The 55,279-nt window shown below is 67.7% G+C and carries 54 protein-coding genes and 3 tRNA genes (2 of these 57 running past the window's edge); 14 read left to right on the plus strand and 43 right to left on the minus strand.

The features are described 5' to 3' along the window. Positions 1-719 carry the 5' portion of an NAD(P)-dependent oxidoreductase gene (locus tag AC07SQ_RS26275; RefSeq protein WP_307588797.1) on the minus strand. It extends 160 nt beyond the left edge of the window, so the window shows 719 of its 879 coding nt (coding positions 1-719); the start codon lies at positions 717-719; its stop codon lies beyond the left edge, outside the window. 127 nt (positions 720-846) lie between these two features. Here AC07SQ_RS26275 and AC07SQ_RS26280 point away from each other — a divergent pair, with 127 nt between their 5' ends. After that, on the plus strand, positions 847-1,200 hold the full coding sequence (locus tag AC07SQ_RS26280) for a winged helix-turn-helix transcriptional regulator (RefSeq protein ID WP_062473331.1): 354 nt from the start codon (positions 847-849) through the stop codon (positions 1,198-1,200). Between the two features lie 131 nt (positions 1,201-1,331). Here the strand turns inward: AC07SQ_RS26280 and AC07SQ_RS26285 are convergent, their stop codons facing one another. Genes AC07SQ_RS26285 through AC07SQ_RS26295 form a run of 3 tightly spaced genes read right to left on the minus strand, consistent with a single transcriptional unit; the run spans position 1,332 to position 2,708 of the window. Beyond that, complete coding sequence (locus AC07SQ_RS26285; RefSeq protein ID WP_062473329.1) at positions 1,332-1,733, minus strand: OsmC family protein; 402 nt, start codon at positions 1,731-1,733, stop codon at positions 1,332-1,334. Between the two features lie 31 nt (positions 1,734-1,764). Continuing rightward, positions 1,765-2,244 carry a GNAT family N-acetyltransferase gene (locus tag AC07SQ_RS26290; RefSeq protein ID WP_495271810.1) on the minus strand — a complete coding sequence of 160 codons (480 nt, stop codon included), beginning with the start codon at positions 2,242-2,244 and terminating at the stop codon, positions 1,765-1,767. Continuing rightward, positions 2,241-2,708 (minus strand): Lrp/AsnC ligand binding domain-containing protein, encoded by a 468-nt coding sequence (locus AC07SQ_RS26295; protein WP_062473326.1) that lies wholly within the window; start codon positions 2,706-2,708, stop codon positions 2,241-2,243. Before AC07SQ_RS26295 ends, AC07SQ_RS26290 begins: the two co-directional genes overlap by 4 nt. A 128-nt stretch (positions 2,709-2,836) precedes the next feature. Between AC07SQ_RS26295 and AC07SQ_RS26300 the strand changes: the two genes are divergently transcribed. Continuing rightward, positions 2,837-4,138: a D-amino acid dehydrogenase gene (locus AC07SQ_RS26300; RefSeq protein WP_062473324.1), complete on the plus strand. Its 1,302-nt coding sequence runs from the start codon at positions 2,837-2,839 to the stop codon at positions 4,136-4,138. A 42-nt stretch (positions 4,139-4,180) separates the two neighbouring features. Here AC07SQ_RS26300 and AC07SQ_RS26305 read toward each other — a convergent pair whose 3' ends face one another. Genes AC07SQ_RS26305 through AC07SQ_RS26320 form a run of 4 tightly spaced genes read right to left on the minus strand, consistent with a single transcriptional unit; the run spans position 4,181 to position 6,952 of the window. Continuing rightward, positions 4,181-4,531 (minus strand): hypothetical protein, encoded by a 351-nt coding sequence (locus tag AC07SQ_RS26305; RefSeq protein ID WP_495271811.1) that lies wholly within the window; start codon positions 4,529-4,531, stop codon positions 4,181-4,183. Between the two features lie 28 nt (positions 4,532-4,559). Continuing rightward, complete coding sequence (locus tag AC07SQ_RS26310; protein ID WP_070062374.1) at positions 4,560-5,384, minus strand: MetQ/NlpA family ABC transporter substrate-binding protein; 825 nt, start codon at positions 5,382-5,384, stop codon at positions 4,560-4,562. 43 nt (positions 5,385-5,427) lie between these two features. After that, positions 5,428-6,090 carry a methionine ABC transporter permease gene (locus AC07SQ_RS26315; protein ID WP_492728203.1) on the minus strand — a complete coding sequence of 221 codons (663 nt, stop codon included), beginning with the start codon at positions 6,088-6,090 and terminating at the stop codon, positions 5,428-5,430. After that, on the minus strand, positions 6,083-6,952 hold the full coding sequence (locus AC07SQ_RS26320) for a methionine ABC transporter ATP-binding protein (protein ID WP_495271812.1): 870 nt from the start codon (positions 6,950-6,952) through the stop codon (positions 6,083-6,085). The genes AC07SQ_RS26315 and AC07SQ_RS26320 overlap by 8 nt, the downstream gene beginning before the upstream one ends. Positions 6,953-7,187: 235 nt before the next feature. On the opposite strand from AC07SQ_RS26320, the gene AC07SQ_RS26325 reads away from it, so the two are divergent. From AC07SQ_RS26325 to AC07SQ_RS26360, 8 genes are all read left to right on the plus strand, one after another. Then, entirely contained in the window at positions 7,188-8,021 is an 834-nt protein-coding gene (locus AC07SQ_RS26325; protein ID WP_495271813.1) for a MetQ/NlpA family ABC transporter substrate-binding protein, read from the plus strand. 126 nt (positions 8,022-8,147) lie between these two features. Further along, a protein-coding gene (gene prfB, locus AC07SQ_RS26330; RefSeq protein ID WP_095950518.1) for a peptide chain release factor 2 occupies positions 8,148-9,252 on the plus strand; the annotation gives its coding sequence in 2 pieces (ribosomal slippage) (positions 8,148-8,228 and positions 8,230-9,252; 1,104 coding nt in all). 3 nt (positions 9,253-9,255) lie between these two features. Further along, complete coding sequence (locus AC07SQ_RS26335) at positions 9,256-9,945, plus strand: HAD family hydrolase (RefSeq protein ID WP_070062371.1); 690 nt, start codon at positions 9,256-9,258, stop codon at positions 9,943-9,945. Then, complete coding sequence (pepN, locus tag AC07SQ_RS26340; protein WP_062473310.1) at positions 9,929-12,628, plus strand: aminopeptidase N; 2,700 nt, start codon at positions 9,929-9,931, stop codon at positions 12,626-12,628. The genes AC07SQ_RS26335 and pepN overlap by 17 nt, the downstream gene beginning before the upstream one ends. 23 nt (positions 12,629-12,651) lie before the next feature. After that, complete coding sequence (locus AC07SQ_RS26345) at positions 12,652-13,665, plus strand: class 1 fructose-bisphosphatase (RefSeq protein ID WP_056571748.1); 1,014 nt, start codon at positions 12,652-12,654, stop codon at positions 13,663-13,665. Between the two features lie 25 nt (positions 13,666-13,690). Continuing rightward, positions 13,691-13,766, plus strand: a tRNA-Thr gene (locus AC07SQ_RS26350). A 305-nt stretch (positions 13,767-14,071) separates the two neighbouring features. Further along, entirely contained in the window at positions 14,072-16,096 is a 2,025-nt protein-coding gene (locus AC07SQ_RS26355; protein WP_495271814.1) for a type I restriction-modification system subunit M, read from the plus strand. A gap of 32 nt (positions 16,097-16,128) precedes the next feature. After that, a complete protein-coding gene (locus AC07SQ_RS26360) occupies positions 16,129-17,529 on the plus strand; it encodes a restriction endonuclease subunit S domain-containing protein (RefSeq protein WP_495271815.1) in 1,401 nt (466 codons plus the stop codon). A gap of 193 nt (positions 17,530-17,722) precedes the next feature. Here AC07SQ_RS26360 and AC07SQ_RS26365 read toward each other — a convergent pair whose 3' ends face one another. Both AC07SQ_RS26365 and AC07SQ_RS26370 read right to left on the minus strand, forming a co-directional pair. Continuing rightward, positions 17,723-17,995: a hypothetical protein gene (locus AC07SQ_RS26365; RefSeq protein WP_495271816.1), complete on the minus strand. Its 273-nt coding sequence runs from the start codon at positions 17,993-17,995 to the stop codon at positions 17,723-17,725. 260 nt (positions 17,996-18,255) lie between these two features. Next, on the minus strand, positions 18,256-18,669 hold the full coding sequence (locus tag AC07SQ_RS26370; RefSeq protein WP_487848916.1) for a hypothetical protein: 414 nt from the start codon (positions 18,667-18,669) through the stop codon (positions 18,256-18,258). Positions 18,670-18,778: 109 nt separating this feature from the next. Here AC07SQ_RS26370 and AC07SQ_RS26375 point away from each other — a divergent pair, with 109 nt between their 5' ends. Then, positions 18,779-18,955, plus strand: a complete 177-nt coding sequence (locus tag AC07SQ_RS26375) for a hypothetical protein (protein WP_157627325.1) — start codon at positions 18,779-18,781, stop codon at positions 18,953-18,955. Positions 18,956-19,083: 128 nt separating this feature from the next. On the opposite strand, the gene AC07SQ_RS26380 is transcribed toward AC07SQ_RS26375, so the two are convergent. The 4 genes from AC07SQ_RS26380 to AC07SQ_RS26395 all read right to left on the minus strand — a co-directional run bounded on the left by AC07SQ_RS26380 (position 19,084) and on the right by AC07SQ_RS26395 (position 20,230). After that, a complete protein-coding gene (locus AC07SQ_RS26380) occupies positions 19,084-19,647 on the minus strand; it encodes an HNH endonuclease (RefSeq protein ID WP_062473294.1) in 564 nt (187 codons plus the stop codon). 43 nt (positions 19,648-19,690) lie between these two features. Further along, positions 19,691-19,764, minus strand: a tRNA-His gene (locus AC07SQ_RS26385). A 35-nt stretch (positions 19,765-19,799) separates the two neighbouring features. After that, positions 19,800-20,012: a short-chain dehydrogenase gene (locus AC07SQ_RS26390; protein ID WP_495271817.1), complete on the minus strand. Its 213-nt coding sequence runs from the start codon at positions 20,010-20,012 to the stop codon at positions 19,800-19,802. A gap of 141 nt (positions 20,013-20,153) precedes the next feature. Then, positions 20,154-20,230: transfer RNA gene (locus AC07SQ_RS26395), tRNA-Pro, on the minus strand. A gap of 284 nt (positions 20,231-20,514) precedes the next feature. On the opposite strand from AC07SQ_RS26395, the gene AC07SQ_RS26400 reads away from it, so the two are divergent. Beyond that, a complete protein-coding gene (locus AC07SQ_RS26400; protein WP_495271818.1) occupies positions 20,515-20,844 on the plus strand; it encodes a hypothetical protein in 330 nt (109 codons plus the stop codon). 3 nt (positions 20,845-20,847) lie between these two features. Beyond that, on the plus strand, positions 20,848-21,264 hold the full coding sequence (locus AC07SQ_RS26405) for a hypothetical protein (protein ID WP_495271819.1): 417 nt from the start codon (positions 20,848-20,850) through the stop codon (positions 21,262-21,264). A 14-nt stretch (positions 21,265-21,278) separates the two neighbouring features. Here AC07SQ_RS26405 and AC07SQ_RS26410 read toward each other — a convergent pair whose 3' ends face one another. From AC07SQ_RS26410 to AC07SQ_RS26525, 24 genes are read right to left on the minus strand one after another with little or no spacing between them, the layout of a single operon-like run. Continuing rightward, complete coding sequence (locus AC07SQ_RS26410; RefSeq protein WP_495271820.1) at positions 21,279-21,746, minus strand: acyl-CoA thioesterase; 468 nt, start codon at positions 21,744-21,746, stop codon at positions 21,279-21,281. Further along, positions 21,743-22,276, minus strand: coding sequence for a MarR family winged helix-turn-helix transcriptional regulator (locus AC07SQ_RS26415; protein ID WP_062473285.1), 534 nt, complete (start codon positions 22,274-22,276; stop codon positions 21,743-21,745). The genes AC07SQ_RS26410 and AC07SQ_RS26415 overlap by 4 nt, the downstream gene beginning before the upstream one ends. Continuing rightward, positions 22,273-23,049: an SDR family NAD(P)-dependent oxidoreductase gene (locus AC07SQ_RS26420; RefSeq protein ID WP_139702005.1), complete on the minus strand. Its 777-nt coding sequence runs from the start codon at positions 23,047-23,049 to the stop codon at positions 22,273-22,275. Before AC07SQ_RS26420 ends, AC07SQ_RS26415 begins: the two co-directional genes overlap by 4 nt. 53 nt (positions 23,050-23,102) lie before the next feature. Continuing rightward, positions 23,103-23,852 carry an SDR family NAD(P)-dependent oxidoreductase gene (locus AC07SQ_RS26425; protein ID WP_495271821.1) on the minus strand — a complete coding sequence of 250 codons (750 nt, stop codon included), beginning with the start codon at positions 23,850-23,852 and terminating at the stop codon, positions 23,103-23,105. Next, entirely contained in the window at positions 23,849-25,438 is a 1,590-nt protein-coding gene (locus tag AC07SQ_RS26430; RefSeq protein ID WP_495271822.1) for an ATP-dependent acyl-CoA ligase, read from the minus strand. Before AC07SQ_RS26430 ends, AC07SQ_RS26425 begins: the two co-directional genes overlap by 4 nt. After that, positions 25,428-26,159 (minus strand): ABC transporter ATP-binding protein, encoded by a 732-nt coding sequence (locus AC07SQ_RS26435; RefSeq protein ID WP_095950531.1) that lies wholly within the window; start codon positions 26,157-26,159, stop codon positions 25,428-25,430. Before AC07SQ_RS26435 ends, AC07SQ_RS26430 begins: the two co-directional genes overlap by 11 nt. Then, positions 26,156-27,943, minus strand: coding sequence for a branched-chain amino acid ABC transporter ATP-binding protein/permease (locus tag AC07SQ_RS26440; RefSeq protein WP_095746373.1), 1,788 nt, complete (start codon positions 27,941-27,943; stop codon positions 26,156-26,158). Before AC07SQ_RS26440 ends, AC07SQ_RS26435 begins: the two co-directional genes overlap by 4 nt. Then, positions 27,940-28,995, minus strand: coding sequence for a branched-chain amino acid ABC transporter permease (locus AC07SQ_RS26445; RefSeq protein WP_070062349.1), 1,056 nt, complete (start codon positions 28,993-28,995; stop codon positions 27,940-27,942). Before AC07SQ_RS26445 ends, AC07SQ_RS26440 begins: the two co-directional genes overlap by 4 nt. Before the next feature lie 55 nt (positions 28,996-29,050). Next, a complete protein-coding gene (locus AC07SQ_RS26450) occupies positions 29,051-30,214 on the minus strand; it encodes an ABC transporter substrate-binding protein (RefSeq protein ID WP_070062348.1) in 1,164 nt (387 codons plus the stop codon). Between the two features lie 39 nt (positions 30,215-30,253). Next, positions 30,254-30,718: an aromatic-ring-hydroxylating dioxygenase subunit beta gene (locus AC07SQ_RS26455; RefSeq protein WP_495271823.1), complete on the minus strand. Its 465-nt coding sequence runs from the start codon at positions 30,716-30,718 to the stop codon at positions 30,254-30,256. After that, positions 30,715-32,034 (minus strand): aromatic ring-hydroxylating dioxygenase subunit alpha, encoded by a 1,320-nt coding sequence (locus AC07SQ_RS26460; RefSeq protein WP_495271824.1) that lies wholly within the window; start codon positions 32,032-32,034, stop codon positions 30,715-30,717. The genes AC07SQ_RS26455 and AC07SQ_RS26460 overlap by 4 nt, the downstream gene beginning before the upstream one ends. 26 nt (positions 32,035-32,060) lie before the next feature. Continuing rightward, positions 32,061-33,203 carry an ABC transporter substrate-binding protein gene (locus tag AC07SQ_RS26465; protein WP_062474995.1) on the minus strand — a complete coding sequence of 381 codons (1,143 nt, stop codon included), beginning with the start codon at positions 33,201-33,203 and terminating at the stop codon, positions 32,061-32,063. A 43-nt stretch (positions 33,204-33,246) separates the two neighbouring features. Next, on the minus strand, positions 33,247-35,703 hold the full coding sequence (locus AC07SQ_RS26470; RefSeq protein ID WP_495271825.1) for a penicillin acylase family protein: 2,457 nt from the start codon (positions 35,701-35,703) through the stop codon (positions 33,247-33,249). Between the two features lie 37 nt (positions 35,704-35,740). Beyond that, positions 35,741-36,907 carry an ABC transporter substrate-binding protein gene (locus tag AC07SQ_RS26475; protein WP_062474998.1) on the minus strand — a complete coding sequence of 389 codons (1,167 nt, stop codon included), beginning with the start codon at positions 36,905-36,907 and terminating at the stop codon, positions 35,741-35,743. A gap of 57 nt (positions 36,908-36,964) precedes the next feature. Next, the gene (locus tag AC07SQ_RS26480) at positions 36,965-37,699 is read right to left on the minus strand and encodes an SDR family oxidoreductase (RefSeq protein ID WP_495271826.1); all 735 of its coding nucleotides are present in this window, start codon (positions 37,697-37,699) and stop codon (positions 36,965-36,967) included. Beyond that, a complete protein-coding gene (locus AC07SQ_RS26485; RefSeq protein WP_095950538.1) occupies positions 37,696-38,508 on the minus strand; it encodes a cyclase family protein in 813 nt (270 codons plus the stop codon). The genes AC07SQ_RS26480 and AC07SQ_RS26485 overlap by 4 nt, the downstream gene beginning before the upstream one ends. A 17-nt stretch (positions 38,509-38,525) precedes the next feature. Next, positions 38,526-39,779, minus strand: coding sequence for an SDR family NAD(P)-dependent oxidoreductase (locus tag AC07SQ_RS26490; protein ID WP_495271827.1), 1,254 nt, complete (start codon positions 39,777-39,779; stop codon positions 38,526-38,528). After that, positions 39,776-40,951: a thiolase family protein gene (locus AC07SQ_RS26495; protein ID WP_495271828.1), complete on the minus strand. Its 1,176-nt coding sequence runs from the start codon at positions 40,949-40,951 to the stop codon at positions 39,776-39,778. The genes AC07SQ_RS26490 and AC07SQ_RS26495 overlap by 4 nt, the downstream gene beginning before the upstream one ends. After that, positions 40,948-42,573, minus strand: a complete 1,626-nt coding sequence (locus tag AC07SQ_RS26500) for an AMP-binding protein (protein ID WP_495271829.1) — start codon at positions 42,571-42,573, stop codon at positions 40,948-40,950. The genes AC07SQ_RS26495 and AC07SQ_RS26500 overlap by 4 nt, the downstream gene beginning before the upstream one ends. A 10-nt stretch (positions 42,574-42,583) precedes the next feature. Beyond that, the gene (locus AC07SQ_RS26505) at positions 42,584-43,072 is read right to left on the minus strand and encodes an aromatic-ring-hydroxylating dioxygenase subunit beta (RefSeq protein ID WP_495271830.1); all 489 of its coding nucleotides are present in this window, start codon (positions 43,070-43,072) and stop codon (positions 42,584-42,586) included. Further along, entirely contained in the window at positions 43,072-44,385 is a 1,314-nt protein-coding gene (locus AC07SQ_RS26510; RefSeq protein ID WP_495271831.1) for an aromatic ring-hydroxylating dioxygenase subunit alpha, read from the minus strand. Before AC07SQ_RS26510 ends, AC07SQ_RS26505 begins: the two co-directional genes overlap by 1 nt. Before the next feature lie 32 nt (positions 44,386-44,417). Next, a complete protein-coding gene (locus AC07SQ_RS26515) occupies positions 44,418-45,404 on the minus strand; it encodes a PDR/VanB family oxidoreductase (RefSeq protein WP_495271832.1) in 987 nt (328 codons plus the stop codon). A gap of 13 nt (positions 45,405-45,417) precedes the next feature. After that, positions 45,418-46,923: an indolepyruvate oxidoreductase subunit beta family protein gene (locus tag AC07SQ_RS26520; protein WP_495271833.1), complete on the minus strand. Its 1,506-nt coding sequence runs from the start codon at positions 46,921-46,923 to the stop codon at positions 45,418-45,420. 4 nt (positions 46,924-46,927) lie between these two features. Next, positions 46,928-49,120, minus strand: coding sequence for a thiamine pyrophosphate-dependent enzyme (locus tag AC07SQ_RS26525; protein ID WP_495271834.1), 2,193 nt, complete (start codon positions 49,118-49,120; stop codon positions 46,928-46,930). A gap of 144 nt (positions 49,121-49,264) precedes the next feature. Between AC07SQ_RS26525 and AC07SQ_RS26530 the strand changes: the two genes are divergently transcribed. After that, positions 49,265-49,741, plus strand: coding sequence for a MarR family winged helix-turn-helix transcriptional regulator (locus tag AC07SQ_RS26530; RefSeq protein WP_099791754.1), 477 nt, complete (start codon positions 49,265-49,267; stop codon positions 49,739-49,741). A 14-nt stretch (positions 49,742-49,755) separates the two neighbouring features. Here AC07SQ_RS26530 and AC07SQ_RS26535 read toward each other — a convergent pair whose 3' ends face one another. The 5 genes from AC07SQ_RS26535 to AC07SQ_RS26555 all read right to left on the minus strand — a co-directional run. Further along, positions 49,756-50,643 carry a quinone oxidoreductase family protein gene (locus AC07SQ_RS26535; protein ID WP_495271835.1) on the minus strand — a complete coding sequence of 296 codons (888 nt, stop codon included), beginning with the start codon at positions 50,641-50,643 and terminating at the stop codon, positions 49,756-49,758. Then, positions 50,640-51,443, minus strand: a complete 804-nt coding sequence (locus AC07SQ_RS26540; RefSeq protein ID WP_495271836.1) for an alpha/beta fold hydrolase — start codon at positions 51,441-51,443, stop codon at positions 50,640-50,642. Before AC07SQ_RS26540 ends, AC07SQ_RS26535 begins: the two co-directional genes overlap by 4 nt. Further along, complete coding sequence (locus AC07SQ_RS26545) at positions 51,440-52,444, minus strand: 3-hydroxybutyryl-CoA dehydrogenase (protein WP_495271837.1); 1,005 nt, start codon at positions 52,442-52,444, stop codon at positions 51,440-51,442. The genes AC07SQ_RS26540 and AC07SQ_RS26545 overlap by 4 nt, the downstream gene beginning before the upstream one ends. Next, the gene (locus AC07SQ_RS26550) at positions 52,434-53,507 is read right to left on the minus strand and encodes an NAD/NADP octopine/nopaline dehydrogenase family protein (protein WP_495271838.1); all 1,074 of its coding nucleotides are present in this window, start codon (positions 53,505-53,507) and stop codon (positions 52,434-52,436) included. The genes AC07SQ_RS26545 and AC07SQ_RS26550 overlap by 11 nt, the downstream gene beginning before the upstream one ends. A gap of 215 nt (positions 53,508-53,722) precedes the next feature. Further along, positions 53,723-55,279, minus strand: partial view of a DEAD/DEAH box helicase gene (locus tag AC07SQ_RS26555; protein ID WP_495271839.1) — the 3' portion only. It continues 351 nt past the right edge of the window; 1,557 of the gene's 1,908 nt are visible here — the last part of the coding sequence; the start codon falls outside the window, past its right edge; the stop codon is at positions 53,723-53,725.

Here is a 55,279-nt window from a genome sequence, read left to right on the forward strand (position 1 = left end):
CGCATCGGGCTCTGCGTGATCGCGAAGTCGCCCGACTGGATCACCGCGCCCTCGTGCTGGAGAAAGCCCGCGAAGGTCGGCATGATGCCGGCCACGATGCGGCCGTACTCGGCCACGTCGAAACCTTCGTGCTCGGCGATGCGCGCGCCGTGCAGGAAGCCGAGCATCGTGCCGTAGATGCTGGACAGCGTGGCCAGGTCCATGGCCGCGGCCGCACTGGCCTTCTCGCCGAGGTAGACGATGCCGCCGGCCAGCACCTTCAGCAAGGGTTCGGCCTCGGCGAACACGGCCTGCGCACCCGACACCAGCAGCGGCGTGTCGGGTCGGCCCATCTGGTCCGGCGCGGCCTGGATCGCGCCTTCGAGGTACGCGGCGCCGTGGCGGTGCGCCCAGGCTTCAGCCTCGCGCGCGTCCTTCGGGCTGCCGGTGGTGAGCTGCGCGAGCAGGCGGCCGTCCATGGCGGCGGCCACGCCGTCCATCGCGAAGATCGCGTCGGCGGCGCGGTAGTCGTACACGCACATCACGGCCATGCGGCTCGCGCGCAAGGCCTCAGCCGCGCTGCGCGCCAGCACGGCGCCGCGGGCGACCAACGCGTCGGCCTTGTCGGCCGTGCGGTTCCACAGCGTGACCTTGTAGCCCTGGTCGAGAAAGAGCCGCGCGATGACGACGCCCATGGCGCCCAGGCCCAGAACCGAAACTTCCTTGTTGGTGTTGCTCATGGCAATCCGATGCAGTGGTGGTTGATGACGCCTGCATGGTAGAAATTGCACTTCCATATGGTCAAGTACCTACGATAAAGTAAGGTACTTACCAAATGGGAAGTATTGGAATCGCAAGGAGAAAGAGATGGCAGCGAAGAAGCCCTACAACTGCGGCATCGGCCCCGCGTTCGAGGTCATCGGCGGCAAGTGGAAAGCCGTCATCCTGTGGGAGCTGCACCTGCAGCCCTACCGCTTCGGCGAGCTGAAGCGGCTGCTGCCCGAGGTCAGCGAGAAGATGCTGATCCAGCAGCTGCGCGAGATGGAAACCGACGGCCTCGTGCACCGCGAGGTGTTCCACGAAGTGCCGCCGCGCGTCGAGTATTCCGAGACCTCGCTGGGCGCCACGCTCAATGCGGCGCTGGGGCCGCTGGCCGATTGGGGCGACCGCTATGCCAAGCGCGTGGCGGCGGCGCGCAAGCAGGCCGAAGCGGCGAAGTAAGACCGGCGCCTCTGAAGGCGCGAAGAAACCGTAGCGAGCGCCCCGAGGTCGCGTCGAGGACCGGAACCGTACTCCCGTACGGTGAGGACCGCAGATGCGAGATCGGGACGCGCAGTAGGTTTATTGCGCCTTCAGTCGGCCCAGCCGGTTTCGATTTCTGTTTTCACTTCGGTCATGAGCTTGTGCACCGGGCACTTGCCCGCCACGCGCAGCAGCTCGTCGCGCTGCGCCTCGGTCAGCTCACCCGTCAGGCGCAGGCCCGATTTCAGGCGGTAGATGCCCTTGCGTTCCTCGCTGTCGTCGCGGTCGACCACGACCTCGATGTCTTCCACCGGAATGCCCTTGCGGCGCGCATAGAGCAGCACCGTGAGCGCCTTGCAGGCCGCCAGCGACGCGTCGTACAGGTCGTGCGGCTCGGCACCGCCGTCGCTGCCGCCGCCCGCGGGCGAGGCATCGACGGGGATCTCGTGGTTGCGGATCTTGAGGATGTGGCGCGTGCCGGTGGTGCCGTCGCGGCGGATCGAGAGGGTCATGCCGATGTCCTTGAAGGGGTGGAAAGAATGCTCAGGCCAAGTCTTTCACATACAGGATGGTCGTGAATCCGCTGTGCCATTCGAGGTCGGGGTAGCGGCCGGCCTCTCGGTAGCCGAGCGCAAGGTACAGGCCCTGGCTCTGCGTGTTGAAGGTGTCGGTCTCGAGCCGCGCCTGCGCCACGCCGTCGGCGCGCATGCCGGCTTCGGCAAAGGCCATGAGCGCACGGGCGATGCCCTTGCGCTGGTGCGCGGCGGGCACGTGCAGGGCCTGCACGAAGTCGTGTTCCCAGTGCACCATGCCGACCACCTCGCCATCGAGCTCCGCCACGAAGAAGGCCGGGCCGCTCTCGTCGATGTAGCCCACAGGCTCGCCGCTGTCGGCATAGGCCTTGGCGGCCTCGGGCGTGAGCTGCGGCAGCCAGGTGCTCGCGAAGGTGTCGTCGAGGATGGCCTTCACGGCGTCGAAGTCGGCCAGGCGCCAAGGCCGGATGACGATAGCGCCGGCGCTCACCGGTCCACCGCCAGCATCAGCGTTTCCTTGATCTCTTCCATCACCACGTAGCTGTGCGACTCGGCCGCCACCGGCAGCTTCTTGAGGATGTCGCCCAGCAGGTGCCGGTACTCGCTCATGCCGCTCAGGCGCGCCTTCACGAGGTAGTCGAAGCTGCCCGACACCAGGTGGCATTCGAGCACCTCGGGCATGTGCAGCAGCTCCTGCTTCACCTTGTCGAACACGTCGCCCGACTTGGCCGAGAGCTTGATCTCCACGAACACCAGCAGCGTCTTGCCCAGCGCCTCGGGCGACACGTGCGCGTGGTAGCCGGTGATGACGCCGTCGCGCTCCATGCGCTTGACGCGCTCGGCGCAGGGCGAGGCCGACAGGCCGATGCGCTCGGCCAGTTCGGTCATGGAAATGCGGCCCTGGCGCTGCAGCAGGTCGAGGATCTTGCGGTCGATTCGGTCGAGTTCGGGCATTTCACTCCGCGCGGGGCCTTGGACGGTTTTCGGCAGCGATTTTCACGGCCAAAGCCCTAAAAACAATGGAATCCACTGCATTGTGCACTTTAGATTCACATCATTCCATTCAGATCAGCGGATACACCATGAAAGTCATCGTTCTCGGCGGCGGCGTGATCGGCACCACCACGGCGTACTACCTCGCGCGCTCCGGCGCCGAAGTCACCTTGCTCGACCGGCAGGCCGGCCCGGCCGAGGAAACGAGCTTCGGCAACGCCGGCCAGGTGTCGCCCGGCTACTCGACGCCGTGGGCCGCGCCCGGCATTCCGCTGAAGGCGATCAAGTGGATGTTCCAGAAGCACGCGCCGCTGTCGATCCGACCCGACGGCACGCTGTTCCAGCTGCGCTGGATGGCCGCCATGCTGCGCAACTGCTCGCCCGAACGCTACGCGGTCAACAAGGAACGCATGATGCGCGTGGCCGAATACAGCCGCGGCTGCCTGCAGCAGCTGCGCGCCGACACCGGCCTGCAGTACGAGCACCGCACCGGCGGCACGCTGCAACTCTTTCGCACGCAGGCGCAGCTCGACGCGGTGCAGCGCGACATCGCCGTGCTCGAGGAATGCGGCGTGCCCTATGAACTGCTCGACCGCGACGCCCTGGCGCGCGTCGAACCCGGCCTGGCCGGCGCGCGCGACCGCCTCACGGGCGGCCTGCGCCTGCCCAACGACGAAACCGGCGACTGCCACCTGTTCACGCGCGGCCTCGCCGAGATCGCGCACGGCCTGGGCGTGGACTTCCGCTTCGGCCAGACCATCGACGGCCTGGAGACCGACGGCGGCCGCATCACCGGCGTGCGCACGCGTGCCGGCAAGATCCTCACGGCCGACCGCTACGTGATGGCCTTCGGCAGCTACTCGCGCGCCGCCATCGCCTCGCTGGGCCTGGACATTCCGGTGTACCCGGTCAAGGGCTACTCGCTCACCGTGCCGCTGCTCGACGAATCGCTCGCGCCGCAATCGACCGTGCTCGACGAAACCTACAAGGTCGCCGTCACGCGCTTCGACAACCGCATCCGCGTGGGCGGCATGGCCGAGCTCGGCGGCTTCGACCTGCGCCTGAACCCGGCGCGCCGCGCCACGCTCGAGAAGGTGGTGAGCGACCTGTTCCCAGGCGGCGACCTGCCCAACGCCAGCTTCTGGACCGGCCTGCGCCCGATGACGCCCGACAGCACGCCCATCGTCGGCGCCACGCGCTACCCCAACCTGTTCCTGAACACGGGCCACGGCACGCTGGGCTGGACCATGGCCTGCGGCTCGGGCAAGCTGATCTCGGACCTGGTCACGGGCCAGCGGCCGGAGATCCGCACGGACGGGTTGGCGATGGACCGCTACACGCAAGGGCCGTCGCGTTCGGCGCGCCCGAGCCCGACGACGGCGCCGGCCTGAGCGACGCCGGGGATGCGACGGGCCGCGCAGGCCTGCGCTGACCTACTCGTCGCTCGCGTCGTTGCCCGTCATCGCGAGCACTTCTTCGACAAAGGCCTCGAAGCGCGGCAACGCGGCAGGCAGCCCTTCGAGCGAATCCGCCTCGCCCGCATCGAAGAAATGCGGCGCATCGGCGGGCATGGCGACCCATTCCCCGCCTTCGACCAGCAACCCCAGATACCCCTCCGCCGTCGGCAGATAGAACAGCCCCGCGCTGTCGAGCGTGCGCTGGCCTTCGGCCTCGCCGCGCCCCCAGCGCACGCCGTGGCGCGCGAGGTGGTCGCTGATCCAGCCGTCGCACACATGCGTGTCGCGCCAGTTGGCCTGGCCATCGAATACGGCGAGCACGGGCATGGGGCGTCCTTCGCTGAAGCGTGGTGGGTTACTGCAGGAAGCTGGGCTTGGCGTAGCCCTGGAACTTGCTGTCGACCACCGTCTTGAATTCCTTCGAGCGGTAGGCGTCGGCGATGTCCTTGGCCCAGGCGGCGTTCTTGTCGGCGCTCTTCACGGCGACCACATTCAGGTAGTAGTCGGGCGTCTTCTCGAGCACCACGGCCTCGGTGAGCTTCAGGCCCGACGAGATCGCGAAGTTGCCGTTGACGATGGCGTACTCGGTGTCACCCAGCGAACGCGGCAGCTGCGCGGCCTCGAGCGGAATGAACTTGAGCTTCTTCGGGTTCTCGGCCACGTCCTTCTCGGACGCGCGCAGCGGATCGATGCCGGCCTTGATCGTGACCAGCTTGTTCTGCTCCAGCAGCACCAGCGCGCGCGCCAGGTTGCTCGGGTCGTTCGGCAGCGTCACGCGGTCGCCTTCCTTCACGTCGGCCAGCGTCTTGCGCTTGGTCGAGTACACGCCCATGGGCGCGATCGGGCCCTGCACCAGCTCGGCGAGGTCCAGCTTCTGGTCGGCCGAGAACTTCTGCAGGTAGACCCGATGCTGGAAGAAATTGGCGTCGAGCGAGCCCTGGGCCAGCGCGAGGTTGGGCTGCACGTAGTCGTTGAACTCGACCAGCTTCACCTTGTAGCCCTTCTTCTCGAGGATCGGAATGATGCCGGCCTTGAGCTGGTCGGCGTTGGAGCCGGCGGTGCCGCCAATCACGAGGTTCTTCTTGGCGTCCTGCGCCTGCGCCGACAGCGAGAGGCCGCCGAGCGACAGCGCGACGAGGGAAACGGCGAGGACGGAACGGCGCAGCAGTGCGGTTTTCATGGAATGAACTGAAAGATGAGAGAAGAAAAAGAAGAAAGGGACATCAACGCTTGTCGAGCCGGCGCGCCGTGGTGTTGCCCACGAACTGCAGGATCTGCACCAGCACCACGAGCAGCGCCACGGTGAGCACCATCACGTCGGTCTGGAAGCGGTAGTAGCCGTAGCGGATGGCCAGGTCGCCGATGCCGCCGCCGCCCACCACGCCGGCAATGGCCGAGTACGACAGGAAGCTCACGGCCAGCACGGTGAGCGCAAGCACCAGGCCCGAGCGCGCCTCGACCACCAGCACGCGCCAGACGATCTGCAGCTCCGAAGCGCCCATGGCATGCGCCGCTTCGATCACGCCGCGCGGCACTTCGCGCAGGCACTGATCGACCAGCCGCGCAAAGTAAGGAATGGCCGCGAACGACAGCGGCACCGCGGCCGCCAGCGGGCCGATGGAGGTGCCCGCGATGATCCGCGTGAACGGCACCAGCGCCACCAGCAGGATGATGAACGGGAAGGAACGCACCGTGTTCACGATCCAGTTGAGGACGTGGAACGCCGGCTTGTTCTCGAGCGACTGGCCCGGCCCCAGCAGGAACAGCAGGATGCCCAGCGGCCCACCGATGAGCACCGCCGCCGACAGGCCGATGGCCAGCATCAGGAAGGTCTGGCCCGTGGCCGTCCACAGTTCGGGAAGGATGGGGGTGATGTTCTCAAACATAGGCCAGCTCCTGCGCGTTGCGCTGTGCGGTCGCCACGCGCGGCGCCACGGGTTCGCGCGCCTCGCGTTCGCGGCGGCGCACCAGTTCGTCGATCTCGCGGCCCAGCGCGGTCTTGCGTTCCTCGCTCGGCGCATCGACGGCGAACTGCTCGATGAGGCAGCCCTTTTCGAGGATGGCCACGTTGCGGCACAGCACCTCGACCACCGAGAGCTCGTGCGTGACGATCACGATGGTCACGCCGATCTTCTGGTTGATGTCGCGCAGCGTTTCGAGCAGCGCGCGGGTGGTTTCGGTGTCGAGCGCCGAGGTGGGCTCGTCGCACAGCAGCACCTGTGGGCGCGGTGCCAGCGCGCGCGCAATGGCCACGCGCTGCTTCTGGCCGCCCGAGAGCTGGGCCGGGTAGGTGTCGATCTTCTCGGCCAGGCCGACGAGGTCGAGGCACTCGCGCACCCGCTCGTTGATCTCGGCCTTGGAGTGGCGGCCGTGGATCTTCAAGGGGAAGGCCACGTTGTCGAACACCGTGGCGTTCTGCAGCAGGTTGAACTGCTGGAAGATCATGCCGATGTTCTGGCGCGTATCGCGCAGCTCGCGGCGCGACAGCGTCGTGAGGTCGCGCCCGCCGACGAACACCCGGCCCGCGTCGGGCCGCTCCAGCAGGTTGATGAGGCGCAGCAAGGTCGACTTGCCGGCGCCGCTCTTGCCGATGAGGCCGAACACGTCGCCCTGCTGGATCTCGAGCGAGAGCGATTGCACGGCATCGAACACCTCGCCGCTGGGCAAGGCAAACGACTTCTGCACCGATTGAAGACGGATGACCGGCGCCGCGTTGCCGCGTGCCGCATCAGGCGAAGGGAAGGTCATGAAAGAAGGCGCGGGCCGCAAGGGCGCGATCGCGCAGGTTCGCAAAAAGGTGCCGAGTATGAAAAGAAACGAGCCGAAAGGGAACGAACAAATCGGCTCGTGCTTATATGAAAAATCAGATAAGAAAGACTACATGAGGCGAGTGGACGCCATATCGATATGAGGATTGGTTCGTTCCCGATCCGCGGCGGCAATGCCACATTCGGCGCCTTCATTTCTTCGATTTCGCGCCACCATGCATTCCACTTTCCGCCGCCGCGGCCTCACGCTCGCCACCCTCGCCACCCTCGCCACCCTCGTCACCGCCCTTTTCGCTGGCGGCACCGCCTTTGCGCAGGACAACAAGAACACCGTCAAGGTCGGCATTTCCGTCGGCAGCGCCGAGCAGGTGTTCGAGGTGGTCAAGAAGGTGGCCGCCAAGGACGGCCTGACCGTCCAGGTCGTGGTGTTCAACGACTACCAGCTGCCCAACGCGGCGCTGGCCGCTGGCGACCTCGACGCCAACGCCTTCCAGCACCAGCCCTTCCTGGACAACCAGATCAAGGCGCGCGGCTTCGACCTCGTGCCCGTGGGCCTGACCATCACCGCGCCGCTGGGCTTCTACTCGCGCAAGATCAAGTCGATCGACCAGCTGGCCGACGGCGCCTCGGTCGGCATCCAGAACGACCCCTCGAACGGCAACCGCGCCCTGCTGCTGCTGCAACAGGCCAAGCTCATCACCCTCAAGCCCGAGGCCGTGAAGAACAACAACGCCACGCCGCTGGACGTGGTGACCAACCCCAAGAAGCTCAAGCTGGTGTCGCTGGACGCCGCCCAGCTGCCGCGCTCGCTCGACGACCTGGCCATTTCGGCCATCAACAACGACTACGCCGAGAAGGCCGGCCTGTCGTTCGGCAAGGACGCCGTCATCAAGGAATCGGCCCAGAGCCCCTACGCCAACCTGATCGCCGTGCGCCGCGCCGACAAGGACAAGCCCTGGGCCAAGCGCCTCGTGGCGGCCTACCAGTCGCCGGAGGTGCGCAGCTTCATCGAGACGCAGTTCAAGGGGTCGTTGATTCCGGCGTTCTGATTTCGGTCCCCGCGCCTTCCCCCCGAGAGGGAAGGCGCAATACAGGGGCGCTGCCTGGCGGGTTGGCGGACCGTGAGAAAATGACGGGTTCCCCCGAACACCAACCTCACACAGTCAGGACACCCCATGGACGCAGAACAGATCAACCAAATCGGCGCAATGCTCGCGGACCTGAGCGTCCGTACGGTCGATTTACGGAGGTATCTTTGACTACGATGCCAAAGCTGAACGACTGAGGACAGTCAACGCGTCGCTCGAAGACCCGAACGTCTGGAACGACCCCAAGAAGGCCCAGGAACTGGGCAAGGAAAAGAAGTCGCTCGACGACGTGGTCGTCACGCTCGACCGGCTCACCAACGGGCTGTCGGACAACACCGAGCTCTTCGAAATGTCGAAGGAAGACGGCGACCTCGATGGCCTGCAGGCCATTGCCGATGACGCCGCCACGCTCGAAGCCGACATCAAGCAGCTCGAATTCCGCCGGATGTTCAACAACCCGGCCGACCCGCTGAACGCCTTCGTCGACATCCAGGCCGGCGCCGGTGGCACCGAGGCCTGCGACTGGGCCAGCATGCTGCTGCGCCAGTACCTGAAGTACGCCGAGCGCAAGGGCTTCAAGACGCAGATCGAAGACGAAACGCCCGGCGACACCGCCGGCATCAAGGGCGCGACCATCAAGGTCGAGGGCGACTACGCCTTCGGCCTGCTGCGCACCGAGACCGGCGTGCACCGCCTGGTGCGCAAGTCGCCGTTCGACTCGTCGGGCGGGCGCCACACCAGCTTCGCCTCGATCTTCGTGTACCCCGAGATCGACGACTCGATCGAGATCGAGATCAACCCTTCGGACGTGCGCACCGACACCTTCCGCGCCTCGGGCGCCGGCGGCCAGCACATCAACAAGACCGACTCGGCCGTGCGCCTGACGCACATCCCGACCGGCATCGTCGTGCAGTGCCAGGACGGCCGCAGCCAGCACAGCAACCGCGACGTGGCGTGGAAGCGCCTGCGTTCGCGCCTGTACGACCACGAGATGCGCAAGCGCCAGGAAGAGCAGCAAAAGCTCGAGGACAGCAAGACCGACGTGGGCTGGGGCCACCAGATCCGCAGCTACGTGCTGGACAACAGCCGCATCAAGGACCTGCGCACCAACGTCGAAGTCTCGGCCACGCAGAAGGTGCTCGACGGCGACCTCGACGTGTTCATCGAAGCCTCGCTCAAGCAAGGCGTCTGACCGATGAGCCTGAACACCGGCAGGGTCGAAGCCCTGATCTTCGACATGGACGGCACCATGATCGACTCCATGCCCTGGCATGCGCGCTCGTGGGTGACCTTCGCGCAGCGCCACGGCGTGCAGCTCGACGTGAGCGAGATCCTCGCGCGCACCACGGGCCGCACCGGCACCGAGAGCATGCGCGAGCTGTTCGAACGCGAGCTCTCCGATGCCGAGTGCCAGGCCATGGTGCACGAGAAGGAAGAGATCTACCGCGAGCTCTTTCACGACAACTTCACCGAAGTGGCGGGCTTCACCGCCTTCGCCAAGGCCGCGGTGGCACGCGGCCTGAAGGTGGCGGTGGGCACGGCCGGCGACAGGCACAACATCGCGTTCGCCATGTCGCGCCTGAAGATGGACCCGCTGCCGCTGGCCATCGTCGGCGGCGACGAAGGCTTTTCGGGCAAGCCCACGCCCGCGATCTTCCTGGAAGCCGCGCGCCGCATCGGCGTGGCGCCCGAGCGCTGCATCGTCTTCGAAGACGCGCCCTTCGGCATCGAAGCCGCCCGCCGCGGCGGCATGCGCGCCGTGGCCGTGTGCAGCACCCATACGGCCGCCGAGCTGGCCGGCCCCCACGTGATCGCCGCCGTTCGCGACTACAACGAACTGGCCCATTCGAATTTTCTGGAGACCCTCGATGCTGCTTCAGCGTGACGCCCAAGGGCAACCCATTGCCATCCGCCGCGAAGACTATGCCGCGCCGGCGTTCTGGATCGACACCGTCGACCTGACCTTCGACCTCGACCCCGCCAAGACCCGCGTGCTCAACCGCATGCAGCTGCGCCGCAACCCCGAGGTGCCGGCCCAGCCGCTGCGCCTGGACGGCGACGAGCTCAACCTGGCGCGCGTGCTCGTGAACGGCCAGGGCGCCTCGTTCCGCATGGAAGGCGACCAGCTCGTCATCGACGGATTGCCCGACGCCTTCGAGCTCGAACTCTTCACCACCTGCTGCCCCATCAAGAACACCAAGCTGATGGGCCTGTTCGTGAGCGAAGACACCTTCTTCACGCAGTGCGAGGCCGAGGGCTTCCGCCGCATCACTTACTTCCTCGACCGTCCCGACGTGATGGCGATGTACACCGTCACGCTGCGCGCCAGCAAGGCCGCCTACCCGGTGCTGCTGTCGAACGGCAACCTCGTCGACCAGGGCGAGCTGCCCGAGGGCCGTCACTTCGCCAAGTGGGTCGACCCCTTCAAGAAACCCAGCTACCTGTTCGCCCTGGTGGCGGGCAAGCTCGTGGCGCGCGAGCAGCGCATCAAGGCACGCAGCGGCAAGGAACATCTGCTGCAGGTGTACGTGCGCGCCGGCGACCTCGACAAGACCGAGCACGCCATGAACTCGCTGGTCAACTCCGTGCTGTGGGACGAAGCCCGCTTCGGCCTGCCGCTGGACCTGGACCGCTTCATGATCGTGGCGACCAGCGACTTCAACATGGGCGCCATGGAGAACAAGGGCCTGAACATCTTCAACACGAAGTACGTTCTGGCCAACCAGGCCACCGCCACCGACGCCGACTACAGCAACATCGAAAGCGTGGTCGGCCACGAGTACTTCCACAACTGGAGCGGCGACCGCGTGACCTGCCGCGACTGGTTCCAGCTGTCGCTGAAAGAAGGCCTCACCGTCTTCCGCGACCAGGAGTTCAGCCAGGATCTGTGCGCCGACGCCTCGGCCCGCGCCGTGAAGCGCATCGAAGACGTGCGCGTGCTGCGCACCGCACAATTCCCCGAAGACGCCGGCCCCATGGCCCACCCGGTGCGGCCCGACAGCTACATCGAGATCAGCAACTTCTACACCGTCACCATCTACGAAAAGGGTGCCGAAGTCGTTCGCATGATGCAGACGCTGGTCGGCCGCAAGGGTTTCGAAAAGGGCATCACCCTCTACTTCGAGCGCCACGATGGCCAGGCCGTGACCTGCGACGACTTCGCCCAGGCCATTGCCGACGCCAACCCCGACTCCGAACTGGCCCGCCTGCTGCCCCAGTTCAAGCGCTGGTACAGCCAGGCCGGCACGCCCCGCCTGGCCGCGCACGGCGTGTACGACGCGCAGAACCGCAGCTACACCCTGAGCGTGGTGCAAAGCTGCCCGCCCACGCCGGGCCAGCAGACAAAAGAACCCTTCGTCATTCCGCTGAACATCGGCCTGCTCGACGCCGCCACCGGCCGCGAGCTGCCCATGCAGCTCGAGGGCGAAAGCGACGTCGCACGCGGCACCCGCACCATCGTGCTGTCGCGCGCCGGCGAGCAGATCACCTTCGTGGGCCTGGACGCCGAGCCCGTGCCGTCCATCTTGCGCGGCTTCAGCGCGCCGGTGATCCTCGACTTTGCGTACACCGACGCCCAGCTGCTCACCCTGCTGGCCAACGACCCCGATCCGTTCAACCGCTGGGAAGCCGGCCAGCGCCTGGGCCTGCGCGCCGCGCTGCAAGCCATTGCCGCGCACGCCACCGACACCACGCCGGTGCTGAACGACGCCTACCTCGACGCCATGCGCGGCGTGCTGCGCCACCCGCAACTCGACGCCGCCTTCAAGGAACTGGTGCTCACGCTGCCGTCGGAAACCTACATTGCCGAGCAGCTCGACGTGGTCGATCCGCAACGCGTGCACCTCGTGCGCGAAGCCATGCGCGCCCAGCTCGCCACCGCCCTCTTCGCCGACTGGGAACAGGCCTACGAAGACAACAAGGACACCGGAGCCTACACGCCCGACCCGACCTCGTCGGGCCGCCGCGCGCTGGCCGGCATGGCGCTCAACTTCCTGTGCCTGGCGGCGCGCGCCTCGGGCGACACCGTGTGGCCCGGCAAGACCCTGCAGCGCTTCAAGGACGCGGGCAACATGACCGACCGCTTCAACGCGCTCAACGCGCTCGTGTCGTCGGGCCACACCCTGGCGGCGCAGGCGCTTGCGCGCTTCCACGCCATGTTCAAGGACGAGGCGCTGGTCATCGACAAGTGGTTCTCGCTGCAGGCCGGCGCCAGCGACCGCGGCGGCGACATCCTGCCGCTGGTGAAGCAGCTCATGAAGCACCCCGACTTCTCGCTGAAGAACCCCAACCGCGCGCGCAGCGTGATCTTCAGCTACTGCAGCGGCAATCCCGGCGCCTTCCACCGCGCCGACGCCGCCGGCTACGTGTTCTGGAGCGAGCGCGTGATCGAGCTCGACGCCATCAACCCCCAGGTGGCCGCCCGCCTCGCGCGCGCGCTCGACCGCTGGAGCAAGCTGGCCGAGCCCTACCGCAGCGCCGCACGCGAAGCGATTGCCCGCGTGGCCGCCAAGCCCGACCTGAGCAAGGACACCCACGAAGTCGTGACGCGCGCCCTCGCCGGAAACTGAACCCACTGAACCCCACAAGATCCATGGCTCAACAAAAAATCTCCTTCACCCGCTACCTCGTCGAGCAGCAACGCGCCGACGGCCTCATTCCCGGCCAGCTGCGCCTGTTGCTCGAAGTGGTCGCCCGCGCCTGCAAGAGCATCAGCCAGGCCGTCAACAAGGGCGCGCTGGGTGGCGTGCTCGGCACCGCCGAGAGCGAGAACGTGCAGGGCGAAATCCAGAAGAAGCTGGACATCATCGCCAACGAAGTGCTCATTGAAGCCAACGAGTGGGGCGGCCACCTCGCGGCCATGGCCAGCGAAGAGATGGAAACCATCCACGTGGTGCCCAACCGCTACCCGCAGGGCGAATACCTGCTCATGTTCGACCCGCTCGACGGCAGCAGCAACATCGACGTCAACGTGAGCATCGGCACCATCTTCAGCGTGCTGAAGAAGCCCGACGACACCCCCGGTGTGCAGGAAGCCGACTTTCTGCAGCCTGGCACCCAGCAGGTGGCTGCCGGCTACTGCATCTACGGCCCGCAGACCACCCTGGTGCTCACCGTGGGCAACGGCGTGGCCATGTTCACGCTCGACCGCGAACAAGGCAGCTTCGTGCTCACGCAGGAAGACATTCAGATTCCGGCCGACACCAAGGAATTTGCCATCAACATGAGCAACATGCGCCACTGGGACGAGCCCGTGAAGCGCTACATCGACGAATGCCTGGCCGGCAAGGAAGGCCCGCGCGGCAAGGACTTCAACATGCGCTGGATTGCCAGCATGGTGGCCGACGTGCACCGCATCCTCATGCGCGGCGGCGTGTTCATGTACCCGTGGGACAAGCGCGAGCCCGAAAAGGCCGGCAAGCTGCGCCTGATGTACGAGGCCAACCCCATGAGCTGGCTCGTCGAGCAGGCCGGCGGCGCCGCCACCAACGGCAAGCAGCGCATCCTCGACCTGAAGCCCACCAAACTGCACGAGCGCGTGAGCGTGATGTTGGGTTCGCGTCACGAAGTCGAGCGTTTGACGCAGTACCACGCCGAGAAGCCTTGATTTCTTGGCTATAATCTGAGGCTTCGCCGGTGTAGCTCAGTCGGTAGAGCAGCTCATTCGTAATGAGAAGGTCGGGTGTTCGATTCATCTCTCCGGCACCAATATAGAAAAGCCCCTTTGCTATTAAATAGATAGCAAAGGGGCTTTTTTCTTTTTCGGCGCTACGTGGCACTACTCCTATCCAAAAAAGATCGCTCATCGACTTTTTTGCTACTGCAGCTCCATCGACAGACTGACAGGTAGCATCGAGCGATGTGAGTGCGTCCCGCTAAGTTGAAGTTCAACCGCTTGTCGATCCAACAACCGATACCGCTTTCGGTTCAAGAACGAGCGCGACTGCGCGCCCAAGACCAGGCAAATAGATCAAATTGCCTGCCAATTTCAAAACAAGAAATAAGAGTACTGAATGAGAAAGACCACCGCTGAGTTCAGCGAATTTGTTCTCTTTTCCGAAGAGGAAGTCCGCGCGCTCGACGCCCGTGCAGTGATGCGAGAGATCCGAGGAAAACAGGTGCCCTATGTGGCCTGCCTTGTCCGCGACAAGGAAGTGCAACTCAAGCCAGAAGAAAGGACCCGTCAACTCTGGCTCGCCCGCCTGATCGACAAACTCGGCTATGCCCAGTCCCGCATCGCAATCGAGTACCCGATCACCTTCGGACGCGACAGTTCCAAGCGAGCCGACATCGTCGTGTTTGACGCCGACCGCCCAACGGTGCCTTACATCATCGTCGAGGTGAAGCAGGCTAAATACAAAGACGGCAAGGAACAGCTTCGGTCCTACGCCCACGCCACCGGCGCACCCCTCGCAGTTTGGAGTGACGGCATTCTGGCCGAAGTCTGGCACCGCAAGAACCCCAACTACTTCATGCCGATCCACGAGCTGCCGCGAGCGGATCAGACCATTGAGCAGGTTGTCGATCAACCTTGGACCATCCAGACCCTAATCAGCCTTGAAGACGAACGGGTGAAAGAGGGCAAGTTTGCCCGGTCGCTACGCGACCTGATCGAAGATATGGAAGACGAAGTTCTGGCCAATGCTGGAGTGGATGTCTTCGAGGAAGTCTTCAAACTCATTTTCACCAAGCTCTATGACGAGATGACCTCGCACCGGTTGGGGAGCTCGCTGCGGTTCCGCAACCAGAACACCGCTGCCCAGCTCAAGGTGGCGATCCAGAATCTCTTCGACGACGCCAAGAGGAAATGGCCAGGGGTCTTTCTCGAAGATGAACGCATCCGCTTGTCGCCGGACCACTTGCAAGTTTGTGTCGGTTCGCTAGAAGAATGGAAGCTATTCAATTCCAATCTCGACATTATTGACGACGCTTTTGAATATCTAGTGTCCAAGTCTTCAAAGGGAGAGAAGGGCCAGTATTTCACGCCCCGCTGGGTGATCGATATGTGCGTCAAGATGCTGAATCCAAAGGACGGCGACACGGTGATCGACACCGCCTGCGGCTCAGCGGGCTTCACCGTTCACAGCATGTTTCACGTCTGGCGGCAGATCATGCGGGCCATGGGTCGCGAGGAAAGCCATCTCTTCACCATGGAGGCTAAGCCTCCGCGCTGCATCGACTATGTGCGCGACAACGTGTTCGCTATCGACTTCGACGAGAAAAGCGTCCGCGTCTCGCGCTGCCTGAACCTGATTGCGGGCGATGGGGAAACCAACGTCTTACACCTGAACACCCTCGACTGGACCAAGTGGGACGAGACGGTGAAACAGGACGAGTGGCAAGACACCTATGGCGACGGATGGCGGCGACTACGCAAGCTACGCGCGAACCCTCGCCAAACCGATTACCGCAGCTTTGGCTTCGATGTGCTGATGGCCAACCCGCCTTTCGCGGGCGACATCAAGCAATCCGACATGCTGTCGCCCTATGACCTTGCCCACAAGAAGGACGGCAAACTGGAACGAGCGGTTGCTCGTGACCTATTGTTCATCGAACGCAATCTCGATTTCCTTAAACCCGGCGGACGGATGGCGGTTGTCTTGCCGCAGGGACGCTTCAACAACTCCTCTGACCAGAGGCTCCGCGAGTTCATCATGGAGCGCGGCCGCATCCTCGCAGTGGTCGGTCTGCACCCGAACACCTTTAAGCCGCACACCGGCACAAAGACAAGCGTCCTGTTTTTTCAGAAGTGGAATGACGATTCCGCGAAGGGACCGCTCTGCCCGAAGGTCGCGGACTACGACATCTTCTTTGCCACGCAGCAGGTGGAAAGCGTCGACAACTCGGGGCGCAAGGTCTATCGCAAGGAGCAGGACGACACGTTCATGCGCGACACCCACGGCCACTTCGTCGTAGCGCATGACCTTTTTAACCACGATGGGCTTACCCAGGATGGGGTCGCGGAAGCTTTCGAGGAATTCGCCCGCAAAGAGGGTCTCAGTTTTTTTCGGGACGCCCCTTCGACCAAGACCGCCTGAGCGGTCTGTTGGAGGGGCTTGAGGTCTCGATCTTGCGCCAATCGCAGGTCTTAGCGGACAACCGCGACAAGCGACTAGATAGTCAGTACTTTCGGCGCGCGGCTTTGGCTGCGGACCAACTTATTCTTCGGCACAACCCCGAGCCTGTCTCAGCCCTTTCATCGGAGGTCAGGAGCTTCGGCGCTTATGCGCTCACCAACGAATTCGAGTACCAGGAAGAAGGAATTCCATTTCTGCGAGGAACGAACTACTCCGGCGATTTCATCAGTTTTTCAGATGTATTACGCATATCGGACGAAGCGCATCGCCTTTTACACAAGTCCGAAGTTCTTCCTGGCATGGTCCTGCTATCGATGTCCGGTAGCGTGGGCAGCGTCGCTGTCGCACTCGAAAGCTGGCCCTACCCAATCAACTCAAACCAAGACATCGCCAAGATCATTCCAGCCGGAGTGTCGCCCTACTACCTAGCAGCATATCTATCGTCTCGATATGGCCAAATTCAGATTGATAGGCTGCCCGTAGGCAGCGTGCAGCAGCATGTCTTCCTTTGGATGATCGAGCGACTAAAGATTCCTAGGTTTTCTAGGCGTCTTGAAGCGCTAGTTTCTGCAATCGCCAAAAAAGCATACCTCCAGCATGAGGCCGCCTTTGACGCAGTGAACGCTGCAGAAAGTAGGCTTGTTTCAGCTCTCGGTCTTGCTGACTGGACGCCGCCCGAACCGCTCTCCTACATCGCCCAAGCGGCCGATGTCTTCGCTTCGGGGCGGATCGACGCACAGTATTTCATGCCCGCAAAGGAGCAGGTGCGGCAGTCCTTGGGGGCACTGCCCGGTCAACTTTTGTCAGATCGGGTAGACAGCGTCCGCGACCAGTGGATGCCCGACCGGGCATCGCCGACGATGCAGGTCCGCAACTATGACGTAACCGCTGCGTTGGTGCCGCTGCTGGACGCCGAGAAGGAGCCCAGTTTCGCGGCCGACATTGGCAGCATGAAAAAGGTGCTTAAGGATGGCGACGTGGCGATCTCCCGCCTTCGCGCCTATTTGAAAGAAGTCGCGGTGGTGCGCTCCGGTGATGAAATTCCGTCGGTCGGGTCGTCGGAATTTATCGTGCTGCGACCCAAGGGCAAGGCGATCTCACCTGAAACACTAATGGTCTTTCTACGTTCTGCCCCGGTGCAAACCATCCTGAAATGGTGTCAGGACGGATCGCAGCACCCGCGGTTCAGCGAAAGCGACCTGCTGTCGATCCCCGTTCCCGATGCGGTGGCGCAAATCTCGGCTGAGATCACGAAGATCGTCCAAGACGGCTTCGCCGCTCGTCAGCGCGCCCGAAAGTTGCTGGAGGCGGCCAAGGAGGCTGTGGAGATTGCAATTGAAGACGGGGAACCGGCAGCGATCGCCCACCTCGAGCAAACAGAGGGCACGATCTGATGACTCTGCCGAAATGGGGCAGGCGTGTCGATGAATAGCGGCGAGTGCAAAGGCTTCATGACCATTGAAAGTCCAGCACATGAAGAAGCTCAAGCGCGAGGTCACTTACCACAGCGCATGAAAGGTGCTACGTCTACTGCAATGCCGAAGAGAGCGCGAACTACTTCCGCACGGTTGTCGTCCCCCGCCGCGCTCACGTAGGCGCCGACGCGTCCGCTGCGTTGATCCGTCTCAGCAGTTGCTGCGCAAGCTCTGCGACCTCGCCAGCCAGGTCTGATGCGATCCACATCACGTGGTCTCGGTGCACGGCACCGATCGCGTCGAACCATTCACTGCAGTCTCCGTAGCAACAGCTCAACAGCGATTGCAGCTGGGACGACTTCTTCTCGAGAAGGTCGGCCGCGTCGGGGCAGGTTGCCCTGAGGGAATCGGGCGTGGTTTGCCCGGCGATAATTTGATCAGCCATCTGATGTGCGCTCCTGCAAGGTAATGCACGTTGGTTGGTTAGACGGTCAGGGTGTTAGCGCACCCTGGCCGTCGCCTTTTGTGCCTCACATCGACATCGCTGCGGTGTGCATCGATGTCCCGCCGTGAGGCGCGGCGGTCGTTCAAATGTAGGGAGAGAAGCGCGTCAGCGGAAGCCTCTCACGGTGAACAAATGAGGACTCGCGTCGACTTGTAGTGACGCACGCGAAGGCAATCGCGCTGCGAGCCGCCCAGCCGGCCTCAACCCGCACCCGCCTCCCACGCCTCCACCCGCCGCACCAACGCATCCCGCCGCGCCACCACCTCCGCCAGCAGGTACTGCCGCGCCTGCTCTTGCGCCACGTCGCTCGACAGAAACCACTGCTCGCGCTCGGCGCTGCCTTGCGGTGGCGGGGTGCCCCACCCTGCTTCGCCGTTGGCGCCTCTGAACGCTTCGGTCATGGGCAGGCGGCCGTCGGTCTTGCCGATGCTCGACAGCGCATCGGGCGGGCCGTCGAGGGCGATGCGCACGTGCACGACGCTCTCGCCTTCGGTGCGGATCGATGCGCCCAGGCCGCCCTCGCGATGCACGCGCCACAGCTCGGCCGCGGAGGCGTTGCGGACCCAGCTCTCCAGGGCGCGGACCAGGCTCTCGAGAATGATTTGTTGGTTCATGAGGAATATTTCACACGTTTCTGTCTGGTGTCGGCAAGCGGCCACGGTGCGATGGGGCCAAAAAGCCGTTGTAACTTCTTGCCTTGGCGCCTGCGCTATATTTCTTGGCATGGAAAAGGCATCCGACATAGGCAAACCCACGGTTCCGATCGATCTGATCGGGCCGGAACATTGGGTCCGTTCACGGCGCGGCCCTCGCCGTACGACGAAGGTGCTCTTCATCTTGCTCGGCGGGCTCGCAGCAGCCACAGCAGTGGCTTACAGCTTCTTCGGCGCGGGGCGCTGAACACAACAAGCCACTCGCGCCTTTATTCACTCACACACGCATCGCTCGCGCACCGCGAGCCGCACAAGGCAAAGCCCGCTGTCCGTTGATCCAACGGGCAGCGGGCTTTTCTCTTTGTGCGCGTGGCGCTACTGCAGTCGCGAGCCGCGCGGCAGGCGCTTGGCCAGCCACTCGTGCACGTCGGCGCGGATGTTGCGGCCTTCGAGCAGGAAGTTCTCGAAGCGGCTCGGCACGTACGGCAGGTAGACCAGCGGCATGCCCGCTTCTTCGGGCGTGCGCGCGGCCTTGCGGTTGTTGCAGACGGCGCAGGCGCTGACGAGGTTGGTCCAGCTCCACGGGCCGCCGCGCGACTCGGGCATGACGTGTTCGCACTGCAGGTCGCGGTCGGCGAACACCTGTGCGCAGTAGGCGCAGGTGTGGCGGTCGCGACGCAGCAGCTTGGCCTTGGTCACGCCGGGCACGACGTCGAAGAGGTTGATCTTCGACGCGCCGCGCAGCGCGATGATGGGCGCGACGTCGATGCGCGACTGCACACCGCGCGCCACGTTGAAGCCGCCGCGCAACGTGGCCAGCGGCAGCGCGCCGTCTTCCCAGGCCACGTTGCCCGTGGCGTAGTGCAACACCGCCTGCTCCAGCGAGATCCAGGCTTGCGGCGTGCCCTGAATATCGAGTTGCAGGACGTGTGAATGCATGACGAATCGCCTCCCTTCGCGGCGATGGCTTGTGGTGAACGGTTGGGGTGCACGAACGGAATCGAACCGTTGTCAGCGGGACCACAACCCGCGGCTCTGCCATTGAGCTACACGCACCATTGAAGAAACAGAAGACGAGCAGTGCTGAGCTGCTACCACTCGCCCGACGCGCGCACGCGCTGGTCGAGGTCGAGGCTGTCGAGCGGCGCCTCGCTGCCGCCCGGCAGTGCCGACGAGCGATCCGCCACGTAGCGTGTCCCGAGCCCCACGCCGAAGCGCTGGGCCAGCGACCACACCATGTGCCTGCGCGGCAGTGGTGCCGGGTGCACGGCGATCATCCGGATCGGTGTGTTGCGCTTGCGCATGAGGGCCTCCTTGGTGGGTGACGAAAAAAGAAAGTAATGACTTGAAAAAATGTCCGGTGACGGGTTCCGGCGCCGCCCTATCTTTGCGGCCGGTTTCCGCGGGCGGGCCACGCGTTGGCATGGCCCGGCTCCGCTCGGGTGTGGTCCGTGTGGCAGGAGTTGAACCTGCGACCCTCTGGTCCCAAACCAGATGCGCTACCAGGCTGCGCCACACACGGAAGAAAAACAAAAGAAGCCTGCCGCGCTTCCATTTCGGTTGTGTCCTCACGCGACGGGCCGCGCGCTGGGCGCGGCCCCGTCGAACGTCGCTGCACAGGAGTGATCAACTCATGCACATCCCGCCAGACCGTCGACGCGGCAATTTCTGGCGGTGGGGTGAAGGCACACCCGAAATGGAAAGCGGCAAAAACAAAAAGGCCCGGAACCTTGCGGTGTCCGGGCCTCTTTGCGAGAGAGCTTGAGAGATGCGCGCCTACGCGCGACCTCCACCCGGGGGCACCTGATGAGCCTCGAACTGACCACCCACGCGCAGACGGGCTGCGGCTTTGGCGGCGTACGCGGTGTTCAGGTGCGAAGACAACGGCAGGGGCGACGGCATGTCGAAACCATGGCAGAACCCGACGCGCACGAGCGGTCGGCCCGAAGCGGGTCGATGGCTGGTGAGGGTCAGTGCGGTGTTCACGATGGTTCCTGGTCAAAAATTGCCGCTGTCGGCTGTAAGGGGTTGGAAAAAAGGGACGGCTTGTGCCGTGAATTGGAGGCAACTGTAAAGAGTGTTTACGGCGACGTCAACAACCGGGACAATCTTTTCTTGTCTTGTTGTTGTTTTTGAACAGTGCCCCATACCACCGTCGCGCGCCGCCGCAATGCGCTTGTGCTGCATCGCCGCTTTCTCGAGGACGCCGTCGCGGCGGGCCTGCCCGCCAAGGGGCTCGACCAGGCGTTCGCGCGCAAGCTCGAAATCTCTCCGAGCATGTGGAGCCAGATCAAGAGTGCGCGGCCCATCGGCGACAAGCTCGCACGGCAGATCGAACGGCACTGCGACGTGGCCGCCGGTTGGCTCGACGCAGACAACACCCCGCTTTCAGAAGCACCGCCCGACGCGGCGGAAGAACGCTTCGTGGCGGCCGCGCGTGAGGCGTGGCGACAGGCCAATGCAAAAGGAAAGCGGGAACTCAGTGGCTGGCTGAAGAAGCACGCGCAGGAGAAGAAGGCGCTCGAGCCTGCCGACGGCCCTGCGCCGGCGCCCTAGCCTTGCTCAGGCCTTCAGGCCTTGCCAGCGGGCTCGGCAGCAGCCAACGCCGGCGCATCGCGCAGGATGGCCGCGCGCATGTCGTCGGGCACGGCGATGGCGCGGTGGGTGTCGAGCGAGGTCGTCACCAGCACCTGCCGCACCTGCATGCGCAGCTCGCCCGTGGTGGGCTCGAAGCAGCGCAACGCGAGCGTGATCGAGCGCGAACCCAGTTGCGCCACCGAGAGACCGAGCGTCACGCGGTCGCCCATGCGGCTCACGGCGCGAAAGTCGGCGTCGAGCTTCACGGTCGGCAGGCCGACGCGGCGTTCGCCGATCAGTGCGTGGTAGCCCACGCCGAGCCCCTCGCTCACCCAGTCTTCGACCAGGCCGTTGAGCATCACGAAGTACTGCGGATAGAAGACGATGCCCGCCGGGTCGCAGTCGGAAAAGCGGATCAGGCGCGGGCGCTGGAACTCCACGCCACCGCCCTCGCCGCTCATGCGCGGTCCTCGACCGCGCCGTCGCCTCGCATCACGTGCACGCGCAGCAGCCCGAGCTGGTTGTGCATCTGCTTGACGGTCTTCATGTCCAGGCCCGAGAACATCTCGAGGATCCACTGCTCGTGCTCGGTGGCCATGGCTTCGAAGGCGTTGCGGCCTTCGGGCGTGAGGCTCACGATCCAGGCGCGGCGGTCGTCGGGGCTAGGCGCGCGCGCCACCATGCCTTCGCGCTCGAGCTCGTCGGTCAGGCCGGTGACGTTGCCGCCGGTCACCATCAGGTAGCGCGAGAGCACGCGCATCTTCAGGCCGTCTTCGTAGCGGTACAGCTGCGCCATGTAGTCGAAGCGCGCCAGCGAGATGCCGAAGCGCTCGCGCAGCCGGCGCCGGATCTCGGCCTCGATCTGCGTGGTGCTCGCGAGCATGCGCAGCCACAGCTTGAGCATGGCGTGGTCTTCGTGGCCGGCGCGGGCTTCGTGGCCGAGTTCTTCGGCGTCGCTCAGCACGGCGTGGGAAGCATCGTTGCGACTCATGTGACTTCTCCTCCGGAAACGGAGATCGACTGGCCCGTGACCGACGCGGCGCCTTCGCCGCACAGCCAGCGCACGGCGTCGGCCACTTCGGCCGGCTGCACGATGCGCTTTTGCGGGTTCACGCTGGAGAACTCGGCCAGCGCATCGGCTTCGCTGCGGCCGGTCTTGCCGACCACGTTGGCGACGCTGTTGCGCAGGATGTCGGTGTCGGTGTAGCCCGGGCACACGGCGTTCACGGTGATGCCCTTGCGCGCCACTTCGAGCGCCAGCGCGCGCGTGAGGCCGATCACGCCGTGCTTGGCCGCGGTGTAGGCCGACACGTAGGCGTAGCCCTTCTGCCCCGCCGTGCTGGCGATGTTGACGATGCGGCCCCAGCCGGCGTCGAGCATGTCGGGCAGCGCGGCCTGCGCGCACAGGAAGCTGCCGGTGAGGTTGACCGACAGCATGCGTTGCCACAGCTCGACCGAGGTCTTCAGGAACGGCGCGCTCTCGGCGGCGCCCGCGTTGTTGACCAGCACGGTCACCGCCCCGCGTTCGGCCCGCGCCTGCGCGAAGGCCGACTGAACAGCCTCCGGGTCGGCCACGTCGGCCGCCACCACGCCGTGGCCGCTGCCCGCCAGGGTCTCGGCCACGCGCTGCAGGGCCTGCGCGTCGCGGCCCAGCAGGGTGAGCACAGCGCCCTGGGCGGCAAGGGTGCGGGCGATCTCTGCGCCGATGCCGCGAGCGGCGCCGGTGACGAGGGCATGACGGCCAGTGAGCGAATTTGTGTGCATACCTGAATGGTTTAGTTCTGAATCATTTTAGCCATTTGCGCACCAGCAGGGTGCTACCGCATGAAACGGCCGCCGTTGAGGTCCAGCGTCGCCCCGGTCATGAAGGCGGCGGCCGGCGAGGCCAGGTACACGACGGCGGCGGCCACCTCGTCGGCCAGGCCGAAGCGGCCCAGCGGGATGCCCGCCTTCAGCGCCTGCTGCCGCTCGGGCGGCAGCGCAGCGAGCGCGGGACTGTCGATGGCGGCGGGCGCCAGCGCGTTCACGGTCACGCCGTGCGGCGCCAGCTCCTGCGCAAAGGCGCGCGTCAGCGCCAGCAAGCCGGCCTTGCTGGCCGCGTAGTGCACGCCGGTGGCGCTGCTGACCTGCTGCCCCGCCAGCGAGGCCAGGTTGACGATGCGGCCCGCGCTACGTTCGCGCATGTGCCTTCCGGCGATGCGGCAGCCGAAGAAGCTGCCGCGCAGGTTGATGGCGAGCACGTCGTCCCACTCGGCGGGCGTGATGTCCCACAGCGAGGTGGTCGGCGTGCGCGCCGCGTTGTTGACCAGGATGTCGACCGCGCCGAAGTGCGCCACGGCCTGCGCGAAGCGGTCGTTGAAGGCCTGCTCGTCGCGCACGTCGAGCGGCAGCGCGAGGCCGTTCACTTCTGCGGCGACGGCCTGGGCGTTGGCTTCGTCGATGTCGGCCACCGCCACGCGCGCACCGGCCTGCGCCAGGGCACGCGCGATGGCCGCGCCCAGCCCCTGCCCCGCGCCGGTCACGAAGGCCACGCGCCCTGCCAGTGGAAGCGCGGTGGCGTGCGTCATCCGGCTTTGGCGGGCCGACCGTCCCAGGTCTGCGGCCCCACGCCGCGCTCGCGCAGCTTGAACTTCTGCACCTTGCCGTTCTCGGTGCGCGGCAGGTCGGGCAGGAGGTCGATGTAGCGCGGCACCGCGAAGTACGGCAGGCGGCCTTCACAGAAACGCGCCAGCTCGGCCGGGTCGATGGCCACGCCCTCGCGCGCCACCAGCGCGGCCATCACCTCGTCTTCGGCCAGTTCGGAGCGCACGGGGTACACCGCGCACGAGGCCACGCCGGGGTGGCTCAGCAGCACCTGCTCGACCTCGAAGGACGAGATGTTCTCGCCGCGCCGGCGGATCGCGTCCTTGATGCGGTCGACAAAGCGGAACGCGCCGTCGGCATCGCGCACCACGCGGTCGCCGGTGTGGAACCACAGGTTGCGCCAGGCCTCGACGGTCTTCTCAGGCATGTGGAAATAGCCGCTGGCAAAGGCATAGGGCTCGTCGGCGCGCAGCAGCAGTTCGCCGGCCTCGCCGGGTGGCAGCGGCACGTCGTCTTCGTCGGCCACGCAGGCCTGGAAGCCGGGGCGCAGCCAGCCCATGACGCCGCCGCGCGGCGAATCGGGCGCGGAGGCGATCGCGAAGTTGGTTTCGGTCGAGCCGTAGCCTTCGAGCAGCGACACGCCCGTGCGCGCCTGGAAGGCCTGCCCCGCGGCCGCGGGCACGCCGGGGCCGAGGCCGGTACGCACGCGGTGGTCGCGCTCGCCCTCGCCTTCGGGCTGGGCCAGCAGGATCGGCACCATCGCACCGAGCAGGTAGACCACGGTCGCGCCGTTGGCACGCATCGCCGGCCAGAAGCCCGAGGCGGAGAAGCGCGACTCGAACACCACCTCGGCCCCGGTGAGCGCGGCCTGCGCGAAGGTGTTGAGCGCGTTGATGTGGAACAGCGGCAGCGTGGTGCACAGCACGTCGTCGCGGCCCACGCCAAGCACCTCGGCGCTGTTCACGCCCCACCAGAAGTACTGCGCCTGCGGGCAGATGACGCCCTTGGCCGGGCCCGTGGTGCCCGAGGTGTAGAGGATGGCGAGCGGGTCGCCCGGCTGCACCGTGGCGGGCGGCAGGGCCTGCGCGCCCGGCGGGTAGGCCGACACGCGCACGCCGGCGGGCGGCGTCCATGGTGCTTCGGGCTCGCCGACCACCCACACCTCGCGCAGCGCCGTGCGGGCCAGGTCGGCCGTGGCCAGCCGATCGAGAAAGCCCGCCTCGATCACCAGCAGCTTCGCCTCGCTGTTCGCGAGGAAGTATTCGATCTGCGGTCCCATCGACGCGGTGTTGACCGGCACGACCGACGCACCGAGCCAGCCCGCGCCGAGAAAAGTGTCGAGGAACTCGATGCGGTTACCGCACATCACCGCGATGCGGTCGCCGCGCGCCACGCCATGCTGGGCCAATGCACCAGCGCGCGTGGCCGCCGCATCGGCCGCGTCGGCATGCGTCCATTGCCGGCCCGCGATGCGCAGCAGCGGTCGGCTGCCGAACAGCGCCGCCTGCCGCTGCAGCATGGCGGGCAGCGTGCGCTGCGCCGGCGGCACCGCGCGCGGGTCACTCGTCATCGTGCGTGCCTCCGCCGAGGTAGGTGGCCTGCACGCGCGGGTCGCTGGCGAGGTCACCGGAAGCACCCGACAGCGCGATCTCGCCGGTCTCCAGCACATAGCCTTCGTCCGAGCTTTCGAGCGCGGCGCGCGCGTTCTGCTCCACCAGCAGGATCGACACGCCGTCGTCGCGCAGCTTGCGCACGATGGTGAGGATGTCGCGCACGATCAGCGGCGCCAGGCCCAGGCTGGGCTCGTCGAGCATCAAGAGGCGCGGCGCCGACATGAGCGCGCGGCCCACGGCCAGCATCTGCCGCTCGCCGCCCGAGAGCGTGTCGGCGCGTTGCGCGCGGCGCTCGGCCAGGCGCGGGAAGCGGTCGTACACCGACTGCAGCTGCCGCTTCATCGCGTCGCCGCGCAGCCGCTTGGCGTAGGCGCCGAGCTGCAGGTTGTCGAGCACGGTGAGCTCGCCGAACAGTTCGCGCCGCTCGGGCACGAGGCACAGCCCGCGCTCCACGCGCGACTCCACGTCGAGCCCCTGCAGGTCTTCGCCTTCGAAGCGCAGCGTGCCCTTGCACGGCAGCAGGCCCATGGCCGCGGCCAGCAGCGTGGTCTTGCCCGCGCCGTTGGGGCCGATCACCGAGATGATCTGGCCTCGCTGCACGTCGAGCGACACGCCGCGCACGGCCTCCACCTGCCCGTACGACACATGCAGGTCGCCAATCTCCAGCATCGCGGTCATACGACGCTCCCGAGGTACGCGGCCTGCACACGCTCGTCGGCGCGCACCGCCGACGGCACGCCCTCCACGAGCTTGGAGCCGAAGTTCATCACCACCAAACGGTCCACCAGTTTCATCACGAAGTCCATGTCGTGTTCGACGATCAGGATGGTCACGCCCTCCTCGCGCAGCTTGCGCAGCAGGTCGCCCAAGGCCATCTTTTCCTTGCGGCGCAGGCCGGCCGCGGGCTCGTCGAGCACCAGCAGCACGGGGTCGGCGGCCAGCGCGCGCGCAATCTCCAGGATGCGCTGCGTGCCCAGCGGCAGGCTGCCCGCGAGTTCGTGTGCGCGGTCGCCCAGGCCGATGCGGTCGAGCTGGCGCTGCGCCTCCTGCAGGATCTGGCTTTCTTCCGTGCGGTCCAGCCGCAGGCCCGCCTTCAGGATGCCCGAGCGCGTGCGCGAGTGCGCGCCCAGCGCCACGTTGTCCAGCAGGCTCATGTGCGGGCGCAGCTTCACGTGCTGGAAGGTGCGCGCCAGCCCGAGCCGCGCCACCGCGCGCTGCGGCATGCCGGCGATGTCGTGCTCGAGAAAGCGCACCTGGCCCGCGCTCATCGGCAGCGTGCAGGTCAGCAGGTTGAACATGGTCGACTTGCCCGCGCCGTTGGGCCCGATGAGGCCGATGATCTCGCCCGCCTTGACGTCGAAGCTCACGTCGTTCACCGCCACCAGCCCGCCGAAGCGCTTCACGGCGCCGTTGACCGACAGCACCTGCGTGCCGCGCGCCGGCAGCTGCCGGTGCGGCAGCGGCTCGACCGGCGCGCCGGTGTAGCGCGAGGCGCCCTGCGGCGCGGCGCGCCGGCGCGTCCAGCGCCGCAGCAGGCCCATCACGCCGCCGCGCGCAAAGTGCAGCAGCAGGATGAACAGCGCCGCGAAGGCCACGGCCTCCAGCTGGCCCGCGCGCTGCGTGAGCATCGGCAGTACGTCCTGCAGGCCGTTCTTCAGCACCAGCACCAGCGCCGCGCCCACCAGCGCGCCCGCCAGCTGCCCGAGCCCGCCGGCCACGGCCATCAGCAGGTACTCGATGCTGGCGCGCACGTCGAAGGGCGACGGGCTCACGAAGCGGTTCATGTGCGCATAGAGCCAGCCCGCCAGCCCCGCGAACAGCGCCGCCGTGACGAACAGCGACAGCCGCACGCGGTACGCATCCGCCCCCACGCTGGCCAGCAGCGTGGCGCCGCCGCGCAGCCCACGGATGGCGCGCCCGGGCCGCGACTGCAGCAGGTTGTGGCTGAACAGGCAGGCCAGACCGACCACCACCCAGATCAGGTAGTACATCGCGCGCGGATCGGCCAGCGACCAGCCGCCGATCTGCAGCGCCGGGATGTTCGACAGGCCCGTGTGGCGCCCGAGCGCATCGACGTTGCCGAACAGCATCGCGATCGACAGTCCCCAGGCGATGGTGCTCAGCGGCAGGAAGTGCCCGCCCAGCCGCAAGGTGAGCATGCCGATCGCCAGCGCCGACAGCCCGGTGAGCAGCAGCGCGAACAGCAACCCCAGCCACGGCGACAGGCCCTGCGCGGTGGTGAGCCACGCGGTGGCGTAGGCCGCAATGCCCACGAAAGCCGCCTGGCCGAACGAGGTGGCGCCGCCCACGCCGGTGAGCAGCACGAGGCCCAGCGCCACCAGCGCGCCGATGCCGATGTCGTTGAGCAGCGAGACCGTGAAGCTGCCCGCCACGGCCGGCACCAGGGCCAGCACGACGATCACGCCCGCGATCCACGCCATGCGTTTGGTGTTGCCGTTCATTGGTCCACCTCGTCTTCTTCCTCTTCCGAATGGGCCGCCATGAAGGAGCGCAGCATGAGCACCGGGATCAGCAGGCTGAACACGATCACGTCTTTCAGCGCGCCGCTCCAGAACGACGCGAAGCTCTCGACCACGCCGACCGCCAGCGCGCCGATGGCCGTCATCGGGTAGCTCACGAGCCCGCCGATGATCGCGGCCACGAAGGCCTTCAGGCCGATGATGAAACCCGAGTCGTAGTACATGGTGGTCACCGGCGCGATCAGCACGCCGATGAGCCCCGCCAGCAGCGAGGCGCAGCCGTAGGCCAGCAGCGCCGTGCGCACCGGCCGGATGCCGACCAGCCGCGCGCCCACGCGGTTCACGGCCGTGGCGCGCAGCGCCTTGCCGGCCACCGTGCGCTCGAACACCAGGAAGAACAGCCCGCTCAGCACCACGGCCGCCCCCACCATCAGCACCACCTGGCCGCTGACCGTGAAGCCGTCGCCCAGCGTGAACACCGCGCTCGTGAGCGGCGTGGTGCGCGAACCTTCAGGCCCGAAGAACAGCAGGCCCAGGCCCGAGAGCAGAAAGTGCAGCGCCAGCGACACGATCAGCAGCACCAACACCGAGGCATCGGCGATCGGCTGGAACACCACGCGCGCCAGCAGCGGCGCGATGGGCACCACCAGCAGCACCGCCACCGCGATGTGCACCGCCACCGGCACGCCGGGCCGCGCCGCCAGCCAGGCGAGCACGCACGGAATGGCCGGCAGCACGCCCCACATCAGCACCGCCTTCGGTATGCGCGCGGCCTCGCCGCGCCGCAGCAGGCTGCCGATTTCGGTGGCCAGCGCCAGCGCGGCCAGCACCGCGACCATGCCGATGGTCGGCGGCACGCGGCCGGTTTCGAAGGCCGCCAGCGACAGCGCGGCAAAGGCCGCGATGTCACCGAACGGCACGAACACCACCCGCGTGACCGAGAAGATCAGCACCAGCCCGAGCCCGGCCAGCAGATAGACGGCACCGTTGGCCAGGCCGTCGGTGACGAGGATCAATGCCACGTCCCAGTTCATAGAAAAACCTCTGTCGGAGTCATCGTTGTCGTTGTCGTGAAGGGAAACAGGAGATTCAAGGGGCGAGCTTCCATTGGCCGTTGTCGAGCTTGACGATCACGCGCGCGCGCTCGTCCACGCCGTACAGGCTGCCGGGCTTGAAGGTGTAGACGCCGTGCGTGCCGACCACTTCCTTGGTGCTGAAGATGGCGTCGCGCAGCGCCACGCGGAACTCGGGCGTGCCCGGCTCGGCCTTCTTCATGGCGCGCGAGGCGGCGTCGGCGAACACCAGCCAGCCGTCGAACGAGTAGGCCGAGAAGGCGTCGCTGGTGGGTGCGTTGTTGACCTTCTGGAACACGGCGCGGAAGTCGGTCGCGATCTTCTTGGTCGGGTAGTCGGCCGGCAGCTGCTCGGCGACGATCACCGGGCCCGTGGGCATCAGCGCGTTCTGGCCGGCCGCGCCGACCACGCGCACGAAGTCGGGGTTGATCAGGCCGTGCTGGCCGTACACGCCGCCCTTGAAGCCGCGCTCCTGCAGCGCCAGGAACGGCAGCGCGCCCGGCGTGCCGGCGCCGCCGGTCATCACCGCGTCGGGGCGCAGCGCCACGATCTTCAGCACCTGGCCCGTCACCGAGGCGTCGGCGCGCGCGTAGCGCTCGTTGCTCACGACCTTGATGCCGGCGCCCGGCGCGGCCTTCATGAGGGCTTCGTACACCAGGTCGCCCCAGGCGTCGGAAAAGCCGATGTAGCCCACGGTCTTGACGTTGTTGCGCTTCATGCGCTCGACCACCGCGTCGATCATCAGTTGCGTGGGCTGCGCCACCGTCATGACCCACGGGTTCTCGTTGGGGTCGAGCAGGATGGGCGTGAGGCCGATCATCGGCGTCTTCGCCTCCTTGCCCACCTGCGCCATCGCGATGGCCGACGGCACGCCCGAGGTGCCCATGAGCACGTCGACCTTTTCGTCCTCGATGAGCTTGCGCGCGTTGCGCCCGGCCGTGGTCGGGTCGGAGCCGTCGTCCAGCACCACGAGCTGGATCTTGCGGCCGTTGACCTCGCCCTTGTAGGCCAGCGCGGCCTGCATGCCCTTGGCGTACGGCACGCCCAGCGAGGAGTTGGGGCCCGACAGCGACACGCTGAGTCCGACCTTGAGGTCGGCCGCCAGTGCGCTCGCCACACCACAGGCGGTCAGCGCCGCGGCGAGGGCACCGCGCGTCAAGGTCTGCATCAGGTTCTTCATGTCGTAGCTCCAGTGAGGAAGGATGGAAGGAACGGAAACTCAGATGAACAACTGAATGGCCGGCAAGGGGCGCGCGGCATTGAGCAGGTCGATGCGCTTCTCGCGGATCGACCAGCCTGTGGGGGTGCGAATGAGGTGATGGCGGGCGGTGCCGCTCAGCAGCAGCTGGTCGTCGCCGCGCGCCTCGATGTAGAGAAAGGGCGTGCGCAGGTGAACTTCGTCGGCGCCCTCTTCCTCGATGCGCGAGGGCTGCAGCACATGCTGGCTGTGGCTGGCCGGGTGCTGCGAATGCGCGCGCGGGTTCTTCAGGCGCTCCACGCGCAGCTGCAGCAGCAGCCGGTCTTCGTAGGCCAGCGAGTTGTGCGAGAACGGATCGGCCTGCGCCGCGCCGAGCAGCGGCACCCAGTAGTGGCCGCCGTCGGCGAACAGGGCCAGCCAGTCGTCGAAGCGGCGCGCGTCGAGCAGGGCCGCCTCGTGGGCGATGAAGTCGCGCGGGTCGTTCATGCCGCCACCTCCGGCGTCATGGCCCGGGCCCAGGCACGGAACTGGTTGCGCATGAGCAGCTCGTTGGTGCCGTTGGTGGTCACCGTGGCCTGCTGCGTCTCGGCCGGGTCGTGGTTGCGGTGCAGGCTGATCCACTCGTTGCCGCCGGCACGCAGGCCCTTCTGGATGCTCTCGAACAGGTGCACATCGTCGTGCGCCACCACCGACATCGGCGAGAACACGAGCCGGTTGTAGCTCATGGCGCGCTCGAACAAGAGCGCGGGCGCACCGGCCGCGCGGAAGCTCCAGGCCTCGATGAGCGTGCGGTTGGCCGCCAGCGGACGGATCACGCGGATGGCCTGCGGCGAGCCCTTGACCGACAGGCTCGGGTACAGCACCGAGTTCTGCGGCGAGCGCTGCAGGATGTCGGCGGCACGCTCTACGCCGTGCGCGGCCTGCATCGCGGCCTCGTACTCGGGCAGCTGCGCGTAGTTGGAATGGATGCTGAAGTTCACGCCCAGCACGCTGTGGCCGTTGGCGAACACGCGCCCGCCCATCTGGTCGAAGAACTCGTAGCCCGAGCCGAAGGGCAATATCTGCTCCATCGCCATCGGCTTGGGGTCGGTGGGCGCATGCCCTTCCCACAGCGCCTCGGCGGCCTTGGTGGCCGACTCGTGCGTCGACATCGGGTGCACCGTGTCGTTGATGTTCTCCAGGTACATCTTCCAGTTGCAATGGACGATGTTGCGCAGCACGCCGCCGCCCACGGTGAGCCTGCCCTCGGGCGAGCGGTCGACCATGTTGTCGAGCGCGCCGAGCACCTCGCCGAAATAGTCCTCGAACGAGGGGCCGGTGTCGGACAGGCGCACGAACACGAAGTCGCGGTACACCTTCACGTGCTTCACCACCGACAGCCCCTGCCCCGACTCGCAGGCCTTGAGCTGCGTGCCCTCGTAGCCGTTCTTCAGCGGCAGGCCCAGCGGCGCGCCGTCCAGCTTGTAGGTCCACGCGTGGTACGGGCAGCGAAAGAAGCGGCCGGTGTTGCCGCTCTCGTCGGTCACCAGCTGCGTGCCCTTGTGGGCGCAGCGGTTGTACATGACGTGCACCGCGCCGTCGGGCTGGCGCACCATGAGCAGCGGGCGGCCCGCGATCTCCTGCGTGACGAAATCGCCCGCCGCCGGCACCTGGCTGGCATGGCCCAGGAAGACCCAGGTGTTCGCGAACAGGCGCTCCTGCTCCAGCGCGAACAGCTCGTCGCTCAGGTACAGGTCGCGGTGCACCCGGTCGTCGCGGACCAGCGCCGCGACGAGATCGGGGCGGTTGCGGTAGGCGGTCATGGCGGTGGGCTTCGGCTAGGCCGGGGTCAGGGAACGAGCTTCCACTGGCCCTTGTTCATCTGCACGATGACCACGCCGCGCTGGTCCGAGCCGTAGCGGTCGTCGGGCTTGAAGGTGTAGATGCCGTGCGTGCCCACCAGCTCCTTCGTGCCCACGATGGCATCGCGCAGCGCCGTGCGGTACTGCGGCGTGCCGGGCTCGCCCTTGGTGCGCGAGGCCGCGTCGGCCAGCAGCAGGTAGGCGTCGTAGGTGTACGACGAAAACGCATCGGTGGGCACCGCGCCGTTCGCCTTCTGGTACGCAGCACGAAAGCCCATCGCGACCTTCTTGATGGGGTTGCTCTCGGGCAGCTGGTCGGCCACCAGCACCGGGCCGCTGGGCACCTGCAGGCCGTCGATGGCCGTACCGCCCACGCGCACGAAGTCGGCATTGATGAGGCCGTGCGTGCCGTAGATCTTGCCCTTGTAGCCGCGCTCGGCCAGTGCCAGGTAGGGCAGCGCGCCCGGCGTGCCGGAGTTGCCGGCGAACACCGCGTCGGGCCGCGCCGCGACGATCTTCAGGATCTGCCCGGCCACCGACGAATCGCTGCGCGCATAGCGCTCGTTCGCCACCACCTTGATGCCGGCGGTGGCGGCGCTCTTCACGAGCGAGTCGTAGGCCAGGTCGCCCAGCGCGTCGGAGAAGCCGATGAAGGCCACCGTCTTCACGCCCGACTTCTGCATGCGCTCGACCACGCCCGCCACCATGAGCGGGAACGGCTGCGACACGGTGACGGTCCATGCGCCGTCCGCGCCCGGAATGGTCACGGGCGTGGGCGAGATGAGCGGCGTGTTGAGCTCGCGCGCCACCGAGGCGATGGCCATCGCGCCCGGCACGCCCGAGGTGCCGATGAGCACGTCGACCTTGTCTTCGGTCACCAGCTTGCGCGCGTTGCGCCCGGCGGTGGTCGGGTCGGAGGCGTCGTCGAGCACGATGAGCTGCACCTTGCGCCCGCCGATCTCGGGCCGCTCGGCGATGGCCGCGCGGATGCCCTTCTCGTAGGGCACACCCAGCGCCGCGACCGGCCCCGAGAGCGAGCTGATGAAGCCGATCTTGAGGTCTGCCGCCGCCGCACCGACGGCGGTGAAGGCGGCCAGCAGCGCGAGGCCAAGGCGGGAGATTTTCTTCATGGGAGCTTCCTCTTCGGGGGTTGGAATGGGGACGAGGGACGGGTCAGTAGCGCAGGGTGCGGCGCGATTCGAGGTCGGCATCGACCTGCGCGGGCGTGAGCCGCTCCGGCTTGCATTCGAAGCGCTCGAACAGCGCCAGCTGGTCGGCGTAGTGGCGGTCGCGCACACCGGCCGGGCTCACGAAGCCGCTCTGCCCCGGCGCGGCGACCGAGCACATGTCGAGCGCGCCCGGGCGCAGCACGACGCGGTAGTTGAGCGTGCCGCGGTTCATGTAGGGGCTGACCTCGGGCTCGTCGCCCGCGCCGGCCCATGGCACGCCGATGGCGTTGATGCGCGAGAAGCGGTGCCGCACCACGGGCGTGGTCCACGCGGCCATGTCGGGCCCGAGGCGCGTGCGCAGCTCGCCCACCGCATCGGTCAGCGCGGCGCGCACCATCGTGCGCGGGTCTTGCCCGTTGAAGAAGTCGTGGCGCTGCGGCACACCCGAGGCCGGGCCGCTCAGCGCGTTCCACAGCAGCTTGGCCACGGCCGCGGGCTGGGCGCTGCCCGGCGAGCCGCGCGGCGTGAGCGTGGGGTAGCCGAGGTTGGCGTAGGTGGCGAACACGGCCGGCGGCAGGTCGTCGGCCAGCAGGCGCCGCGACATCGCGCCCAGCCACGCGCGCAGCACGGTGGTGGCGCGGTTGTCGTACACCTCGCCGCCCGGGGCGACGCGGTTCTTCAGGTCCCAGTTGGCGAGCAGGTCGGCCGCGCGGCGCGCGGGGTCGCCGGCCGGCAGGCCTTTGGCCGCGTCGACGATGAGGGGCACGAAGTAGCGCGCGTTCAGGTCGGCCAAAGCCGCGCCCTGGCTCACGCGCCAGACCTCGTCGGCGCCCAGCTTCGCCGTGCCCTGCAGCTGCGCATGGATTTCGGCGACACGGTCGACGTGCGAGAAGTTCGCGCCGTCCGCGCGCAGGCCTTCGGCGATCTGGTTGTTCCAGCTCGCGAGGTAGCCCTGCGCGGGGTTGTAGGCGCGCGGGTTGGCGCTGAACGGCAGGTTGCCCTGCCACTCCATGCTGCCGTCGCCGCGCGCGGGAAAGCGGATGTCCTGCGTGGCCGGGCGGCGCGGCATGCGGCCCAGGCCGACGGCGCCGATGTTGCCCGCCACGTCGGCGTAGAACCAGGTGATGGACGCCGCCACACGCTCGCCCTGCGCGAGAAAGCCCGACCAGTCGCGCGCCCGCGCGGCACGCGCCCAGCCGAGCATGGTCTCGACCTCGCGGCCCTGCCAGGTGCTGCGCGCGGTGTAGGCGCGGGCGTTGTCCACGTCCCAGCTCTGCACGAAGCCGTGCACCGTGGCGTAGATGTCCACGCTCTGCGGCGCGGCGCCCTTCACGCGGATGACGTCGGTGCGCCGGGTCATCGGGCGGTAGGCGCCGTCGTACTTGTATTCGTGGCGGTTGGCCGGGTTCAGTTCTTCCTGGTAGATGTCGTTGGTGTCGAGCGACCCCACCGTCGAGCCCCAGGCGATGGTGCCGTTGGTGCCGAACAGCACGGGCAGCAGGCCGATGGGCGTGAGGCCCGTGAGGTCGTAGCCCGCGCCGTGCAAGCCGATGCCGTGCACGAACGACGGGTTGTTGAAGCCCTGCTGCGGGCCGTTGTACAGGACGGCCACGCCTTCCTTGGTGCGCGAAGGGCCGAGCACCCAGGCGTTGCTGGCGGTCGGCATGCCTTCGGTGGCGGCCAGGCCCATGCGGGCGACCTGCGTGGCGCGGAAGTCGGCGGCGGCCTGCGCGGAGACCGGCGCGAGCGCGGCGTCGCCGGGCTCGGCGCTCGCCAGCCGGTTCGGGTTGCCGCGCGGCACGATGGTCGGCGCGGTCGGGTCTTCGAGCCAGCGCAGCTGCTCGTACAGCTGCAGGCCGGCCACGTCGCCGCGCGCGGCCTTGAGCTGGTTGAGCAGCGAGAGGTTGGCGACCTCGGCGGTGCCCGCGAAGAAGCGGTTGAGGATCAGGCCGATCCAGACCATGGCCACGTCGTCCGCGGTCCAGGGCGCGGGCTCGAAGCCGTTGTCGATGAACTCGCGCGGCATGAGCTTGGCGCGGTCGGCCAGCACGTCGCGGATGCGCGCGTTGACGCCCGCGGCGTAGCCTTCGAACATGGCGCGGTCGTCCGCATTCAGCGCATCGATCTGGCGGCGGATCGACACCGGATCGATGTTGGAGCGCGTGGCCTTGTCGGTCGCGACGAACTCGGCCCCCAGCACCTCGGCCACGCTGCCGTTGCCCGAGCGCCGCGCCATCTCCAGCTGGTAGAGCCGGTCTTCGGCGACGGCATAGCCGAAGCCGTGGAACAGGCCGCGCGTGTCGCTGGCGTAGACGTGCGGCACGCCGTAGCGGTCGCGCTTGATGGTGACCTCGCCGCTGCCGCCCGGGGCGGTCGCGGCGCAGCCGGCCAGCAGCGCGGCGGCGACCAGCACGGTGCCGGTCGCGCGCCGGCGGCGCAGGGAACGAAGAAGCGGGTGCATGGGGTGGGCGGCGTTCATCGGATCGACGCGAGGGCGTTCAGGGCACCAGCTTCCACTGGCCCTTCTCGAGCTTTACGACAACGCGCGAACGGTCGTCCGAGCCGTAGCGCTCGGTCGGCTTGAAGTTGTAGACGCTGTGCGTGCCCACCAGCTCCTTGGTGCTCACGATGGCATCGCGCAGCGCCAGGCGGAACTGCGGCGTGCCGGGCTCGGCCTTGGTGGCCAGCGCGCGCTGGGCGGCGTCCAGGTACACCAGCCATGCATCGAAGGTGTAGGCCGAGAAGGCGTCGGTCGGCGGTGCGCCGTTGGCCTTCTGGTAGGCCGCGCGGAAGTCCATCGACACCTTGCGGATCGGGTTGTCGTTGGGCAGCTGCTCGGCCACGATCACCGGACCGGTGGGGGCCAGCAGGCCTTCGACCGACGCACCGCCCACGCGCACGAAGTCGGGGTTGATGAGCGCGTGCATGCCGTAGATCTGGCCCTTGTAGCCGCGCTCCGAAAGCGCGAGGTACGGCAGCGCACCGGGCGTGCCCGAGGTGCCGGTGATCACCGCGTCGGGGCGCAGCGCCACGATCTTGAGCACCTGCCCGGTCACCGAGGCATCGCCGCGCGCATAGCGCTCGTTCGACACGATCTTGATGCCGGCCGGCTCGGCGCTCTTTTGCAGCGCGCCGTACACCAGGTCGCCCCAGGCGTCGGAGAAGCCGATGTAGCCCACCGTCTTCACGCCCGACTTCTTCATGCGCTCGACCACCGCGCTCACCATGAGCGGTGCGGGCTGCGGCAGCGTGACCATCCACGCGCCCTCCTCGCCCGGCAGATTGGCGTTGGCGATGGAGATCAGCGGCGTCTTGGTTTCACGCGCCACGCCGGCAATGGCCAGCGCGCCGGGCGAACCGGCCGTGCCGATGATGACGTCGACCTTGTCCTCGTCGATCATCTTGCGTGCGTTGCGCGCGGCCGTGGTGGGGTCGGACGCGTCATCGAGCTGCACCAGCTGGATCTTGCGGCCACCCAGGTCGGCCTTGTAGGCGAGCGCGGCCTTCATGCCCTTTTCGTACGGAATGCCCAGCGACGACACCGGCCCCGACAGCGAGGTGATGAAGCCGACCTTGAGATCGGCGGCCCACGCGCTGGCGGCGCTCAGCGCGCCGAGGCCCGCGGCGACGGCCGCGAGGGTGCGAATTCGGTTCAGGACTTTCATGGCGATGCTCCAGAGGTGATGTTTTTGAACGGAACGAAACGGACGCTGAAATGAAAACTAGAGGGCGAGGCTGCCGACGCTGGTGCCGCCGCACACGTACAGCACCTGGCCGGTGACGAAGCTGTTCTCGGGTGCGGCGAAGAAACGCACGGCGCGTGCCACGTCGGCCGATTCGCCCAGGCGCTTGACGGGCACCGAAGCCGCGAGCGCGCGCTCCTTCTCGCTGCCGGCCTCGACCACGTCGTAGAACATGTCGGTGCGGATCGGGCCCGGCGCCACCACGTTCACCGTGATGCCGTCTGCGGCAAGTTCGAGCGCCCAGGTGCGCGCCATGCCCAGCATGCCGGCCTTGGTGGCCGAGTAGCTCGTGCGCGTGGCCAGGCCCAGCGCGGCGCGCGACGACAGCAGCACCACGCGGCCGAAGCGCTGCGCACGCATCGCGGGCAGCGCGCCCTGCACGAGCTGGATGGCACAGCCCAGGTGCAGGTCGACCAGCGCATCGAGGTCGTCGAGCTTCACGTCGGGCAGCAGCGCGGCGCGGATCACGCCGGCGTTGTGGACGATCGTGGTCGGTGCGAAGCCCTCGACCAGTTCGCGCACGGCCTGGCCGGTGGCGGCGCGGTCGGCCAGGTCGACCTCGAGGCTGTGCATCTTGGGGTGATCGATCTCGGCCTTGCGGCGCGCGAGCGAGACCACCTCGTAGCCTTGCGCGAGCAGGTCTTCGCAGATGGCCTTGCCGATGCCGGCGCTGCCGCCGGTGACGGCCGCGACCTTGGGGGCGGCGGCGCTCATGCCGTGGCTCCCACCAGGGCCAGCACGCGCAGCGGGCTGCCGCTGCCCTTCTCGATCTTCAGCGGCGGGCAGATCAGCACCGCGCCCGACGCTGGCAGCAGGTCGAGGTTGCTCAGGCACTGCAGGCCGTAGCGGCCCGCGCCGTGCATGTAGTAGTGGCAGGGGTAGGGCGGGCGCAGGTGGTAGCCCTGCCCGGCGTCGGTGCCGATGGCTTCGGAACCGAAGCCCAGCACGTCGCGCTGTTCGACCAGGAAGCGCACGGCCTCGGTGCTCGGGCCGGGCGTGTGCTGGCCGGTCTCGTCGAAGTTCTGGTACGCCTCGGGGTCGGTGCGCTTGGACCAGTCGGTGCGCATGAGCACCCACGCGCCCTTGGGGATGCGGCCGTGCGCGGCCTCGTAGGCCTCGATGTCTTCGAGCGTCAGCAGGTAGTCGGGGTCGTCCTTCACCTGCGGCGAGCAGTCGATCACGCAGGCCGGCGCCACGAAGTGCTGCACGGGAATGGTGTCGACCGAGTTGTTCGGCAGGTCGCGGCCCGAGATCCAGTGGATCGGCGCGTCGAAGTGCGTGCCGGTGTGCTCGCCGCACGAGAAGTTGTTCCAGTACCAGCCCGGGCCGCGCTCGTCGTACTTGGACACCTCCTCGATGCGGAAGGGCCAGCACTGGCCCATCTCGGGCGGCAGCGCGATCTGCGGGAACTCGGGCGTGAGCGTCTGCGTGAGGTCGATCACGCGGATGCGGCCGCTGGCCATGGCGGTCACGAGGCTGCCGAGGACTTCGGCGGCGGACATCAGTTCGGTTGTCGTGGTCATTCGTGTGGCTCCTGTTCTCAGCCGCCAGCGGCCAGTTCGCGTTCGAGCACCTTCGGGTTGTCGCGCCAGCGCTCCAGCCACTCCTGCGCCACGTCGCCCGGGTACACGTCTTCCACGCCGTCGCGCAGCGCCTTCACGATGGCGTTGGCCAGCGCGGTGGATGCCAGCTTGGGCGGCGGCGTGTGCTGGTTCCATTCGTCGTCGATGGGGCCGGGGAACACGTTGATCACGCGGATGCCAGCGGGCCGCATCTCGGCGCGCAGGCACTGCGCGAGCGAATGCGCCGCGGCCTTCGAGGCGCTGAAGGTGCCGTGCGGCGGGAAGTTGCTCAGCGCGTAGATCGACAGCAGGTTGACCCACGCCGTCGCGCCCGTGGCGCCGTCGGCCGAGCGGCCCTTGAGCGCGGGGCCGAACTCCTGCGCCAGGCGCAGCAGGCCGAAGTAGTTGATGTCCATCTCGGCCTTGGCCACGTCGGTGCCGCGGCGCGCACCGATGCCGAAGGTGCGGTGCACCTCGGCGTTGTTGATCACGATGTCGACCTTGCCGCCGATGGAGCCGGCCAGCTCGGTCACCTGGCGGCCGTTGGTGAGGTCCAGCGGCACGAGCGTGACCTGCGGCAGCGCCGAGATGTCGTCGAGCCCGTCGCCCATCTTCTTCCACGGTTCGGCATGGCCGACCCAGACGATGTCGGCGCCGGCCTTCACCAGCGCACGCACGAGGGCCTGGCCCGTCTCGGTCTTGCCGTCGGTCACCAGCACCTTGCGGAACTTGGGGTCGCTGGTCATTTCGCGCAGCATCTTGTCGTCGGCCATGTGGGGACTCCCTTCAGTCGGAAAAGCAATGAGGACGGCCTGGCCGGCGCGGTCGAGCCGGGCGCCGACGCGCACGCGCGTGGGCGCATCGCCGACCTCGCCGTGCAGGTGGACCATGAGCGTGGGGCCGGCATCCAGGTGCACCAGGCCCAGCCGCCAGGGCAGCCGCTCGCGAAAGAACAGGTCGTTGCTGTGGTGCAGCGTGGTGCTGCCGAGCAGCGCGCCCTCGCCGCTCTGCTGGCGCCAGCGCAACGCCGACGACAGGCACTTGTGGCAGACCTCGCGCGGCGGGTACTGCACCGTGCCGCAGTCTTCGCAGGTCTGCAGCTCGAAGCGGCCTTCGGCGGCGGCGGCCGTGAGGCCGAGCGCGACACGGCCGCGCGCGCCGGGCGGCAGGTTCATCTGCCGGGTGCGCAGCACCGGGTTCTTGCGCGGGGGGCGCATCATCGGCATGGTCATGCGGGTCTCCCGAGGATGACGGCGCCTGTGCAGAGGCAGCGGTCATAGGTCACCATGCCGAAACCGGCGACGAGGCCCAGCTGGGCATTGGGCACGGCGCGCGCGCCGGCCTGGTCGGTCAACTGGCGAATTGCCTCGACCACGCCGAGGAAGCCACCCGCCGCACCGGCCTGCCCGGCCGAGAGCTGGCCGCCGCTGGTGTTGTTCGGAAAGCTGCCGTCGAAGGTCATGGTGTTGGCCTGCACGAAGGCCGAGCCCTCGCCCTTCTCGCAGAAGCCCAGGTCTTCGAACTGCATCATCACGATGACGGGGTAGTCGTCGTAGGTCTGCACGAAGTCGAGCGCGGCGGGCTGCACACCGGCCTGCGCGTAGAGGTCGTCGCGGTCCTTGCGCCAGCCGCCCTGCACCATCACCGGGTCTTCGGCGTAGGCGTTGTGGCGCTCGATGGCGCCGCGGATGACGACGTGCGCCAGGCCCAGGTCGCGCGCACGCTCCTCGCTCATCACGAGGAAGGCGTCGGCGCCGGCGCAGGGCATCACGCAGTCGAACAGGTGGATCGGGTCGGAGATCGGCCGCGCGGCCATGTACTCGTCGAGCGTGAGGCCCTTCTTGAACATGGCGTTGGGGTTGCCCAGCGCGTTGGTGCGCTGGTCCACGCAGATGCGGCCGAAGTCTTCGCGCGTGGCGCCGTAGGTGCGCATGTAGTTGGCGGTGATGAACGCGAAGATCGAGTTCGGGCCGCCCGAGCCGTAGGGGTAGCTGGCGTCGCGCGCGAAGTTGCTGAAGCTGCCCAGCGTCTGGCGAAAGGAGTCGACGTGGTTGGTGTCGGCGCCCACGCAGGCGACGATGTCGGCATCGCCCGCCTGCACCGCACGCGCGGCGCGGCGCAGGCACATCACGCCCGAGGCGCCGCCGGTGGGCATGTGGTCGAGCCAGCGCGGCGACAGGCCCAGGTGCTGCGTGACGCCCACGGCCGTGTCGGGTGCGAGCGAGAAGCTGCTCAGGCACAGGCCGTCGATCTGCTCCTTGGCCACGCCGCTGGCCTGCACCAGCGCGTCGATGGCCTGGCCGACGAACCAGTGCGCGGTGCGCGTGGAGTAGCGCACGTAGGGCACGGTGACGGGCACCGCGACCGCGACGCCTTCGTAGGAAAGCCGGTTGCGTTTCGTCATGCCTGCCTCTTCTTCATGGAGCGCGTGTCGATGCAATGGCCCTGGCCCGGCAGCGACTGCGCCATCTCGCGCAGCTGGCCGCGCTGGATCTTCTGCGAAGGCGTGAGCGGCAGCGCGTCGACGAAGGCCACGTAGCCGGGCGCCTTGTAGTACGCCAGCTGCGCGAGCGCATGCTGGACGATGCTGGCCGCGACCGCTTCGCGCTGCGACGCATCGCTGCCGTCGCGCAGCACGATGCAAGCGAGCACCTCGTCGCCGCGCACCGCATCGGGCGTGGCGGCCACGGCCGAGGTCTTCACGGCCGGGTGCTGGTTGAGCACGCTCTCGACCTCGACGGCCGAGATGTTCTCGCCGCTGCGGCGGATCACGTTCTTCTTGCGATCGACGAAGAAGAAGTTGCCGTCGGCATCGCGGCGCACGAGGTCTCCGGTGTGGAACCAGCCGTCGGCCCAGGCTTCGCGCGTGGCTTCTTCGTCCTTCAGGTAGCCGGAGAAGAAGTAGCGGCGCGGGTCGGCGCCGGCCGAGCGCACCAGCAGTTCGCCGGGCATGTCGGTGCCCACGTCGCTGCCGTCCTCGCCCATGAGGCGGATCTCGACGAAGTCTTCCTGCCGACCGAAGCAGCTGGTGCCCACGAGGCGCGGCTCGCGGTTGGCCATGATGCAGGCGGCCGCGCCGGTCTCGGTCATGGCCCAGGCCTCGACCAGCGGGAAGCCGAAGCGCTCCTCGAAGGGCGCGTGGTTCTTGCGGTCGACGCCGGCGCCGAAGCCCCAGCGGATCGCGTGGTCGCGGTCGGCCGCCGACGCGGGGGCCGACAGCAGCATCGCGGGCATCACGCCCAGGTAGTGAACGATGGTCGCGCCGCTCTCCTTCGCGCTGGCGAGCCAGCTCTTCGGATGAAATCGGTCGAGCTGCACGAGGCAACCGCCGGCCACGAGCACCACCATGGTCGAGAACGCCATCGCGTTCATGTGGTTGAGCGGCAGCGGCGTGATGACGCGTTCGGCATCGGGGCGGATGCTGCACACGCCGTCCAGCGCGGCATACCACTCGCCGGCGCGCAGGAAGTACGCGTTGCTCAGGATGCAGCCCTTGGGCCGGCCCGTGGTGCCCGAGGTGTAGAGCAGGCCGCATTCGGTGTCGGTGCCCACGGGCTCACCGGCGCGCGGCGCGGCGGTCTTCGCGGGCGGCACGGCATCGTCGGGGCCCATGGTCTCGAAGGCCACACCGGCCTGCGCGGCGGCGGCCTGCAGGTCGGCGGCGCGCTCGGGCAGCGTGACGGCCAGGCCGATCTCGCTGTGGCCGATGAGGTAGACCAGCTCGGCCGAGCGCATCTCGGCATTGATCGGCACCACGCTCGCGCCCAACGCGTTCAGCGCGAGCCAGTGGAAGATGAAGGCGGGCCGGTTCTCCAGCAGCAGGCCGACGCGGTGGCCGTGGCCGTAGCCGGCCCGTGCGTAGGCGGCGCGCAGCCGTTCGATCTGCGCGGCGGCTTCGCCCCAGCGGATGGCGCCGGCAGCGATGCCGTAGGCTGCGGCGGTCACCGATTCGGTGAAGAGGAATTCGGCCTGCGGGGTGCGCGCGGCCGTGGCGGCGAACACCTGGTGGACGGTGGCGTGGGTCATCGCGTCCCTGTCAGATGAAGAGCTGCACGGCCGGAAGCGCCGCGTCGCAGTTGAGCAGGTCGACGCGCTTGAGCGTCATGCGCAGCGCGCCGTCCTGCACCGTGAGGTGATGGAAGAAGGTGCCGACGTAGAACTGCAGCTCGTCGCCCTGCGACTCGGTGTAGTGGAACTCGGTGCGCACCACGAAGCGCTGGGCCTCGGTGTCAAAGGTCTCGACCACGGGCACCTGCAGCAGGTGGTGGCAGCGGCTTTGCGGCTGCTGCGAAAAGGCACGCGGGCTCTTCAGGCGCTCGATGCGCAGCTCGCGCAGCAGCTTGTCTTCGTACAGGTGCGAGGTGTGGTTGAGGCCGTCTTCCTGGTCGGGCACGAGCGGAATCCAGTAGAACGCGTCGTCGGTGAAGAGCGCGTTCCATTCCTCGTAGCGACGGGTGTCGAGCAGGCGCGCTTCGTTGACGACGAAGTCGACGAGGTCCTGGCGGGTGATATTGACGGCGGCCATTACATCGTCTCCGTCATGCGCTGCACCCAGCTGCGGTACTGGTTGCGCATGGGCAGCTCGTTGGTGCCGCCCGTGGTGATCTCGCCGCCCTTCAACTCCGATTCGTCGTAGTCGCGGTGCAGGCTCACCCACTCGTTGCCGCTGGCGTGCAGGCCGGCCTGCATGCCGCGGTAGGCCTGCAGGTCGTCGTGGCCCACCACCGAGAACGGCGAGTTGATGAGGCGGTTGTACATGGTGGTGCGCTGCAGCAGCTCGGGCGGCGCGCCCTTGAGGCGGAAGGTCCAGCTCTCGATGAGGGTCTTGTCGGCCGAGATGGGCTTGACCACGCGGATCGCCTGGATCGCGCCCTTGATCGTGAGGTTCGGGTAATACACGGTGTTGTGCCGCGCCATGCCCAGGATCTGCGCCGTCTTCTCTTCGCCGTAGCGCGCCTTCATGGCGTCGTCGTATTCGGGGATCGCCTTGTACTTGCTGTGGATGCTGAAGTGCACGCCCGTGAAGCTGTGGCCGTGGTCATACGTGCGGATGCCCATGTCCTCGAAGAACTTGTAGTCGGACATGAAGGGCACGAACTGCTCCACGGCCATGGGCTTGGGCTCGTCTTCCGGCTTGTCGGCCCACATGCGCTTGGCGGTGCCGGCCGACGACTCGTGCGCCACCATCGGGTGCATGGTGTCGTTGAGGTTCTCGACGAACATCTTCCAGTTGCACTGGTGCATGAAGCGCAGGCAACCGCCGGCAATTTCGAGTTCGCCCTCGGGCGAGCGGTCGGCCATGTTGTCGATGGAACTCAGCGAGTCGCCGAAGTACTCGTCGAAGTCGGGGCCCGCGTCGTTGATCTTCACGAAGATGAAGCCGCGGTGGCTGCGCACGTGCTTCACGGGGGTGAGGCCCTTGCCGGATTCGCATTCGTGGAGTTGCGTGTTTTCGTAGCCCGTCTTCAGTGGAATGGCCAGCGGCGCGCCGTCGGTCTTGAAGGTCCAGGCGTGGTACGGGCAGCGAAAGAACTTGCCGGTGTTGCCGCAGGGCCCGTTCACCAGGCGCGAGCCCTTGTGGGCGCAGCGGTTCATCATGACGCGCACACTGCCGTCGCTGTGGCGCACGACGATCAGCGGGCGGCCCGCGATCTCGTTGGTGATCCAGTCGCCCGACTTCGGCAGCTGGCTCTCGTGGCCGACGTAGTTCCAGGTGTTGGCGAAGAAGTGCTCCTGCTCCAGCTCGAAAAGCTCCTGGCTGGTGTACAGGTCGCGGTGCACGCGGTCGTTCTGCACGAGCGCGCGAACGGCATCGGGGTTGTCTCGGTACGAAGGCATGGTTCTCCTGGCTCCTTCCTGGCTGGCTTTTCTCAGAGGTCGAGCACCAGGCGCGCTCCCTTGGCGCGCGAGATGCAGATCTGCATGACGGTGCCTTCCGCCTTCTCGCGGGCGGTGAGCACGTAGTCGCGGTGGTCGATCTCGCCCTCGATCACGGGCACGGCGCACACGCCGCACTCGCCGCGCTTGCAATCGAACATCGGGTCGCAACCGTGCTCGATGAGGCAGTCGAGGATGCTCTGGCCGACCGGCACGGTGAAGCGCTGGCCCGACTGGGCAAGCTCCACTTCGAAGGGCTGGTCGCCCTCCTCCACGACGGGTTCGGTGAAAAGCTCGAAGTGCACGCGGTCGTGCTCCCAGCCGCGGGCCTGGGTGCGCGCGAGCACGGCGTCGAGCATGACCTTGGGGCCGCACACGTAGAGCCGGTCGCCGGCGGGCACGGCGTCGAGCAGCGCGTCGATGTCCAGCGGCGCGCCGGCCTCGGCGTCGGCGTGCACGCGCAGGTCGTCGCCCAGAAGCGCCTGCAGCTCGGGCAGGAAGGCCATCAGGTCGCGGCTGCGGCCGGCGTAGTGCATGCGCACGGCGGCGCCTTCGGCGCGGCGGCGCGCGGCCATCGACGCCAGCGGCGTGACGCCGATGCCGCCGGCCACCAGCACCGTGCCGCCCGGGCCGGTGTGCAGCGGAAAGTCGTTCTTCGGCGGCTCGATGGTGAGCACGCTGCCCTCGGCCAGCCCTTCGTGCATGAAGCGCGAGCCGCCGCGGCCGTCGGCTTCCTTGCGCACGGCGATCACGTAGTCGGTCGGGGCGTTGGTGGCGCTGCGCTCGGTGGCGAAGTTGATGAGCGAGTAGTGGCGCCAGTCGGTGGTGCCGTCGGCCAGCGTCACCTGCACGCGGATGTGCGCGCCGGCGGCGAAGCCGGGCAGCGCGCGGCCGTCTTCGGCGCGCAGGCGCAGCAGGCGGATCAGCGGGTTGAGGGCGCGCGCTTCGGCGACGCGAAGCTGGAGCGTGGGGGCGGTCATGGTTCGGGTCCCTTCAGGCCAAGGCGTGCTGCACCAGCGCGGCCTGCAGCTTGTGGCCGTGTTCGTCGGCGAGCGCCGCGTCGCGCAGTTCGCGCAGGGTGGCGGGCGCCAGCGCGGCACCCGCGCGCTCGAACGCGCGCATCACGGTGTCGTAGTTGCGCAGGCCGCGCTCGTGCGTGTCGCTGTAGCCCTTGACCAGGCGCTGGCACTGGGCAAGCTCGACGGCCAGCGCGGGGTTACGCGGTGCAGTGGCGGCGATGCGTTGCAGCCATTCTTCGATGCGGCGGTTTTCGTCGGCGTAGCGCATCGTCGAGCGGCGCCAGCCCTTGCAGGCCGCGACCATGCGCAGCATCAGGTAGCCGCGCAGCGAGCTGGTGCGGATCACGCGGCCGTGCTGTGTGAAGCGCTCGACGACCTTCTTCGGCAACGTGGAATGCATGAGCCAGCGGCCCAGGCCGCCGGGCAGCGTCTCGCAGATTTCCTGCAGGCGCGGGTGCATGTACTCGTGGATGGCGAGCAGCTGGCCCGGCTGCACGCCGGCCTCGCCGTGCACGCGCTCGAAGCGGGTGGCGCGGGTCTTCAGGGCGGCGACGCGGGCCGTGTCTTCGTAGGACATCCACAGCGCCAGGTGGCGCGCGGTTTCGCGCAGCAGGCGGTGGGCGTCGTCGGGCAGCTTCGCAACAGCGTCCATGCGGTCGAGGTAGAGGCCGGCGTAGGCCAGGTCCTGGTAGTCGATGAGGCGGCGCACGCCTTCGAGCAGGAAGTCGTGCGCGGGCAGCGGAAAGTCGCGCTGCACGCGCTCGACCAGTGCGCGCACGGCCGGGTGGCGCGGTTGCGGCGCGGGCGTGGCGGTCGGTGCGACCTTGGCGGGTTCGCCGTCGTCGCCGTCCTGGGCGCGGTCGAAGGCCGCACCGAAGGCCTTGAGGCTGGGCTTCACGCCCACGCCGCCGCGCTCGATGGTGGCCTCGAACTGCGCGCGGCCGAAGGGCAGCACGCCCGAGCCTGCGAGCGTGCCGAATAGCACGGCGCTGATCACGCTGCCCGCCGCTTCGGCGGCCTGCGCCATGTCGAAACGGATGAAGCGCTTGGCGGCGCGCGCGGTGTGGGCGAGCAGCTGGTCGCTGTCGACGCGGCCGTCGCCCATGGCGCTCTTTTCGGCAATGGAGAAGACGCGGTGCGTCGAAGCGATGAGCGTGGTGCGGTCGCGCGTGACCAGCCCGCGCTGCACCGCGCGGCCGGCTTCCATGAGTTCGGAGGCGAGCACCACGTCGACATCGCCCGGCAGCGGCATCAACGCGAGCACGGGGCGCCCGCCATCGGCGTGGGCCTGTGCATCGGGGTACAGCTCGACGTAGTAGATGGTCGCGCCGGTGCGCTGGGCCACGCCCGGCACGGAGGTGGTCTGGGCGACGTAGCCGTTGGCCTCGCCCATGTCGACGATCCAGTCGGCAAGCACGCCGCCGCCCTCCCCGCCCATGGCGAGGATCGCAATCTTTATCGGTTGAACCTTGTTCGTCATGGCGTCAGAAGGCATAGGCGTCACGGCGGCGCGCGTCGCCGCGCTGCAGCCAGCCGATGACGGCGGTGCGCACGCGCTGGCGGAAGCGGTCCCAGGCGGTCGGGTTGCTCACGACCTGCGCCTTGTAGAACGAGGGGCACAGCACGGCCGCGTGCGACACGTCGCCGCAGTTGCCGCAGCCCACGCAGCTGTCGAGCACGGTGGCGACGGGGTCGATGCGCAGCGGATCGGGGTTGGGCTTGATCGAGAGCGACGGGCAGCCCGACAGGCGGATGCACGAGTGGTCGCCGGTGCAGGTGTCGGCATCGACGCCGAACTTGTCGCGCACCATGCGCTTGCCGTCGACGATGGCCTTGCGCACCAGCGGCTTCTCGCGGCGCTGCTTGTTGAGCATGCACTCCGATTGCGCGATGAGGACCTTGGGGCCCTTTTTCGTGGTGGTGAGTGCGTCTTTGAGCGCATCGCGCATGCCGGCGACGTCGTAGGTGCGGCGCATCGTCTTCACCCATTCGACGCCCACGCCGCGCACGGCGCGCTCGATCTCGTGGCCGGTGCTGCGCGTCTTGTTGACGGCGGTCGACGAGAGGATGTCCTGTCCGCCCGTGGCCGAGGTGTAGTTGTTGTCGACGATGATGGTGAGGTTGTCGCTCTTGTTGAAGACCGCGTTGGCCACGCCGCTCGTCAGGCCGTTGTGCCAGAAACCGCCGTCGCCCATCATCGAGATCGCGCGCTTGCCGGCCGGTGCGTTGAGTGCCGAGGCGCCTGCGCCGCCGAGGCCGTAACCCATCGTCGTGTTGCCGATGTTGAAGGGCGGCAGGATCGAGAACAGGTGGCAGCCGATGTCGGCGCTCACGTGGTGCGCACCGAGTTCGCGCTCGACCAGCTTCATCGCGCTGAAGATCGGGCGCTCGGGGCAGCCGGTGCAAAAACCCGGCGGACGCGAATGCACCACGTCGCCGAGCGCGCTCGACGGCTCAGCGGGTTCAGGCGCGGCATCGACGCCGATGGCCGCCACTTCCTTCAGCGGAATCACCTTGCGCACCGGTGCGGGCACGGGCAGCGGCGCAAGGCGTTCGTAGCGCTCGCAGAAGGTGCGCGTGCCCTTGAGCAGTTCGAGCGTCGTGTATTCGCCGGCCACGGGCAGCATGTCCTTGCCATGCAGCGCGGTGGTGGAGCCGGCCTGGCGCAGGATGGTCGCGAGGTTCTGCTCGACGAAATTGGGCTGGCCTTCTTCCACGATGAGCACGGCGCGCTTGCCTTCGCAGAAGCGGATGACTTCGCTCTCGATGACGGGATAGGCCACGTTCATCACATACAGCGGCACGCGGGTCTCGCCGTACACGTCGGCCAGGCCCAGGCGTTCGAGCGCACGCAGCAGCGTGTTGTAGCTGCCGCCCTGCACGATGATGCCGATGTCGTCGGCATCGGCCGAGAAGAACTCGTTGAGCTGGCGCTCCTCGATGAAGCGCACGGCGGCGGGCCAGCGGTCCTTCACCTTCTCCTGTTCATGCACGAAGCTCGCGGGCGGCAGCACGATGCGGCTGACGTCGCGCTGCGGGTTCTCCAGCGCTTCCTTCAGCGTGAACTTGGCGCGCTTGTTGTCGCCAGCAATGAAGTGGCCGTGCACGTGGCAGGCGCGGATGCGCAGCTGCAGCATCACGGGTGTGTTGCTGGCCTCCGAGAGGTCGAAGCCGGTCTTCACCGCATCGACGATGCTCGGCAGGTTGGGCCGCGGATCGAGCAGCCAGATCTGCGACTTCATGGCGAACGCATGGCTGCGCTCCTGCATGATCGACGAGCCTTCGCCGTAGTCCTCGCCCACGATGATGAGCGCGCCGCCGGTGACGCCGCCCGAGGCCAGGTTGGCCAACGCATCGGACGCCACGTTGGTGCCCACGGTCGCCTTGAAGGTGACGGCGCCGCGCAGCGGGTAGTTGACGGAGGCGGCCAGCGTGGCGGCGGCGGTGGCTTCGCTCGCGCTGTTCTCGAAGCGGATGCCGTGGTCGGCCAGGATGTCCTGCGCGTCGGCCAGCACGTCCATCAGGTGCGAGATGGGCGCGCCCTGGTAGCCCGCCACATACGACACCCCCGACTCCAGCAGGGCCTTGGTGACGGCCAGAATGCCTTCGCCGCGGAACACTTCTCCACCAGTAAGTCTCAGCTTCTTGACTTCTTCGACGAACGAACGCTCAGCCATGGATGTCCTTCTTCTTTCTCGTGGGAGGATGCGGCCCCGGGGTCACATCACGGTTCCTATAATGTTTAGAAATGAATGTATCCACAATCATGAATTACCCTAGCCATGCAATCCGCATGCCTGCGGCAAACAGGAGGCGCCTTCATGTCTGAACCGCTCAAGGAAACCCATCGCTTCGTCGATGACTACCTGCCCGCGCTGCTCGCGCAGGCCAGCCAGCTGATCTCGTCGGAGTTCCACGAGGTGGCGCGGCAGCAGGGCTTCTCGGTGTCGGAGTGGCGCGTGATGGCGTCGCTGGCGGGCAGCGACGCGGTCAGCATCGGCCAGCTCGCGCAAGTGACGGTGACCAAGCAGCCGACGGTGACACGGCTGCTCGACCGCATGGAAGCGCGCGGCCAGGTCGAGCGCCTGCCCCATGAAAGTGATCGCCGCATCACGCTGGTGCGCATCACGCCCGCGGGGCTGAAGGCGGTCGAGCACCTGATGGAACTGGCGCGCGAGCACGAGCGCCGCGTGCTCGAACCCTTCGGCCTGCGACGCGCCGAAGAGCTCAAGCAGACGCTGCGGCAGATGATCGACCTGCATGTGCATGTGCCGGTCGAGGTGCCGGACGAAGACTGAAACGCGGGGCCCGGCTAGGGCACGAGCACCGCGCGGCCGCGATGGCCGCCATGACCGCGTCTGGCGATCCAGTCGAGCGCGAGGGCTGCATCGGCGAGCGCGAAGGGCTTCATGTCGAGGTGCAGGCGGCCGTCGGCCAGCCTCGCAAGCAACTCTGGAGCGGCTGCGCGGCCTGCGGCTTCGCGCCGGAACATATTGAGCGGCAGCAGCGCCACGTCGCGCTGCAGGAAGTGCGCGATGTCCAGCTGCAGCGTCGGGCCGGCGGTGTAGCCGACCAGCACGGCGCGACCGCCAGGGCGCACGGCAGGCAAGGCCGCCGCGAGCACGTCGCCGCCGACGGTGTCGATGAGCAGGTCGGTGCTGGCGACTTCTGGCGGTGCGGCTTTCGGATCGACAGGCGTTGCGGTGCAGCCTGCATTGCGTGCCAGCTGCATCACCAGAGAACCCACCGCGCCGCTCGCGCCCGTCACCAACACTTGCTCTCCAGACTGCAATCGGGCGACCTCATGCAAGGCGAACCACGCCGATGTGGTGGGCGAGAAGAACGCTGCACCGAGTGGCATCGGCACGGCATCGGGCAACACGCCGAGTGCATCGTCAGGCGCATCGATCAGCTCGCACCAGGTGCCGTCGAACAGCGTGCCCAAGCCACTGCCGCGCAACCACACGCGTTGCCCTTCTGCATACCGCTCGCTCGCGACGACCACGCCCGCCGCTTCCACGCCCGGCGTGTACGGCAGCGGCGGATGCCGCAGGAAGCGGCCTTGCCACACGGTGCGATCGATGTGGCCGACGGTGGCGGCCTGCATGCGCACGAGGGTGCGGCCGGGTCGCGCCACGGGGTCGGCCACGTCTTCGAGCACCGGCGCGGCATCGAAGCCATGGATGCGAACGGCCTTCATGGCCGCGTCGCCAGAAAGTCGAGCACCGTGCGTGCGAAGGCTTCGGGCATCTGGTCGGGCAAGGGCACCATGCCGCCGTCGATGTCGACGATGCGCGCCTGCGGCAGGTAGTGCTGCAGCTCTGCCGCATGCGGCGCGGCGAACGGGTCGAGCGTGGCGCGCACGATGAGCGTCGGCTGCGTCACACGGCCGATGCGCTCTTCCATGCGGTACGAGGCCACGGCGCGGTGCCCTTCTTCGACACGATGACCGACCTTCATCGCATCGCGCACGAAGGCTTCGAGCAGGTCGGGGCGCTCCGGCGGATAGAAGGCCTGCCGCCTCTGCCACAGCGCGGCGAGGTGGCTGCCATCGTCGCTGGGCGCCACTTCGTCGATGGGCGGACGCTGCGCGCGGGCGCGGCGAAACACCTCGTCGGTGTACGGCGTGGACGAGAGCACGAGGCTGCGCACGCGCTCGGGAAACGCCGCGGCCAGTTCGATCGCGATCACGCCGCCGGTGTGGTGCCCCACCACGTCGGCTTGCGCGATGCCGAGCGCATCGAGCAGCTCGCACGCGACGCGCGCCCACTGCGCAATGCTTGCCGGCACGCCGCCGTCGGCTGAATCGCCGAAGCCCGCCGTGTCCATGGCGATGGTGCGGTAGCCCGCGCCGGCGATCAGCGGCAGCACCTCGCGGTACTCGGCCCAGCTGCGCGGCGACTGGTGCAGCAGCAGCACGGCCGGCGCCTGCGCATCACCGCACACGGCGTGGTGCACCTGCCCCACCGACAGGTCGGCGAAGGCGCGGCGGATCGTCATGACAGCGTCTCGTCGGCCGGCGCGCGCCACAGGCCCGCGTGCTTCAGTTCGCCGAGCGTGCGCGAGAGCACGTCGCGCCGGTAGGCGGCGGTGTCGCGGCCCGCGTAGTCGTAGAAGCCGCTGCCGCTCTTCAGGCCCAGCCGCCCTTCCTCGACCATGCGCCCGACGATGGCTGGCGCGGTGTAGCGCCCCGCGTCGAGCGAGGCCGCCATCTCGCGGCTCGCGTGGTGCAGGATGTCGCAGCCGCCGAAGTCGATGAACTCGACCACGCCGAGCGCCGCGAAGCGCAGGCCCAGGCCGTAGCGCGTGGCCTTGTCGATTTCTTCCGCTGTGGCAGCACCTTCTTCGATCATGCGGGCCGCCTCGTTCATCACGAGCGCCTGCAGGCGCGGCACGATGTAGCCGGGCGACGCGCCACAGACCACGGGCAGCTTGCCGATGGCCTCCATCAGTGCCTTCGTGCGCGCGAGCACGCCGGCGTCGGTGCCGGGGTGGCAGCTCAGTTCGACCACGGGAATCACGTAGGCCGGGTTGAGCCAGTGCATGTTCAGGAAGCGCTCGGGCCGCCGCACCAGCGCGGCCAGCTGCGTCACGAGGATGCTGCTCGTGGTCGAGGTGAGGATCGCGTCGTCGCGGCAATGGCGGTTGAGCTGCTCGAAGGCCTCGCGCTTGGCCTCCATGGTTTCGGGCACTCCTTCGAACACCAGCTCGGCGGCGGCCAGTGCGCGCGGTGCTTCTGCCGCGTTCACGAAGTCCACGCGCGCGGCGATGCGCTCGACCTGCGAGGCATCGATCACGCCGAGCTGCGCAAGGCCTGAGAGGCTCGCGGTGATCTCCGCCTGCGCCTCGTCGCGCAGCCGTTGCCATGCCTCGGGCGTGCGCGGGCGCAGGTCGATCAGCGCGATGCGGTGGCCCGCATAGGCGAACGCGATGGCGATGCCGCGCCCCATGCGGCCGGCGCCCACGGCGGCAAAGCGCGGCGGCGCGGGCTCATTCGCCATCGTGCAACCTCTGCTTCAGCTGGGCCGCGCTCAGGCTCGCGAGACCCAGGCTTTCGAAGGTGCGCGGGCCCTGGCGCAGGTCGCGCCCGAGGAAGCCGCCGACGATGGCCAGCAGGCCGTGCGCAATGGGCGCATCCACGCCCGCATGGCGCGCGGCCGAGGCCAGGAAGGCCAGGCCGAGCTCGGTGTCTTCGGTGATGTAGCGGTGCGTGTGCAGGTCGATGTTCTCGCGCCAGTCGCCCGACTTGACGAGCTGCTTGTGCGCATCACCGTACATCCACTGGTCGTTGTTGTAGTGGTCGGCCAGCGGATAGTGCGGCGCGCCCTGCCCGAAGGCCTCGCGCACGGCCATGCGCTCGCGGTCGAGCCGGTCGGTCACGTCGCGCACGGCGCGTTGCGTGCCTTCGTTGTGGATGTCCCAGCGCTCGAAGTGCTGCAAGGGGGCGGCGTTCATCACCATCAGCGGCGGATGGATGACGGGGCCGGCGTTCATCAGCGCGCCCGAGAGCGCGTCGCCGCAGCCGTGCACGACCGGGTAGGCGCGGCGGATCACCTCGATGGCCTGCGCCTCCTTGCGCGCCGGGTAGACGCCGGTGGGCAGTCGGATGGCGCGGATGGTGACGTTGACTTCACGCTCGCCGTGCTTGCGCGCGAGGTACGGCAAGGTGCCGGTCTCGGCCCAGGCCACGTCGGCGCGGTTGCCGGCGGCCTTCACCGCCTGCGCCATCACGTAGCTGCCGAAGGTGCCCGGCGGCAGGAACACGACCTGGCCATCGACCAGGTGCGGCGCCATGGCCAGCGCGATGTCGTGCTGGGCGATGGCGGGCGTGGGAATGACGATGAGTTCGGCGCCCTTCAGCGCGGCGCCTATGTCGGCGGTGGCAAGGGCAATGGGCACCTCGCGCGCGCCGTTCGCATCCTTCAGCGTGATCGCGCCGGCGCGCACGACCGGTTCGAGCGCCGCCGCGTCGCGGCGCCACAGGCGCACTTCATGGCCGGTTTCAGACAGGTCCGCGGCGGCCGCATAGGCGCCGTGGCCACCCCCAAGAATCGCAATTTTCATGATCGAAAGTCGAGAACAGGTGTCGATGAACCGGCAGCCGCGAACGGACCGGGGAGAAGCAATGCGCCATTACATTACTTTTCATCGATTCAGGTGTCAACCAACTTCATGGGCGCCGGAGTGCTCGGAAACCCGACAACGAAAAAGCCCGCGTTCGTGAGAAGCGCGGGCTTTTTGGGGGAAGCGGCCTTGTTCAGGGCCGCTTGCGAGGGCGATCAGCGGCTGGGCTTGAACGCGCGCTTTTGCGCGTCGCGGGGCACGAACACCTTGCCCGGGCCGCCGTGACCGGCGCCGTTGCCGCGCGGTGCGAAACCTTCGCGGGGTGCAAAGCCTTCACGGGGTGCGAAACCGCCGTCGCCGCGACCGCCGCCATGGCCGTGGCCGCCGCGCGGGGCGCTGTCGCCCCAGCCCGGCTTGCGACCGTAGCCGCCGCCATTGCTGCCTTCGTCACGACCGCCGCCGAAGCCGGCGTTCTGGCCGCCCTGGAAGCCGCGCGGGCCTTGGCCCTGGGCCGGGCCGCGCGAATTGCGGTCGTTGAAGCCGCTGGCGCCGGCATAGCCGCCACCGTTGTTGTTGCCGCGGTAGCCACCGCCGCCGCCCGCGCCGCCGTTGCCGAACTTGCGATCGCGCGAGAAGTTGTCGCCGCGGCCGCCGCGGTACTCGCCCATCGGGGGACGCGATTGCGGCATGCGCTGTTGCGGCTCGAGGCCGGCCACCACTTCCGCCTTGAACTGCTGGCGGCTGTAGTGCTCGATGTCCATGATCTTGCGGCGATCGCGGAACTCGGCAAACGTGATGGCCAGGCCATCGCGGCCGGCACGGCCGGTGCGGCCGATGCGGTGGGTGTAGTCCTCGGCCTTCATCGGCAGGCCGAAGTTGAAGACGTGGGTGATGGTCGGCACGTCGATGCCGCGGGCGGCAACGTCGGTGGCCACCAGTATCTGCACCTGGCCCTGGCGCAGTGCCATCAGGCGGCGGTTGCGCAGGCCCTGGCTCAGGGCGCCGTGCAGCGCGACGGCGCTGAAGCCTTCTTGCTGCAGGTCGTTGGCGAGGCCGTCGCACTCGACTTGCGTGCTGGCGAACACGATCGCCTGGTTGATGCTGGTGTCGCGCAGCCAGTGGTCGAGCAGCTTGCGCTTGTGCTGGCTGTTGTCGGCCCAGTACAGCGACTGCTTGATGTTGGCGTGCTTCTCTTGCGGGCTGTCGATGGTGATGCGCTGCGGCTCGCGCATGACGCGCTGGGCCAGCTGCTGGATGCGCGGCGCGAAGGTGGCGCTGAACATCATGGTCTGCTGGCGCTCGATGGTGAGCTGGTTGACTTCAGCCAGGTCGTCGGCAAAGCCGAGGTCGAGCATGCGGTCGGCTTCGTCGACCACCAGGAACTTGACCTGGTCGAGCTTGAGCTGCTGCGAGCGCTGCAGGTCGAGCAGGCGGCCCGGCGTGGCAACCACGAGGTCGGCGTTCTGCAGCTTGGCGATTTGCAGCTGGTAGGGCATGCCGCCCACCACGTTGGCAACGCGCAGGCCGCGGCAATGGCGAACCAGTTCGATGGCGTCGTGCGCAACTTGCTGCGCGAGTTCGCGCGTCGGGCACAGGATCAGGGCGCCGGGGGTGGCGGCCTTGAAATGACGGGCGTTGGTCGGGTCCTTGCGCTTGGGCTTCTTGAGCGGCGCTTCGCCACGGGCAGCGGCTTCAGCGGCCAGGCGCTGGAACTCGGCCTTGGCTTCGGCTTCGGCTTCGGCCTGGCGCTTGATCAGCGTGTGCAGCACGGG

Source organism: Variovorax sp. GW821-FHT06D12 (assembly GCF_059419205.1).

Coding starts and splice junctions, on each gene's coding strand:
- AC07SQ_RS26535 (WP_495271835.1), bottom strand. CDS start 50,643: ATGAAGGCCGTTCGCATCCATGGCTTCGATGCCGCGCCGGTGCTCGAA.
- AC07SQ_RS26550 (WP_495271838.1), bottom strand. CDS start 53,507: ATGAAAATTGCGATTCTTGGGGGTGGCCACGGCGCCTATGCGGCCGCC.
- AC07SQ_RS26325 (WP_495271813.1), top strand. CDS start 7,188: ATGCATTCCACTTTCCGCCGCCGCGGCCTCACGCTCGCCACCCTCGCC.
- AC07SQ_RS26455 (WP_495271823.1), bottom strand. CDS start 30,718: ATGAACGACCCGCGCGACTTCATCGCCCACGAGGCGGCCCTGCTCGAC.
- AC07SQ_RS26480 (WP_495271826.1), bottom strand. CDS start 37,699: ATGAGCGCCGCCGCCCCCAAGGTCGCGGCCGTCACCGGCGGCAGCGCC.
- AC07SQ_RS26485 (WP_095950538.1), bottom strand. CDS start 38,508: ATGACCACGACAACCGAACTGATGTCCGCCGCCGAAGTCCTCGGCAGC.
- AC07SQ_RS26310 (WP_070062374.1), bottom strand. CDS start 5,384: ATGAAAACCGCACTGCTGCGCCGTTCCGTCCTCGCCGTTTCCCTCGTC.
- AC07SQ_RS26440 (WP_095746373.1), bottom strand. CDS start 27,943: ATGAACGGCAACACCAAACGCATGGCGTGGATCGCGGGCGTGATCGTC.
- AC07SQ_RS26445 (WP_070062349.1), bottom strand. CDS start 28,995: ATGAACTGGGACGTGGCATTGATCCTCGTCACCGACGGCCTGGCCAAC.
- AC07SQ_RS26370 (WP_487848916.1), bottom strand. CDS start 18,669: ATGAACCAACAAATCATTCTCGAGAGCCTGGTCCGCGCCCTGGAGAGC.
- AC07SQ_RS26545 (WP_495271837.1), bottom strand. CDS start 52,444: ATGGCGAATGAGCCCGCGCCGCCGCGCTTTGCCGCCGTGGGCGCCGGC.
- AC07SQ_RS26420 (WP_139702005.1), bottom strand. CDS start 23,049: ATGCACACAAATTCGCTCACTGGCCGTCATGCCCTCGTCACCGGCGCC.
- AC07SQ_RS26425 (WP_495271821.1), bottom strand. CDS start 23,852: ATGACGCACGCCACCGCGCTTCCACTGGCAGGGCGCGTGGCCTTCGTG.
- AC07SQ_RS26450 (WP_070062348.1), bottom strand. CDS start 30,214: ATGAAGAACCTGATGCAGACCTTGACGCGCGGTGCCCTCGCCGCGGCG.
- AC07SQ_RS26475 (WP_062474998.1), bottom strand. CDS start 36,907: ATGAAAGTCCTGAACCGAATTCGCACCCTCGCGGCCGTCGCCGCGGGC.
- AC07SQ_RS26510 (WP_495271831.1), bottom strand. CDS start 44,385: ATGCCTTCGTACCGAGACAACCCCGATGCCGTTCGCGCGCTCGTGCAG.
- AC07SQ_RS26320 (WP_495271812.1), bottom strand. CDS start 6,952: ATGACCTTCCCTTCGCCTGATGCGGCACGCGGCAACGCGGCGCCGGTC.
- AC07SQ_RS26460 (WP_495271824.1), bottom strand. CDS start 32,034: ATGACCGCCTACCGCAACCGCCCCGATCTCGTCGCGGCGCTGGTCCGC.
- AC07SQ_RS26495 (WP_495271828.1), bottom strand. CDS start 40,951: ATGACGAAACGCAACCGGCTTTCCTACGAAGGCGTCGCGGTCGCGGTG.
- AC07SQ_RS26375 (WP_157627325.1), top strand. CDS start 18,779: ATGGAAAAGGCATCCGACATAGGCAAACCCACGGTTCCGATCGATCTG.
- AC07SQ_RS26525 (WP_495271834.1), bottom strand. CDS start 49,120: ATGGCTGAGCGTTCGTTCGTCGAAGAAGTCAAGAAGCTGAGACTTACT.
- AC07SQ_RS26345 (WP_056571748.1), top strand. CDS start 12,652: ATGGCTCAACAAAAAATCTCCTTCACCCGCTACCTCGTCGAGCAGCAA.
- pepN (WP_062473310.1), top strand. CDS start 9,929: ATGCTGCTTCAGCGTGACGCCCAAGGGCAACCCATTGCCATCCGCCGC.
- AC07SQ_RS26465 (WP_062474995.1), bottom strand. CDS start 33,203: ATGAAGAAAATCTCCCGCCTTGGCCTCGCGCTGCTGGCCGCCTTCACC.
- AC07SQ_RS26515 (WP_495271832.1), bottom strand. CDS start 45,404: ATGACCGCCCCCACGCTCCAGCTTCGCGTCGCCGAAGCGCGCGCCCTC.
- AC07SQ_RS26520 (WP_495271833.1), bottom strand. CDS start 46,923: ATGACGAACAAGGTTCAACCGATAAAGATTGCGATCCTCGCCATGGGC.
- AC07SQ_RS26365 (WP_495271816.1), bottom strand. CDS start 17,995: ATGGCTGATCAAATTATCGCCGGGCAAACCACGCCCGATTCCCTCAGG.
- AC07SQ_RS26400 (WP_495271818.1), top strand. CDS start 20,515: ATGAGCCTCGAACTGACCACCCACGCGCAGACGGGCTGCGGCTTTGGC.
- AC07SQ_RS26530 (WP_099791754.1), top strand. CDS start 49,265: ATGTCTGAACCGCTCAAGGAAACCCATCGCTTCGTCGATGACTACCTG.
- AC07SQ_RS26355 (WP_495271814.1), top strand. CDS start 14,072: ATGAGAAAGACCACCGCTGAGTTCAGCGAATTTGTTCTCTTTTCCGAA.
- AC07SQ_RS26300 (WP_062473324.1), top strand. CDS start 2,837: ATGAAAGTCATCGTTCTCGGCGGCGGCGTGATCGGCACCACCACGGCG.
- AC07SQ_RS26500 (WP_495271829.1), bottom strand. CDS start 42,573: ATGACCCACGCCACCGTCCACCAGGTGTTCGCCGCCACGGCCGCGCGC.
- AC07SQ_RS26490 (WP_495271827.1), bottom strand. CDS start 39,779: ATGACCATGCCGATGATGCGCCCCCCGCGCAAGAACCCGGTGCTGCGC.
- AC07SQ_RS26435 (WP_095950531.1), bottom strand. CDS start 26,159: ATGACCGCGATGCTGGAGATTGGCGACCTGCATGTGTCGTACGGGCAG.
- AC07SQ_RS26390 (WP_495271817.1), bottom strand. CDS start 20,012: ATGCGCAAGCGCAACACACCGATCCGGATGATCGCCGTGCACCCGGCA.
- AC07SQ_RS26285 (WP_062473329.1), bottom strand. CDS start 1,733: ATGACCCTCTCGATCCGCCGCGACGGCACCACCGGCACGCGCCACATC.
- AC07SQ_RS26295 (WP_062473326.1), bottom strand. CDS start 2,708: ATGCCCGAACTCGACCGAATCGACCGCAAGATCCTCGACCTGCTGCAG.
- AC07SQ_RS26280 (WP_062473331.1), top strand. CDS start 847: ATGGCAGCGAAGAAGCCCTACAACTGCGGCATCGGCCCCGCGTTCGAG.
- AC07SQ_RS26410 (WP_495271820.1), bottom strand. CDS start 21,746: ATGAGCGGCGAGGGCGGTGGCGTGGAGTTCCAGCGCCCGCGCCTGATC.
- AC07SQ_RS26335 (WP_070062371.1), top strand. CDS start 9,256: ATGAGCCTGAACACCGGCAGGGTCGAAGCCCTGATCTTCGACATGGAC.
- AC07SQ_RS26305 (WP_495271811.1), bottom strand. CDS start 4,531: ATGCCCGTGCTCGCCGTATTCGATGGCCAGGCCAACTGGCGCGACACG.
- AC07SQ_RS26505 (WP_495271830.1), bottom strand. CDS start 43,072: ATGGCCGCCGTCAATATCACCCGCCAGGACCTCGTCGACTTCGTCGTC.
- AC07SQ_RS26430 (WP_495271822.1), bottom strand. CDS start 25,438: ATGACGAGTGACCCGCGCGCGGTGCCGCCGGCGCAGCGCACGCTGCCC.
- AC07SQ_RS26415 (WP_062473285.1), bottom strand. CDS start 22,276: ATGAGTCGCAACGATGCTTCCCACGCCGTGCTGAGCGACGCCGAAGAA.
- AC07SQ_RS26315 (WP_492728203.1), bottom strand. CDS start 6,090: ATGTTTGAGAACATCACCCCCATCCTTCCCGAACTGTGGACGGCCACG.
- AC07SQ_RS26380 (WP_062473294.1), bottom strand. CDS start 19,647: ATGCATTCACACGTCCTGCAACTCGATATTCAGGGCACGCCGCAAGCC.
- AC07SQ_RS26470 (WP_495271825.1), bottom strand. CDS start 35,703: ATGCACCCGCTTCTTCGTTCCCTGCGCCGCCGGCGCGCGACCGGCACC.
- AC07SQ_RS26540 (WP_495271836.1), bottom strand. CDS start 51,443: ATGACGATCCGCCGCGCCTTCGCCGACCTGTCGGTGGGGCAGGTGCAC.